The organism is Ferdinandcohnia sp. GQ5 (assembly GCF_059759275.1).
On the sequence record NZ_JCAXEW010000013.1, the window covers coordinates 1 to 57,671 of the forward strand.

Consider the following 57,671-nt stretch of genomic DNA (forward strand, 5'->3'; position numbering starts at 1 on the left):
TAATTTCACTCTTTTTTGTAAAAGTGTTCCTCAGACTTTTTAAGATTTTTTGATTAAAAAATTGAATCTATCAACTTTGGCACTATATCAATTTGTTTTATTTCCCTTAATTAATCCATCATGATTCCACCATCAACATCCATGATTTCACCACTTATGTAGTCTGAATCACTGGATGCTAAAAAGCAAACCGCTTTTGCAATATCCTCCGGTTTCCCTGCCCTACGCATCGGGATAGAATTGACGACATTTTCTTTTTGGTCCTGACTCATCCCTTTAACCATTTCGGTATCCGTAAAACCTGGTGTAACCGCATTAACATTGATTCCATATTCTCCTGCTTCACGTGCAACGGCTTTTGTAAATGATATGACTCCGCCTTTTGATGCCGAATAGGCAGACTTTCCAAACAAACCTCCCCCTCGCTTTCCAGCAACCGAGGCGATATTAATAATCTTCCCGCTCTTCTGGTCCATCATGTAAGGGTATACGGCTTTTGTACATAAAAAAACACCCTTTAAATTAATACTCATGATTCGATCCCAATCCTGTACGGTAGTGTCTTGAAGTAGTTTCGTTGACACGAGTCCTGCGTTATTAACTAGAATATCAATTCTTCCAAAATGGTTTATGCATTCCTTAACCATTTCCTCCACTTCTACTTCACTGCTTACATCCGCCTTTATTGCAATTGCTTTCCTGCCAAGCGCCTTAATTTCCTCAACAGTATGAGCTGCGTTATCCATGTCAAGGTCATTAATTACGATATCAGCACCTCTCTTAGCCAATGTTAAAGCGATCGCTTTTCCAATGCCTCTTCCCGATCCAGTTACCAACGCTACTTTCCCAGTTACCATTGTTTAGTTCCCCCCTATATTGTTTTTACCATCATGGAAACGAATTGTCCTAAACCCAAGACTTGGGGTGAACTTCCGAATTGCCTCTACATTTTTGCCAATTTGAATCATGAATTCTACCGTGATCAATGTTGGATTTTCATGTGGCAATGTATGTCCACCAAAAAGCATCCCCATTTCGTTCACATACATGGCATGCATATGTAAGTCGATTTCTCCTTCCTCATCACGACAAAAGAAACCGGTTCCATTTAGAATTTCAAAAATACCTTTTACTAATTTTGGTTCACTATAATAAGGAGAACCGTCTTCTTTTTTAAACGGAGTAACAAAGCCTGCCTGTGAAACAGAACCAATACATGTAACCATACCTGCTGAAAATCCATGCTTTCTGAACACAGCTTTTAGACCCTCCATCAAATCCGTTCCCTTATTGAGGGTTCCAATAATCACTCCACTTTCTTCATCAAATATAGAATGACCCCCACTATTTTGAGTACTCATAATAAAACCACACTCCTTCCACTACAAGAATCAACCGATGCATTTTCTAACTAATCATTCAATTGTGAATTTAAAAATAGTTTACTATATTTTTCAAATGGGTCAAGGGTGGGTCACGGGGACAGGTCCCTTGTCCCACCATATTTGTCCTTTTAGGCCTGTCCCTCTGCCCCATAAATAAGTTACAATTAAACTATAGTATTGATTCGAAATTAGAGAGGAGTTTGGCGATGATAAGTAAACAACAAGTAGCTAAAGCAGAGCGTTTTCGAGCTCTCCATAAGGGTCCAAATACCATGATTCTACCAAATGCATGGGATGTAATCAGTGCAAAAATGTTCGAGGAATGCGGATGTGAAGCAATTGGTACAACAAGTGCAGGGATTGCGATGTCAATGGGGTATCCTGATGGACAAGAGATTCCATTTGAAACGATGTTACGTATAATAAAGAATATGGTTAACGCGGTTGACGTACCAGTAAGCGCGGACCTTGAATCAGGTTATGGAAAGACGACGAAAGAAGTTTTACATACAATAGAACAAGTTATTTCAGCTGGTGTGGTTGGTATCAATCTCGAGGACGCTACTGGTGATGCCAGTTCTCCGATTTATGATCCTCAACTGCAGCAGGAAAAGATTGCTGCCATCAGGGAGTACAGTGATTCAATTGGGTTTCCACTGTTTATCAATGCCCGCACGGATATTTTTTGGCTAAATATCGGCGAACCAGAATCTCGTATTGACGAAGCGATCTACCGCGTAAAGCTATATGAGGAAGCTGGCGCAGATTGTGTCTTCGTCCCTGCTTTGAAAAATAGAGAGGACATCAAAAAAATACGCGATGCAGTCAATTGTCCAATCAACCTATTAGCCGTCCCAGGGCTTCCTTCATTAGAAGAGTTATCTGAAATAGGAATTGAAAGAGTTAGTACCGGCTCAAGTCCTTTCCGCGCCAGTGTATCCCTCTTGAAACAAATTGGCGACGAAATCGTGAACCAACGTACATTTATTAAAATAACAGATAATGTGCTTTCCTATGGTGAAGTATCCACTTTAGTGAAATAATGGGTCAAGGGGACAGGTCCCTTGACCCACCATCTTTTTCCTGGGACAAGGGACCTGTCCCTCCGACCCTATTTCAGAATACCAAATTGATAGTATAACAGTTTTACTCACATGCCCTTCACCTATTAAAAATGAATTCAAACAAACGATTGATTGAATTGATAGTTTTACGCCACAGCTGGTTTAGAACGTTAAACAAACGTTTGTTTGAAATCGACAAATTCAAAAATATCCCGATTAGTACAGTTTACTGCTAATCGGGATATTTGTATTCTATTATAATCATCATAAAACTTGTATGTTTTGGGACAAGGGACCTGTCCCTCTGTCCCTTGTTCGTATTCTTTACTTCATTTATAATAGAGTTAACTGAAAAGTTTTGTATTTTTTGGGTTAATTTTGTAGTATAATCACTCATTCTTTTCATAAGACTTGGAAGCGATATCATAGTAAGCTAATCGTTTTGTATTCCATTAACCTTCTCAAATTTTTGCGATCAAAATGACCAATTTATATGCTGATGTTCATTTTGTGCAAAAACCATATCTTAAAATACCATTCTTTCACTACATATAAGGGGATGCTATCATGACAATCAAAAATCAAGTACAACTCATTACATATCCAGACTCATTAGGTGGGGATTTACATTCTCTGAAATTAGCACTTACAAAATACTTTCCTAGTAGCTTTAAAGGCGGGGTTCATATTTTGCCACCATTTCCATCTTCAGGAGATAGAGGCTTCGCACCTCTTAATTATCTTGAGATAGAGCCAAAGTTCGGCTCATGGGATGACATTAAATCTATAGGGGAAAATTATGATATTCTTGTAGATTTAATGGTGAACCACATTTCTAAGCAATCAGAGTATTTTCAGGATTTCCTCAAGCATGGTCGTAACTCAGAATATGCAGATTTATTTATAACGCTTGATAAGTATTGGAAAGATGGAAAACCACTGAAGGAAGATGTCGATAAAATTTTCCTTAGAAGATCAAAGCCATACTCCTCTTATACAATAGAAGCTACAGGAGAAGAGGAATTAGTATGGACAACTTTCGGAAGAGAGGATCCTTCTGAACAAATTGATTTAGACGTCCGTTCAGAAAAGGTAAAACAGCTACTAACTCTATTTTTTGAAAACTTTAGTAAAAACAACGTCAGTATTGTGAGACTTGACGCGGTAGGTTACGTAATCAAAAAGATCGGGACCAGCTGCTTTTTCGTGGAACCAGAAATCTATCAATTTCTTGATTGGATTAAAGACATGGCAGATTCTCTTAACATAGAACTTCTTCCTGAGGTCCATGCTCACCACGAAACACAGTATAAATTGGCGGAACAAGGATATTGGATTTACGATTTTATCCTACCTTATCGCGTTCTTGAAACATTAATCACTCAATCTAGTGAAAATCTTCGTGAATATTTAAAGGATCGCCCAAAGAAGCAATTCACAATGCTTGACTGCCATGACGGGATTCCTGTTTTACCTGACATGGAAGGATTAATTGATACAAAGCAAGCTAGAAAAGTTGTAGAGACATGCGAAAAGAGAGGAGCCAATTTTAGTTATATCCTTTCAGATGAACATAAGACAGAGGATGGTTTTGATATACATCAGATAAATGGAACTTACTACTCTATGCTGGATCACAATGATGATGCCTACTTAGCTGCGAGAGCGATTCAATTCTTTGCACCTGGTGTACCTCAAGTCTATTATGTCGGCTTATTAGCTGGAAAAAATGACTATGAGGCTGTGAAAAGAACTGGGGAAAAACGAGAAATCAATCGACATAACTATACCTTTGATGAGGTTGAGAAAGCCCTTGAAAGTAATGTCGTTCAAAGACTTGTAAAGCTCATCCAGTTTCGAAATGAACATCCTGCATTTGATGGAGAGTTTCAGGTTCTCGATTCCGCAAGTGATGAAATTCACCTCACTTGGAACAATGGGGATAAAACTTGTTCATTATTCATCCATTTAAAAAACATGAAGACCGAAATCACCTATACGGGCGAAGATGGAGAGTTGAAGCAATATCTTGTTTAAAAAAATGGCTGTTTTCGCAAACTTTGTTGTTTTTATCAATGATGATTTCCGCTTCAGGTGGACGCTTTCCGCGGACGTGGCTTGAGCCTCCTCAACGAAATGTGGAGGCGGCTTGAACAGAAACGAGAAAATTGGCCGACTAAAGCGCCACTTCCTGTGGCGAAGTCGGCACTAGCACGTCGTGTGCGTCGGAGACTCCGACAAAGAGGCGTATTTTGCCTCTGAAGGAGGATTTGAAATTTCTCGAGTTTCTAGCCGCTGCAACTGGACAGGTCGCTGTCGCTTCTGCGGGGTCTCAAGTCTCTCGCTTTTCCCGCTGGACATTGAATTTGCTTCTTTGAAATAACCCACGCACGAAGAAAATGTGAATACATTTTCGAGGAGTCGCCACCTTACGCTCCAATCTACTAGGTTTACACATTATATCTAAAAACAACAAACTTATAGAATAGAGCCAAAAAAGTTGAACATACGTTTTCTTGCACGATCATGGACGAATACACCAAGACCAATTAGAGAAACGGATAGAAAAAAGCAAGGATGTGGACATTTTCAGTTGACCACATCCTTGCTTTTCTTTTTAGTTTGAAAATGCTCCCGCCGTAACGATACGGTGATAAGAATTTCTACCTAATGCTCCTTCTGGCATTACCCATGGGGCATCATGGTAAAGCCGCTCCGCCTCAAGCTCTTGTATGTTTTCCGCTTTTCCTTCTAACCAATTCGTTAGCCGATCTTTGGCTGTATTTAATCGGGCAATCACACCGCCATAGCGAATATCTAATACCTCCCAACCAAATGACTTATACGTACTATCCCAAAGTGAACGGTGTTTAGTACGTAAAACGTCTACCATGTCACGTAATTCTATAAGTTGATCTTTATATTCCTCTATTCGCTTTTTGTCCTGATGATCATATGCATTTTTTAGCTTTATGCCAAACTCTGATTTGATACTTAAAACCTTTGCAAGCTGTATATAGTATTCAAATAACTCATCCCACTTTGAGTTGTTCTGTTTGGCAATCGTTAGACGCTCAGCTAACTTAGCATAATGTTCATTCATAGATAAGCCCTTTATGTTCTCATCATACAGTCCGGTTAGCACATCCTGCCATAGTAAAAACTTTGATGGATGTGACTCTTTTAGGTTATCAACACCCACCCCTGGTGTTTCATCAAACTCATTTAATTTAAGGAAATCGTCTATATTTCCTCCTACGCAAAAGGAAAATCGCTCAGCTAATCGAGTATTGTCTACCTCTTTTGCATATCCATGTTCTGCAAATAGTTGCATGCCACCAAGTCCGGTGAAGGGGTTCGTTTCTGCACCATTATCCCCCCACATGGTTGCAAACACTTCTTTTACCTTTTTATTTTTACATGCGGCTAAAGCTGCCTCAGTCGTAGCAAAGGTTTTCCCATAGTTCGGCGCAATCCCATTCCAAGTCCATATTCCACCTGCAAAGATCGGGTCTGATCCAAATGTTCGATGCTTTTCGATAAAAGTTTCATAAAAACTTTGATCTGTGTGATAGTAATCCCAATAGACTAACTGAAGATTTTTCGGGATAGAATCCTTCACATCCTTAGGAATGACAGAGTTCAGGTCATAATAACCACCTGTCTTTGATCCTAATCTAAAGTACATGTCACTCCAAATCATGGGCTTTAGTTGATATTTTTCGACGATAGATACTACCTTTTGTAAGTGCTCATTCATAATCTCGAATCTTTGCCTATAACCGTTTTTCTCTAAATATGTACCCAATCCAAGTCGATGTGCTTCATCCATTCCAATATGAATGCGGTTACTTCTATAGATTCGACTTGTCGTCTTTATCATTTCCTCGATAAATTCATAGGTCCCCTGCTCCCCAACTAAAAGAATGTCTTCCGTATCCCTCATATTCCCCGCATAATTCCATTTTAAGGCTTCGCTTAAATGAGCTAACGTTTGAATGCAAGGAATCATTTCAATCCCTAATTCATAGGCATATTGATCACATTCCTTGATTTCTGCCTCACTATACCGTCCACGCATATATCCAAAGTATGGGTATTTTTCCATTTCAAATGTATCTTCGGTATACATCATTAAGACATCCAGACCCATCAATGCCATTTTCCTTAATAGCATTTTAATCGCATCAACAGTCATTACCCCGTTTCTCGATGCATCAATCATAATACCGTTTGTATCGAATTGAGGCTCTTCAACAATTTCGCACTCGTTCTGCACTTTAAAATTCTCTATAAACAAACCCAACGCCCGGAAAAAATGAACATCTTTCTCATAACGAATTCTGCCATCTTGGTTTGTAAGACTTACCTTAATCGATCCTTCTTCTTTGTCAATAATAACAGGAAATCCATTGTCACTAATGGTGATACCAAGTTCCTCACAAATAATCGAAAGGCCCTTATGTAGTTCAGGCGTCAAACCTATAAATTGGAATTTCACAACATTACCCCCATAAAAAATATAGTAACCCTTTAAACAAAGGGCCTTACTTCTTTATCTTGCATGGAAGTAAGGCCCTGCTATAAACGTAATCTTTTGATAGATTCATATAAGTAGGAGCGAGATTGCCCTCCATTCTAAAAAAACCTCATTACTTTCGATCTTGTATTTTGTCAAATGTCGGTAAGGAGATCATTTGCCACAAATAACTTATTATACTGCCTAAAAAGAAAAACATAAGGATTGGCATTTTTGCCATTAGAAAAAAAACGCCATAGCCAATAATCAGCATTATAATGGCTCTTAATGGAGCAGCAAAAACCATTAATGTAGCAATCTTTAGATACTGATACCATTTCAATTCAAAGTGAACATACACAGGGAAGAAAAAGGCGGTAACCAATAAAAATAAGGCTCCAAGTATGTAAAGTAGGAATTGAACTACTTGCATCGGCATCGATTGATCTAGATTTAACACAAAGATATCCAGATAAAGGACATAACCAATTACGAGCAAAACGAGCCCTGAAATATTTGATTTTACAAATTCGTTCCGGTAATAGCTCCAAAAAGTTTTAAAAACAGAGTCCTCCAGGTTCCCTCTGTGCCACTTTCTTACGACAGCAAACATAGATACAGTTGCTGGGATAAAACCGAAAAGAATAAGCCCCAAAAGGGTAAAACCAATCCATAAAACGTTAATATACGCTAAACGTGAAAACCATTCAGCAAAACGTACAAATGCACTTTTCCATCCCTGTGCCACTTTAGCCACTCCTTTATTTCTATGGTGCAGAATGATGATTTTTTTGTTAAATGGTTAATTGCAGCTTGTCTTGCACAAAGTCTCGACAAATTTTCAAGCTATTATAAGGGGTGCTAGTTGACTGGTCAATCTCTACGGTTAGCCACCCGTCATAGTTGATTTCTTTTAAGTAATCAATAATCGGTTTGAATTCAGTTGATAATGTCCCTAAACCTAGCTCACAGAAAATGGGCATCGCCTCATTCCCCGTTAAAATAGGAAAGGTTGTCTCATCTACTTCCTTTGGTGAAACATCTTTTAAATGCAGATAAGCTATCCGGTCATGATAACGTTTAATCATTTCTAAAGGATCCATCCCAGCTTTTTTCAGATGTGCTGTATCTGGGCAAAAGAATACATAGTTTGGATCCGTTAACTCCATAATTGTATCTAGCTCATATTCCGTTTCAATTTCAGTATTGATATGAGGGTGAACACAAGCTTTCACACCAAGATCATAACACTTTTTCGCTGCTAGATTAATTGTTTCTGCCGCAATTTCTAATTCCTTCCTAGTAGTACCCCCTTCTTTTCGAGGTCCTCCAGGTCCGAAAACAATTCGGTCACCACCGTTTGCTGCTATAAATGTTGCTACCTTTTCATTTCGGTCAATGATATATTGTCTTCTGGATTCATCTGTAAAATTACCACCACCATACAAAGCAGAAAGCTGAAACCCATATTGATTTAGTAAGGTTTTAAATTCATCTAGACGATCTTCGTACTGCAATGCCAAATGTGTAAATGTCTCACATGCTGGATAGCCTAATGTAGAGGCTTCTTCTAAACCTTTTAGTAAATCTTCTCCCCACGTAATAAGGTGACATGAAACCTTCATAATGAACACTCCTCATTCTGTTCTTGATAACACGTTCATGCTTTCTATACTTGGATCTCTACAATCATTGACTCATTAACGAAAGAGGAACAATCAATTGTATAAATCGGCCCATTGTCAGTTAATCGATCCACAATGACCTCTTTTCCATTTACCTTAACAACCTTCACTTCGGATTCAGTTACAAATCCAAAGACTCCAGCTTCCTTCACTTTCACAACAATCTTCTCACTAGAAGTGAGTTCAGCTACAAATGTAGCTGGAGCAACATATTTATCTAGAATTCCTAAAGGAGTTATGACATGAGCTTTAGGGATGATTAAATAGAAAGAATATGAATCCTTTTCTAAGGTAACTTCAAATCTCTCATCTTTTCCGAGCTCTTTTACCGTTTGATTGAAGTAGTCATAAACAAGATAGTCGTTTGAATCAAATCCATCGATATCTCGGGGACCTATATTTCCTACAACTTGTTCTTGTGACACATTAAATACCCCTACTAAGCCAATCCCGTTACTTGTATTCCATACCTTTAAAGGCTTCTTCTCTTCAACTGGGTTCACCATTAACATATCTGTTGTTGGTCTACCAGGTTGGTCACAACGAAGAATACTTCCGTCCTTCATTATTAATGGCCATAATACTTCAGGATTGGTCTGACCTACACGATCACTGACATAAACCGGACCGCCACTAAGTGCTCTGAGTAATGCGTGACGCCCTGCATCCTTGTGCTCAGTCCAGAACATATCCCAGTCACCCCAATAAATTTCGCCATGGTAATACGAGTTGTACACATTTTGCAAAGCATGCTCCACAAATCCATGTTCATCCTCAGGAACAAAATCATCACTACTTCTTGATACAGAGGAAATAGGTCGATTCCAAATATTTTCTGAAGCCATTCCCATACAATTAATCATACAATGATCAAAGTGTATGCCTACAGATGCTTCTAAAGCCTTGTGCGTTTCAACCGAAGACTCCCCAATAGACATTTGGCCTTCCATAAAGTTGTTTATGGCACTTTGGCCATCCACTTTTACAAAATCAATGCCTTGTTCTTTTAAATAAGAGTGCCAAGCATCCCAGAAACCAAAGCCCATCCCTTTTTCAGGATAAGGAATTAACTTCTGGCTATTGGTTTTATATAGGTTTGGTGACATTTCATTCGCTAACTTGCTTTTTGGATGAATGCCGCCCCAGTAACCTGCCAAGGTATGCCAGACCCCGATTGAGTCAATGCCAAAGGAATTTTTCAATTCCATCGTTAACTGTTTAAATCCACTAGGAAATTTTTGAGCATCCGGTTCAAAACCATTTAGACGCTCTTCGGCTGTTTGTGACCAACCATCATCAATCATCAACCACTTAACCGGAATTTCTTTTTCCTTAAACTCAGATACTTTGTTTAAAATTCCCTCTTCATTCACCTTATGATAGAAGGCATCCCAACTACACCATCCCAAATAATCCAACCGTTCAGGATAACGCTTTTGATATCTCAGTCTTGTATTTGAGCTCACATCGAGCAATCGTTGACTTGTTTCCCTTGCCAATGCAAATGGGTTATCCCCATGAGCTAAAATAAAAATAGGTGTATAACCTTGGTTTCTTCCACTGTCATAGGATGAGACCTTTAGTTGAACCCCTTCTTTAGCTCCTTCAAGATCTGTTTTAAATTCGGGGCCAACAACAGGTAATATGTAATGATATGAATCTTGACTCTTCCATAATAAAGATTGCGTTCTTGCAGGGAGGGTTGTTACATCTTTATTGAAATGTGGTCTTGTCCACCAATCTTTATGACGGTAGGATGCAAATAGCCCCTCAATATCGCCCATATCCTTTATCGTGATGACTACACTATTTTTCGCAGATAAAGAATCATTTTGAGTAAACAGTTTTTCACTATTCACCACGACATCAATAAACGCGTGGACAAATTGCTGCCCATAGCAATGCAAGATAAAGGAGAAATCAACTTGTTCTTCCCATCTATAAATATACTGATATCGCTTGTATTCTCCGAAGGTATCTACTTGAGTATCTGTTTTTACCTCAACAAATTCCAAGTTAACCTTACCGTTTTGTTCCAATTCCAACTCAAATTTTACGTCATTCAATACTCGATCTTTATCATTAAAAAGCTGCAATAGCTCCTTGTTTTCGTTAGTTAACATGTAAATCCTCCTTTGCTAAGGAAGCTGGTTTTAGGTTTAATTTATACAATTCTATTAGGTTATTCCTTAAGACACGTGTTGCAAAATCACAGGCATCGTATTCAGTCATATCTCCATTGTCTACTTTGGAAACTAACACTTCCGTTAATACTTTTCTTGCTAGTTTCAAATGCGCATACGTTCCTTCTACTTGACTATAATCTCCACCAAATCCAATAATTTTCGACTGTGGTACCATCTCAATCATCTGTGATAACAATTGTTTTGTTGCAGTAGGTGATAAAATATAACACCAAGTTAAATCCGCATAAGCATTAGGGAAATTCTTAACCACTGATAGGTACTCATTAAAATATGGATAACCACCATGTAGAAGAACAAACTTTGCTTTCTTATATTCTAGTAATAATGGAATAAGGTCCGTAACATTTGAATTCGTAATCCTATTTCCATTGGAGGATACACTCGGTTCCTGATGTCCAGTATGAATTTGAATCGGGATATCATGATGTATAGAACGCTGAATGATCCGGTGAATGATGAAGTCCTGAAATGGTTTTAATTCTTCTTGTGAAAGGGATTCACTTAGATGACTTCCCTTTAGTTTATTAAACACTGTCTCAGCCTCATGCTTTGTTGGCTTCTCAACAGCTAACGAACGCCAGTAGGCTACTCCGATTTTTGTAGCAACCATTCCTTCATCAAAATAACGTTTAATAATGGTATCAACTGCTTCTATAAAATCCTCAAAATCATAAATATCAGTCCCGGCCTCTTTTTCGATCATCTCAATATCTTTCAGTGTTCGTATTTTCACCATATGATCCGTCCACATAACAGGTCGGAAATAGTGGAAATCTACTTTAGTAGTAAAGATAAGTGTGAAGGCAAGATCAATTTTTGATTTTTCCGTTAACACTTTTTGATACAAATCAGGATCCTCTGACGCCTTTTGTACACGTTCATTTAAGCTGCAGATTCCTTCGACGGTCCAATTATTCATTCCATACAAATCTTCAACTGCCCATCTAAGCATTTGGGCATATGTTGTGTTTTTTACTTTTCCCCAATATTCTAGAAAAATCTTTGCCTTTTCTTCAACCGACATCTTATTTTTATTTCTGTCAAAGAATGTAGCATCTAAACCAGCTGTCATCATATCTGAACTTAAATAATGTAAGAGGTCAAAAAAATCAGCCTTCATTTTGCTGCGATCACTTTGAGGGATTAGGTGCTCATGTCCATCGATTACCCTTAAGTTGTCTATATAATTTGCAATTGCATTCAATGTCCATTCTCCTTTAGTAATAGACGACTGCTAAAAAATAAGCAGCCGTCTACCATTTAAATATTATTCAACATTAATTTTTGGGTATCCATTTTTAACGGATGCTTTGAAATCCTTCAGAGCCTGCTCATAATCTTCTCCACTGTCAATTGCCTCAGCTGCTGCATCATACCATAATGTTGAAATAGCCTGGTTGTTACCTGTTGCCTTTTGGGCTGGAATTTCCTTTACAAGGTCATGATATGTTTTTAATATTTTTTGATCGCCAAAGAATGGATGTGTGAATGAATCCATATTCTTTTCATAGATAGATAACAGACCTGGCATGTTACCTGTTTCTTCAAGATTATATTGCTGCCATTCTTCACTAGCAATAAACTTAACAAATTCATATGCTAACTCTTTATTGTCTGATTCGTTATAGATGGAGCGATATGTTCCACCTTGGTAATAACCACTTGGTGTCTTTGCAAGTCCATATTTACCTTCTGCCTCACCATTTTCGTTACCAACCATGAAACCTGCCCATGCTGGATTTGCAAATAGGATTACGCCACCATCGTTAAGAGCGTCACCCCAACCACCAGAGAAATAACCAAGTTTTGCATCAACTTTTTCTTCTCTAATTGCTTTCATATTATTAAAAATATCTTCCCATTTCGGATCGATGACTAATTTGTCCTCCTGAACCCACATCTCTTGATTAAATGCTTCAGTATTAAATACATCACCAAAGTGAGAAATTAAGTGTACGTCACCATTGCTTTCTTCTTCTACTTTTTTACCTAATTCAATAATCTTATCCCATGAACTTACCATTTCTGATACCTTTTCAGGATCATCTGTACCAAGATATTCCTTAGCTAGATCTCTGTGATACCAAAATGCACCAGGAGATGAGTGATCAGAGATTGCTCGAATCGTATTGTCATCCGCAACTCCAAGTTCTTTCACATAAGGTACATAGTTTTCTACTAATTCATCTGCACCTAACTCAGACATATTCGCTAGGAATGGTTGATTAATAAACTTATCAATGTACCCTCTTTCAAGGTCAAAAATATCTGGAACGTCTGTCTTTGTATTGATCGCATTCATTAACTTTGTTTGATATTGGTCTCCAGGGAAGACACTTACCTTTACTGTCACGTTCGGATACTTTTCTTCAAACTTTTGCCCCATTTTTTCAACATCACCGAAGAAAGTCCAAATCGTTAATTCACCTTCAAAATCCTCTGGAGACTTCGGTTCTGAAGTAGCATTATTATCCTTTGAATCACTATCTTTACTTGACTTTTCATTACCTGAACAAGCTGCAAGTAAACCGACTAGTAGAGCTAAAATCAAAAACAGATTAATTAGTTTAAAGCGCTTCATATTTATTTCCCCCTATGTTTTTTTGATTTAAAACACAATGATTTCTTACTAATCGACTGCTTTTGATCACCTCCCTAAAATAAGGTCAGACATTTTTTAAAGCACATACCTTTTATTCCTTAACTGCACCTGCCATAACGTTTGAGATAATTTGCTTAGAGAAGATGGCAAATACAATAAGAATCGGGATAATGGAGATGACAATACCGACGTATTGTGCAGCATAATCAACATTAAATTGACTTCTCACACTTGCAATCATAACTGGAAGTGTCTGAAGTTCATTATCAAATAATAGAATCATAGGTTGTAAGAATTCATTCCATTTACCAATGAAAAGGAAGATCCCCAATGTTGCAAGAGAAGGTGCCATTAAAGGCAGTGCAATCCGATGAAAGATTGTGAGTTCCTTACTACCATCTATTCTTGCAGCTTCAATCATTTCTTTAGGAATTGAATTATCACTGACCTGTTTAAAGAAGAACAATGCAAACGCGTTACTAATTGACGGTAAAATAATTGGCCAATACGTGTTCACTAGACCCATTTCATTCATCAATCTGAAGAATCCTATAATTCCCAACTGTCCAGGCACCATCATCGTACCTAAGACACAAGCAAATAAAAATCCATTTCCCTTAAATTTGTATTTTGAAAAACCATACCCACTCATTGCTGAAAAATACAAACCTAAAATTGTCGAAATAACAGTAATAAATAAACTGTTTAAAAACCCTCTCCAGATTGGGACGACATCTATTAATCGATTGTAGTTTTCTAGAAATTTATCCCCAGGTAACAATAATAGCTGTCTGGTTATATCGGAATTTGAGTGTGTAGATGTAATAATCATGCTATAAAAAGGAATTAAACAGAGTGTTGCTGAAACAATGAGCATAATCCAAATAAGTGTTTTGATAAGTAAACTTAATCGTTTTTTCGATTTAAGTTTTTTCTCATTTATGACAGAGGACGATTTTAATTCTAATGGTTGATTCAACTTACTACGCCTCCTTCTTCTTTCTTACTCCAGGAATTAAAAATGTGATGACCGTTGCAATAGCGATTACAACAAATGCACCATAAGCGATTGTCGCGCCGTAGCCATATTCATATCTGACAAATGCGGCATTATAAAGATTCATAATCATGGTAACTGTTGAATTATCAGGACCACTACCTAACATTAATGGCGCATCAAAAATTTGTAATCCACCAATTACCGATGTAATTAATGTAAATATAAGGACAGGTCTGATTAATGGAATTGTGATCTTTATGGCTGTTTGGAATCTGGATGCACCGTCAATTTCAGCCGCCTCATATAAATCTTTTGGTATCGCCTGTAAACCTGCTAAGAAGACTAACATATTAAAACCAAAGTTTTGAAACATAATCGTAAGAGCTACGATTGCACGTGACGTCCACACATTATTCATCCAGTAAAATGGTTCATCAATCAAACCAACTTTAAGTAAAAACTGGTTGATACTTCCGGTTTGCCAATCAAATATTAAAGCAAACATAACACCTAGTGTGATTGGTGTAATAATGTTTGGAAAATAGTAGATGGCATGGAATAAGTGTCTCCCCCTAATGAACTTCTCGTGTAAGATGAGAGCAAGTGTAAGTGCAATTGTTAACTGAGGTACGATGGAAAAAATCCAAATAATTAACGTATTCAAGATGGATTTAAAAAACAAGGTATCATGAAGCAATCTTTCATAGTTTGCTAGTCCAATAAACGTTGGTTCGTAAAACCCTTCCCAGTCTGTAAAACTCAAGTAAAAAGAATAGAGAATTGGACCGAGTCCAAAAACAATAAAACTGATAAAAAACGGGGCAATAAAATAGTATCCGTATGGATTTTTGTCTATTTTGCTCTTAAACATGGATGTATCTCCTCTCTTTGTTTCATAGACTCCTGCATGTTTGACGTACTACCAGATTAGGATCAAGCAGTTGTCGCCCGGACAACCCCTCCATTTCCCCACTCAATTGTTTAATTAATCCTTTTGCAGCGGTTTCACCCATTTTGAGTAGTGGTTGTTTTGAAGTTGTTAAAGGTGGATTCACCCATCTTGAAACAGGAATATTATCAAAACCTACTATGGAAATATCTTTTGGAACTTTGTATCCTAATTCACTTGCACAAAGAAGTGCTCCAATTGCCATTTCATCGTTGGAAGCAATGACGGCCGTAATACCTCGGATGGCAAGCAGTTTCTTCATTGCTTGATGTCCACCAGATTCGGACCAGTCTGAAGAAATGACCCAGTCTGGGTTTAGTTCAAGCCCCAAGTCCTTAAGTTCACTTTCATACCCTTTCCTACGCCAATAGGTTGCAGAAAACTCGTCAGGACCAGAAATATAGGCAATTTTCTCATGTCCAATCCTATGAAGGTAGCGGACAATTTCCCTAATTCCAAGTTCATTATTGATATCTACAGAAAAGATCGTCTCATTCTGGTTTGCATCTCCGATTAAGACAACCGGGATCGTAAGTTCTTCAAGCCTCGAAATCAGCTCATTAGATAGTTTTAAAAAGCTAATTAAGATTAACCCATCAAATTGTCTCTCCTGCGCGAGATTCATAAACCCGAACTCACCTTGGAGGTTTGATTTCCGGCTATAATATGTACATTGGTAACCATGTAAATTTGCTACCTTTTCAATTCCCCTAAATATATCTGCATAAAAGTTATTCGCGATATCATCAACAACAATACCGATCACTCGTGTTTTATTTTTGACCAATCTTCTAGCATTTACATTAGGATGATAATTAAGACTTTGAATTGCTGTCCTTAAAGCCACTTCTGTCTCTTTCCTGACGGCATAACCATTTAAGAACCGAGAAACAGTGCTTTTTGAAGTTTTCGCAACTCTTGCTACATCATGAATTGTTGGATTCCCCATATTTCTCTTTCTCCCTACGATTAATAGAAAACGCTTACTTATCATCTGAATTAAAACGTTCCCATATTTATTTAGATAGTTTAATAGTGTGTACAAACATAAATCCTAAATAAAAGTAGGAACGTTCCCAAGAACTCTATACTTGTATTTTATCTAATTCTGACAATTTAGGCAATACTTTTTATCAAAATCCGTCAAGAAAACAACACAAAAGTCACATAAACTCCACAACAAACCTTAAATAACCCAAAAATAAACTTGGAGCCAACCTGACTCCAAGCCTACAAATCCATATTTACTCTTCCCACTCGAGAAGATTGGTCTCAATGACTGGTTTTGAAGTATCCTTTGGAATTCTATATGTTTTTATTTCACATGGCTTAAAACTAGCTTCTATTACGCGATCCCACTTTGGCAATTTAATGGTTGCTTTTGTAGCTACTTTATTTGTTTCATAACATCGTAAGATTATATCTTCATTATCCTCTGCTTGTTTGATCGCACTGATGATCACATTATCCTGATCAATATCTACATATGACCCTTGTTGTGGTAGTTCACCCTCATGGAAGGTTTCGATTAGAGCAACTGGACGCTGATTTAATACAGCTGCATGCTTTACTGTTAAAGCTTCTTCCCAACTCTCTTCGTGTGGCAATAAAGAATAATGGAAATGTTGGATTCCTTGATCAATAAAAGAATAATACCCATCTGGGTCTGGAATTAATGGATCATGATGAGCATATATCGGACTTCTTAGAACTGTAAGGCTTACTACATTTCCTTCAACGTCATAGCTATATTTTGCATCATTCGCAATACTTAAACCGTAGCGCGCACCTGTATTTTTGACCGTTCCTGATACATCAATCCAACTTTGACCAACTTGTTCTTCTCCATTTGCTTCACGAACAATGTGGCCATAAGGGGTTTCATAGGTTGCTTTACGATGCATCACATTAATCGGATATTTTAGTTTTAAAGCTTTAAACTTTTCTCTCCAATCCACGGTGACTTTTACATCAATGTGGTTTAACCCTTTATACATCGCAAATTCTTGAATGAGAGTTGATGAGCCATACTCACTTATTACACGAATAACCGATTTAACTGGTCCGTGCTCAATACGTTTTATACTTTTAGCCTTGAATTCACCAGCAACATCATCAAAACGAACAACATCATGTGACCATGTATCACTAGAATCAGAAATGACGATTGGTTTCGCTGCATCGCCAGCAAACACTTCAAACTGCTTATCCTTATCAAAAAGACTGCTTATGAAACCACTCTTCGGATCAAATTCTAATCGGTAACGATCATTTTCTAAACAAAAGTCATTCGCCTTTATTGAATCAAATTGGGACGGTTTTGAATTGGATACAACCTTATAAACCCGATACCCTAATGCAGGAATCTTCGCAATAAAACTCAGTCGATTACGACCATTAGCTGTTGCATGTGACTGTACAACTTGTAAAGGAACCTCATGTCCCATTTCATCCGTGAGCATCTGATCTTCTTTTAAACGATTAAACTCTACTTCAACATTCGTCTCAATATCCCAAGAATGTGGGTTAAACACAACAATAGGAAGCATCGCTTCATCTTGTTCAATGTTAATATTCCATGCTAGGGACTGTACTGCATTATTAAGTCCACGTTCTGCAATGGACATGGCTTCTCCATGCATATTTCTAGCATCCTCGTACGCTTCCTCAATACTTGTGCCCGCCAAGATATCATGGAATTGATTAAACATGACATTTTTCCAAGCCTGTTTGAAGTCAGTTGGGTAAGGTTGACCAGTCGTTGCATTCGCAATGACAGACATTTTCTCTGCTTTTATTAGTAAATTTTCCGCTTCTCTATTCCATTTCTTGATACCAGAATGTGCAGAATAACAGCCTTTCGCATGATTTTGTAAATCATGATGGACAGTAGGTAATGATACATTTTGACTTTTTACATCTTCGAAAAATTTATTTGGAGAGCTAAATACCAGGTTTGGCAAGTCTTCACGCTCATTTAAACGTTTAATACTCTCAATATTTTCCTTCGTTGGTCCACCTCCGTGGTTTCCAACACCGTAAAAACTCATTAAATCATTTACTGGTTCCTTCATCTCTTTGGAACATCTATAAATATGCCCCTCTAAATCCTTCCCCCAAGTGGTATATTCAAATGGGATTTGAAAAGTCATCACACGAGAGCCATCGTCAGACTCCCACCAGAACAAACGACCCGGTAGTCCCTTTTCATGTGGTCCAGGACGCATGAACACATAATGGTCCATCCCACTTTTTTGTAGAATTTGTGGAAGCATACCCGCATGGCCAAAACTATCCACGTTGTATCCTACTTTAGCCGTTACCCCAAATTTTTCATTGAAATAATGCTGACCATACAGACCTTGTCTAACAAAGGATTCCCCGCTAGGAATATTACAATCTGGCTGTAACCACCAGCCACCACAAATAATCCATCTTCCTTCTTGGATTTTTTCCTTTATTTCTTCAAACATCTTCGGGTCATTTTGTTCCACCCATTCATACATCACAGCAGAACTAGAGGTAAAGACAAAATCATCATATTCATTTAGACGATCTAATGCAGAACGAAAAGTTGCTTTCGTCTCTTGAAAACCTTCTTGCCATTGCCAAAGCCATACAGGGTCTATGTGAGCATTACCAATCATATGTAACGTTTTTTCTTTCATGGTTCATCCTCCTTGGTGTGAATAGCGCCTATTTTCCATATCTAATTTGATTGTGACAGGAGCTGGCTGAATGTCCTCGTTAATAGAGGCAAGGTAAGCTAGCCAATCCTCTTGGTTTTTTCCGAAATCTTTACCCGTCACACGTTTTAATTCAGAATGTGCTTGTTCGGCTAATAAAGAACGAGCATCGTCAAGGTATTGAACCAAAATTGTACAACCACGCTTACTACCGCAGCTGGCAAGAGCACGTGCAATACTTAAATCGAGCATCGCTTGTCTTTCTTTAAAGTAATCTGCCTCTACCCCTGCCTTGCGGGTTTGATTACTTAAGGTACTGTGCTTATAACAACGCTCTAAAATAGGAATACAATTTCGTTCTGCTAAACGCTCAATCCCGTAACAAACTGCATCTACATAATAAAACGTACCTGTTAACATATCTTTTAAACTTTCTTCTGAAGGATTTATCCTTTCAGCAACTGTTTCCCAAATAGGCATACTCCGTGCATCCCTTGTCATCCCTAGCGTGTAAAGTAAGTATACGACGTCAGGCATAGCGCCTTGATCAGGTGGGAGTTGGGTGTGTCGGATCAAATTATCCCTTATTGGTAATCCATGATCACCTAACTCTTTTTCAATCTCCCTAATTAACACGGGAATACCATAAGATGACTCGTACATCGCCAAGCATTGCGCAAGAACTATTTGTCTTTTGGTGTCTCCCTTTTCAATCGCATGATCTAAAGCTTTTTCCAAATATGGAATAATCCTAGGACCCACTGTACAAATTTCAACAATCGGAATTTTATCTGTATAGACTTCATCCATTTCCATATCAGCATACAAGTAAAGTGGCTTTTCACCAGTCAATGAATCTACTAATTCTTCAAGTTCCTCATCTTGATATTCCTTGTTTACAATTGTCCGAGTAAGCACATCCTCCTGGAGAAGCCCTTCACGTACTAATCGTTTTTGTAATTGCTTGACATCAATGTCTCTTGGTAATTGATGATTGCGAACAGCCTGCGCAGCTGCCAAAGCAACTACACCACCTAAGTTCTCCAAATCCGCTTGCATCCTTATCGCGGCGAACGCATCATGGGTTGCGGAGACTGCTTTTCCAGCTATTAAAATTCCTTCAAGTCCATTCGGTAACAAAATTCTATATGGTACCTCAATTTCCAGATTCGGTGGAATCAAACCTAAGTGCATCCAATCCGCACCATTTTTCCCCTTCATGTCATGGTTACTAAAGTGAATATTAATCACATCTTCCCATTGGCGATGTCTTAACTGATCTGTCAGCGTTAGGACAGCCTCTCCTAAGATATGACGCGTTTCCCTTGAGGCAACATAGATTCCATGATCATGTATTTCCCTTTTTCGCTTCCGTCTACGTCCGTCTAAAATAGCCCTTGTATAATCTTCTATATTCGAAATATGAACCATACTTGTAAAGTTATTTTGCGTACGACCAGGCTTAGCAAATTGGGCTAAAGAATACCACATCACGATATGATCGCGTTCTGATCCATAAACATATTCAGCACCAGCAAATGCCGCAATGTCACCATCACCGGTTGCATCAATCACCGTTTCAGCTAAGACCGCAAAGACTCCGAATCTCGATGCTACCAGAACACCTCTCACCCGATTGCCATCCATAATGGCACCGATTGTTATTGTGTAAAAATAGGTTTTCACACCGACTTGTTCGGCTTCACTTAAGAGCGCATACATTTTGGCTTCAATATTCCATTTTGGATTATTGTAATTAAGTCGTTGTTGAACCTCATTCACCTTTTCAGTTACTCGCTCACTATACCCGACTCTTCTACCAAACCAATAACTATCAACTCCTCCTAGTGTCGCAGTACCGCCGAGACCAGGGTTCATTTCTAGTAAGACAGTATCCATTCCTTCTTTCCCAGACGTAATCGCTGCCGTAGCCCCACTTGTGCCACCACCAACTACTAACACATCTGCATGATGCAGAACCGATACAGTCTGTCCTTGGATAAGCGCTCTTTGATAGTTTCTTCCTGCTTGAGGTTGGTCCATCTCTTCAACTGTATAGTGATCTATTGAAGTTAACTCGGCTATCTTTCTTTCTTTGTGTTCTTCAATTTGACTTAGTTCCAGAAGCAAATCCCAACTTTTAGCCAATTGTTCACCCATTTCTTCGCCCAACTTACTTGAAGTCACTGGGTTTGAAAACAATTTACTAGCATTTGGATTTCGAGCACTTTCATTCAAACACCAAATACGAACATCAGAACTTGTATAATCTTCTAATCTCTTTAAAAAACTAGCATTTTTACTAGCAGGGAGGTTGCACTCTTTGCTTAATCTAGGAATATCCATGGCTAATAATTCATAGGACGACGCTGCTAAATATGCCTGTTGAAAAGCAGGATGATGTTGAATGAGATACTCCGCTAATTTAATGGTTGTATGTCTAGAAGCCACTTCATATTTCATTTGTTGATCGATTTGTTGAATATCCAATGCGTCCATCGCAAGTTTAAATTCCAACAATACATGGCCTTTTTCTAAATATCCTTGGTGTACATACACAATGTCACCATCAATTCCTAATTCTGCTGGCACCTTTATGGTCTTATCGGTGATTTCATCCGTACGGTACAATTCAATAGTCTTTAGGAAATTGCGTTTCAATTCTTTAGTAAATTCGAAATGTTCGCCAGCTAGACGTAATACACTAGCGGACTCTGTTGCATCTATTACAATCTCTGCTTTAATGATTTGCCTACTTGATTTATTACCGATTACCAGCATTTTTTTCCCGCTATCGTCATCATGGATTTCTGTTGGATAACTTGCGTATATCAACTTAATGTTATGTTCTAATAGTAGGTCCTCTAGGGTTGTTTTGACACGGTCCAGATGAAGTGCCATTTCCCCGTCCCTTTGGACACCTGTACGAATTACATTCTCAATCACTTCGGGATAACCATTTGAACTGGTAATAAAGGAATCAGCTAGCCAAGGACGAAGCGTTGCAGTGACTTCTCGTCCCAAATACGTTCTTGATTCCACTACCACAACGGTTTTCCCACTTTTGGCAAGCCTTCTTGCAGCAGAAACACCAGCAAAGGAACCACCAACAATCACAGCATCGACATCATACAATATTGGCAAATCTTTTTCTGGAAGGATGAAAGTTGTCTCTTCAGGACATGTATTTCTACTTGTCTCCATATTTACAACACCTTTTCTTTGGGAACGCTCCCATTTTTAGATTAGTTGAGCTTTTAGGTTTTTCAGATTAGATTCCGCAACAATCATTGGATCACGATCATAATCTTCTTGTTCAATCACAAACCATTTCACACCATATTGCTTTCCAGTTTTGATATATTGGCTTAAATTAAGCAAACCTGACCCAATTTCGGTACTCATTTTCTGCTCTTTTTCTATCTTCATATCTTTTAAATGAAGAGAGACACAACGACCTTTATATTGATGAATGATGTCCTCCGGTTCGTAGCCAGCATATTTTGCCCAATAACAATCTAATTCAATCTTAACTAGTTCCGGATCACTGTTTTCAAATAACAAATCAAAACCAGTTTTTCCATCAAATTGTTCAAATTCCCAGTTATGATTGTGATAGCCAAACGTAAAACCAGCATCTTTACAGGTTTGACCAATCTTATTTAAAATTTCAGCAGACCTCTTATAATCATCCCCCGTTTCTCTCATTTCACGGGGTAGCACTGGGCAGATTAATAAATCATTTCCAATTGTTTCATGATATCTTAGTGATTGGTCTAATTGATCTCCCTGAAGTTGATGCAAACCAATATGTGCTCCTGCCACCTTTAGCTTTTCTTCATCTAATACTTCTTTTAATCGATCTGCTGGAGTCCCAAAGAAACCAGCAAATTGCAAACTCTCATACCCATATGTAGCAAGTTGTCTAATTGTTCCAATCAAGTCCTTATCCGTCTTTTCTCTAACAGAGTAAAGCTGTAATCCGATTTCCATTTCCTTCACCACTCTTTTTTAATTTGGCTCTGTTAAACAAGATTGTTGATTTCCGCTGCATGTACTCGCTTTTTCGCGGGCGGTCCGGAAGCCTCCTCAACGAAATGTGGAGGCGGCTTGCACAGAAATGAGAAAATTGGCTACTCTGACAAAGAGGCGTATTTTGCCTCTGAAGGAGGAGTTGAAATTTCTCGAGTTTCTAGCCGCTGCAACTGGACAAGTCGCTATGCTCCTGCGGGGTCTCCCTTGGACACGCTTTTCCCGCAGGACGTTGAATTTGCTTCCTTGAAACTACACCGCACGAAGAAAATGCCAGCATTTTCGAGGATCTCGTACCTTCACTCCAATCAACAAAGTATAAATATCAACATTGACCATTAACACAGCCTTTTATTTGATAGAATAATTGTCTTTTAGAATTTCTTTGTCATTTCCAAAAGTTCCGGTTGCTCTACTGTACTAGTTAAATGGTAGTGCTTTCCTTGTTCAGATGCGATATGGAATCCATGCATAATTTCTAGTGCATGATAGGTTAAGTTGCCATTTGCACGGTGTGGCCTATCTTCTAAGATTGCCTCGGCCATATCTGCTAACCCAATGCCACGGCTATTTGATTGGTATCCGTGTGTTAATGGTACTTCCTTGAACTCCTTTTCGCCTTTTCTACGATATTTCACTGGTCCTCCGAAAGTATTCGGATCAGGAATACTTAGTGTTCCATGTTCCCCATATACTTCTATTCTAGGGAGGTTATTTCCCCATGAATCAAAACTTGTCACCAATGTACCTACAGCACCATTCTCAAAATCTAGTACTCCAGCAATGTGGGTTGGAATTTCAACTGAAATTCTGCGTCCTTCAGGTGTTACACGCTCTGCAAACGAAATGTTCGCCGAACCTGTTACCCTTTTTACGGAACCAATAAGAGAAATGAGTGCAGTAATATAGTATGGTCCCATGTCAAACATTGGTCCACCACCCGTTTTATAGAAGAAATCTGGATTAGGATGCCACTCTTCTACCCCATTACTCATGAAAAATGCATTCGCTGCAACGGGTCTTCCAATCCATCCGTCCTGAATGAGTTTAATGCTTGTTTGAATACCGCCACCAAGGAAAGTATCTGGCGCTCCGCCAACACGTAAGCCTTTCGCATCCGCTAACTCTAAAACTCTTTTCCCCTCTTCTAGAGAAATGGCAAGTGGTTTTTCTGTATACACGTGTTTGCCAGCTTCAAGGGCCTGTATAGATACCTGTCCATGTGCAGCTGGAATCGTGAGATTAACTATAATATCAATCTCTGAATCAGCTAACATTTCTTCTACACTATAAGCTTTAATACTAAATTCTTCTGCCTTATCCTTTGCTCTTTCAAGATCTAAATCTGCACAAGCAACAATTTCGAGTGATTGTAAGGTTTGACAATTTTTGAAATAGATACTACTAATGTTTCCACAGCCGATAATTCCAACCTTAAGTTTTTGCATGATTGACCTCCGATGTTAGTTTGGGATCTTAACCCAGCTTCTAGTTTCGGTTGATTCTACAACCGCTTCCAATATACGCTGATTGATTAAGCCATCTCTAAAGTTAGGAGATGGTGACTCTCCCTTTTCAATCCCATCCATAAAGCAAGATAATAGATTAATAAAGGTATGCTCGTAACCTATACCATGACCAGCCGGCCAATAAGCACCTGCATATGGGTGATGTTCTTCCGTACAATGAATCGTTCTAAATCCCTGTAGCCCTGGTTCATCATCCTCGAAATAAACCTCTAATAAGTTCATCTTTTCCATATCCCAACGAAGCGACCCTTTAGAACCATTAATTTCGAAACGATTTCCATTGCGATTTCCGCCCGCATATCTAGTTGCTTCAAAAACTCCTAATGCCCCATTTTCAAAATGCGCAAGAAATGCTGCTGTGTCATCTACATCAACATCTGCCAGTTGCTCACCCTCGATTTTTGCAGATAGACCACCACTCATCTCTCCTGCAGGGCGTTTCTTTACAAAGGTTTTCATCGTTCCAATAACCTCATCGATTTCTCCAACTAAAAACCTTGCTAAATCAATGCTATGTGCCCCGATATCACCAAGGGTTCCTGTTCCTGTAACTTCTTTACGAAGGCGCCAAACTAGTGGAAAATTCGGATCCATCATCCAGTCTTGCAAATAGGTTGCACGGATGTGACGAATTTCTCCTAAACGACCATCTTGAATCAATTTTTTTGCATATTGAACGGCTGGCGCAAAGCGATAATTATGCGTAATCATATGGATGACCTTATTTTTCGTAACTGCTTCATACATTCTTTCTGCTTGTTCAACAGTCAATGCTAACGGCTTTTCACATAATACATGTTTGCCCGCTTCCGCTGCAGCGATCGCGATTTCTGCATGGGTGTTGTTTGGAGTAACGATATCAATTAAATCAATATCGTCTCTTTCAATCAGTTTCCTCCAATCGGTTTCATACGAAAGCCAGCCCATTTGTTTCGCCGCTTTTTTGACTTTCTCCTCATTTCGACCAGCAATCGCCTGCAAGACAGGTTCAATACCATGTTCAAAATAAAATGATAAGTCACGGTAGGCATGGCTGTGCGCTTTCCCCATAAATTGATACCCAATCATACCTATGCGAATTTTTCGAGAAACCATACTAACTCTCCTCTCCTATGTTTAGATTACCTAATATTAAAGAAGTGCATCGGATAAACTGGCAAGATCACGATCCGTAGTCACATTAAATTTGGAAATCAAGTGCGCGCTTGTCACTAGTTAAGAAATTTTCAATTTTATCAATAACAGTCTTCTGAACGGCCAATTGTCCTGTTTGTTTTTTATCGCTTGGTAAGGATTTTGCTTCTTGATTTGTCATTCTTTCTTCTCGACCAAGTGAACCAAGTAGGCTTAGTTCTAAATCGGTTGCGATGTTGACTTTACTAATTCCGCCATTTGGTAGTTTCATAGCCGCTTGAATCATTTCAGCTGGAACACCAGATCCTCCATGTAGAACTAAATGGACTGGGGTTAAAGAACGGATTGCTTTTAAACGTTCAAGATCAACGGTTGGTTTTTTAACCTTATAGACACCATGTGCAGTCCCAACGGACACTGCAAGTGCATCAACCTTCGTTTTTGTTACAAACTTTAACGCCTCATCCGGATTTGTATATAACTCTTCGTCATGATCAGTTTCAATAAAATCAGTGGTACCAATCATCCCAAGTTCAGCCTCAACAGATACTCCCTTAGAGTGTGCATATTCTGCTGCCATTGCGCTAATTTCGATGTTTTTTTCAAGGTTGTGCTCGGATGCATCAATCATGACAGATGTAAATCCTGCTTCAATTGCATCTTTGATCACTTGGAAATCCTTCGTGTGATCTAAATGGAGAACAGTCGGAACTGTAATATTTTCGTCTTTCATCGTTTGATAAAAGACCTCACCGAATTCAAATGGCGTAATTCCATACCTCTCTAATTCTTTTTGTGAAATCTGTACAATCAATGGGGATTGTGTTTGCTGTCCCGCTCTTAGAATCGGCAGAATCATATCCGTGTATCTTGGAGAGAAAGAACCAATTGCATATCCTCCTTTTTCTGCCTGTTCTAATGCTGTCTTTAGCGTGATAATATTTTTCTGTCTGACACTATTCATTTAAAAAAACTCCCTCGTCATTTAAAGTTAAATTATAAATCCTTCTGATAAAGGTTCCTTAGTGGTTCCTGTAGTGGTAAATACCCTTCCTCAAATAGATGGCGATATTTACGGTAATTATTTTCATTTGGTACAATTCGTTCCTGATTATGGTTGTTGAGATACCCAAACATTTCCGACTCATCCTTATAGATCCCACATCCAAGTCCAGCAATGGCTGCTGCTCCTAGCAAAGTTGATTCAGATATGGAAGGAACAATTAAGGAACAATTGGACACATCTGCCTTTATTTGCATCCAATGCTTGTTTTTCGTACCACCGCCTACTGCAATAACGGTAGACATCTTTGAGAGCCCCAGCGATTCAATCGTTCTCTTTATCAATTCAAACTCATATGCGGTTCCCTCTAGGAGAGCCTTTATAAGATCCCCTTTTTGGTGACTTGATTTCAAACCGATTAAAGCTCCTTTTGCCTTAGGATTAGGCCGAGGCGTGCCACTTCCTGCCAGGTATGGGAAATACAATATGCCCGTAGGTTCATTCGGTGTGTTGTCTAGAAGTGTTGTAATTTCTTCATAGGATAATCGTTCGGTAGAAAGCTGACTTCTTATCCATTCGACTGAACCACCAGATGACTGAATGGCACCCATCCAAAAGAATTGGCCAGATAAAACATGGCAGCCAAAACTGAATCCTGATTCATAGTCTTTTTTGGTTAAAGCCCTTTCATTAAAGGATCCTACTACTGTTTCAGCTGTACCAATCGAATCGGACACAATCCCCGGTTGAACAGCACCAACAGCTAAGGCGGCACACACATGATCATGTCCTGAAACAGCCACAGGGGTGCCTTTACTCAGTCCAATTGCATTAAAATCATTTGTTGAAACCACACCTACCCTCACCCCAGCAGGTCTTGCCTCAGGGAAGATGGACTCATGAAGCTGGAAATGTCGTATCCATGGAATATCCCATGCTTTTTGATCGATACGAAAGGCAAATGTTCTGGCCGCTAATGAGTAATCGGTTCCCATATCACCTGTCAATTTATATGCGATGAAGTCAGAGGTAGATAACCATTTTGCATTTTTTAGCAAATCGGGATATTTCCTCTTTAACCATACTAATTTGGCTAAACCGTGCTTATAGGAATTACGCAAGCCGGTTTTCTTGAAGTGATCAACGGGATTAAGTTCCTTTTCAATTTCTTCTACAATCCCTTCCGTTCTTCGATCAAACCACGGAATGATTTCAGACCGATACTCGCCAGTCTTCTCATCAATAAGCAAGCCACTTTCTGCCATACTCGTTATTCCTATAGAAGCAACCGGATCATTTTGCTGATCTGTTACCTCTTGAATTGCCCGTGTAACCACATCCCACATTTGATCAGGTTTATAATAAGAATGCATTTCATCACTTTTATAGCTTTGATTTGGGTAGATTGCTAGACGAATTAACTTGCCATCATGTGTAAATAATCCTGCCTTAATATTCGTCGTACCGATATCTATTCCAAGTAAACTCATTTTGTTAATTGCCCTTCTAACGTTTTCTTTACTCTTTCGACACCTAATTCTGGACTTGATAAAAACTTTTCTTGTAGATCAGCAGGAAGGGTTGAAACAACGCGAGCCATGGATGCCTGTGCTAATACGACAACATCAACCTCCATCGCCATTTCAGTTAAGACGTCAGCTAGTATTTGATCGTGACCATCCTTATCACCAACTAGTAAGCGTTGGTAAGCATCATTCACTACTTTTGAAGTTAGTTCAACTTCTTTATTTAGCACTGCACTCTTTGTTTTTAATAATGTAATGGTTGGATCTAATGTCGTAGCAAGGGTTGCAACGACTCCAATTTTCTTACCATTCTGGATTGCTTTTTCAGCCATGGGTTCATCAATTCTTACAATAGGTATCCCTACCATTTGCTGCCCTTTTGCAACGATCTCCCCTACGGAAGAACAGGCGTTAAGAATAACATCAGCTCCCACTTGTTCAGCAAATTGATAGTACTGGGTTAATCGATTTTCTACCTTTGTAATATCTCCATTATTTTCAATTAACTCCGGTAGTATAGAATCATCAACAAAATTAACAATTTCACAATTAGGAACGTTCCCAGTCAATAAATTTTTAAGCGGTTCAATTGTCACCGGTGTAGTATGTACAATAGCAATTTTATATTTCACAGGTACACTCTCCCTTTTCAAAAACAAACACAAGGATTTGGTTTGTTGTGGATTTATGAATCTTTATGTTGGTTTTAATTTCATTATGTCTGAAAACGATTAGCCAGTCAACCGATTCATTCATTCTTTTCATAAAGGATATTATCTTGTATTATATTCGTATTCGTTTTATGATATAAGCAACACGATTAACTACTTTTTAAAACCAACCAACTCCACAGAAAGACACACATGAACCAAGAACTATATGATTATATTGGGTTGTAACATCTTAAGAAATGAGGTTTAAACCGTGATCGCAACGGAAAGAAGAAACATAATAAAGGAATTATTGTTTAAGAATAATTCTGTAAAGGTTGCCGAGCTTGTGAATCAATTTAATGTTTCGGAGGAAACAATTCGGCGTGACTTAAATCAGTTAGAAAATGAAGGGTACCTTGAAAAATATTATGGAGGTGCCATTTTAGCAAAAAAATATCAGTCAAATCCTCTCGTGATGCCGATTCATGAAAGACAGCAACATTTCTATAATGAAAAGGCCTTAATCGGTAAAAAGGCTGCTGAACTCATTCAATCGGAACAAACGATTATTCTTGATGCAGGGACAACAACATGGCATGTCTCATCAGGAATAGCAGATAAAGAACGCTTAACGATCATAACAAACGCCATGAATATCGCTGAACAATGCACAAAAAGTGAATCCGCATCCATCTACTTACTCGGTGGAAAACTAAGAAGAAACTCATTAAGTACTGTTGGTCCTCAGGCTGAAGCAGAGCTTAAAAAATATAATGCAGATTATGTTTTCCTAGGAGCTTCTGGGGTTTCGTTGAAACAAGGATTTACAAGCTCTGATTTGTATGAAGCCGAGATGAAAAAAGCAATGGTTTCTGCTGGACAAAAAAGAGTCGTACTTGCAGATCATAGTAAATTACAAAAGACCGGTCTCACGACATTTTGTAACTTTAATGATATTGATATTTTTATTACGAGTGACCTTGCAGATAAACAAGCATTAGATGTCATTAAAAAGACGGGTATTGAAGTAATCGTTGTTCCTACAAATGAAGAAGGCTAAGGTATATGAAATTCCCCTACATGGATTTTGCTATGTAGGGGTTATTCATTGTTAATAGTCTAATTTAGTGACTTGTCCCGTTACCTCAAAGACATACTTTACAACGTCTGTTCCTGTTAATGCTAAACTTCTTTGATCAGGCTGACTTCCCCCGATATACACTTCAAATTCCCCAGGCTCTAAGATTCGCTCGCCTTGTTCGTTGATGAGCGCCATGTCTCTTGGAGAAAGTGTCATATTCACAACTTTTTCTTCTCCTGCTGCAAGAGACACCTTTTCAAACCCTTTTAATTGCCACTTTGGTATTTCTATGGAAGATTCGATGTCTTTCACATACATTTGTACTACTTCTTCTGAATCCCTTGATCCTGTATTCTTAACCGTTATCTCAAATGTTATGTCTTCACCTGGGGTAATCTCAAACTTTTCTAGTTCCTTTTTATCATAGGAAAATTGAGTATAGCTCAACCCATAACCAAATGGATATAAGGCATCATTCTGCATGTAACGATAAGTCCGATTTCTCATCGAATAGTCTTTAAAATCAGGAAGCTCTTCACTACTCTTATAAAAAGTAACGGGCAGCTTTCCTGACGGGCTGTATTCACCAAATAGTAAAGACGCAATAGCCCTTCCTCCTTGCGCCCCTGGGTACCAAGCCTGGACAATGGCAGGCACATGTTGATCAGCCCAGTTTAATGCAATCGCACTTCCTGAAAGATGCACTAAAATAATTGGTTTACCAGTTTCATAGATAGTCTCTAACAATTCCTGTTGTAACCCCGGCAGGTTTAGATTCTTCTTATCACCGCTTCCAAATGCATTGGATTCATGCATTTCTTCGCCTTCTATTGTTGCATCGAGCCCTAAACACATGATTACTACATCAGATCTTTCGGCTGCTGAAATCGCTTCAGCAATTCTATCCTTCGGTTGATCCAATGAACTCTTTTTCTTGTTATAAAGTTCGCAGCCTTCCGCATAGAAGATTCTTGCTTTACCTTTCGTAGCTTCTCGAATCCCTTCCAACACAGTCACATATTCAGATGCTGTTCCTTCATAGTTTCCAACAAGTGCTGCTCTGCTATCTGCATTCGGCCCAATCACTGCAATATTTTTAATCTCATCCTTATTTAATGGAAGGATTTGATTATCATTTTTTAGGAGAACCATACTCTTTTTCGCAACTTCTAATGCATATTCATTGTGCTCAGGGCTATCATTCATTTCATAAGGAATACTTGCGTATGGTACATTTGCCTGATCATCAAACATACCCAATTTAAACCGAGTCATCATCAACCTTATTACAGCACGGTCGATTGCTTCTTCGGAAATCAGCCCTTCCTCATATGCTTCAACAAGGTATTTGTACATCGAACCGCAATTCAGATCACACCCATTATTAAGGGCGTATGCAGCTGATTCTAATTGAGAGCTAGTTACACCATGACTTTCATGGAAATCGACAATCGCCCAACAATCCGAAACGACATGCCCCTCAAATCCCCACTCTTCTCTTAGAATTTGTTGTAGCAATGTTTCACTTCCACAACAAGGTTCTCCGTTTACACGATTGTAAGCACCCATAATAGACTCCACTTTACCCTCTTTTACACAATCTCTGAATGCAGGAAGGTAAGTTTCATATAAATCTTTCTTATTTACTTCAGCATTGAATGAATGCCTTTCTTCTTCTGGACCACTATGAACGGCAAAGTGTTTTGCACAAGCAGCCCCTTTCATATATTTAGGGTCATCCCCTTGTAGTCCTTTAATATAGGAAACACCAAGTCTTCCTGATAAATATGGATCTTCTCCATAAGTCTCGTGACCCCGTCCCCATCTTGGGTCTCTAAATATATTAATATTAGGTGCCCAAAACGTTAGTCCTTTATATATACCACGATCATTTTTCCTTGCAAATTCATGGTGTTTCGCTCTTCCTTCCGTAGCAATGATATCTGCCACCTTATGCAACAATGTTTCATCAAATGATGCTGCCATTCCAATCGCTTGCGGAAACATCGTTGAAACACCTGCTCTTGCTACACCATGAAGACTTTCATTCCACCAATTGTAAGACGGAATTCCTAATCTAGGAATGGCACATGATTTATGTATCATTTGCGAAGCTTTTTCTCTTATCGTCATTCTTGAAACAAGATCCTTCGCACGCTCCTCAAAACTCAAATTCTCATTTTTATAGGCTGGAATTTTTTCCATTATGATAACCTCCAGTTAGTCCGATGTTGTGTCATTGTTTATACCTTTCATTTTAATAAAATGTCATGAATTAGCCCATGAACGATTCTGCTAATAATATGAATTATATTCTTTAAGTTACTAGTCACAATGAGTATAATTGTTATATACAATTCTGCTAGGAGTCTGGTGATTGAATGAAAAATGAACTGATTCTTTGTGAGTATTCATACCATACAGAGAGGAAACACTTTAACTGGAGAAATGGACTAGAGAGCTATTTTTTTCGTTTGCAAACCGAAGGACATAGTTTGGCAAAGATTAACCAGGAGACTGTTGAATTAGCGCCGGGGGACTTGTTGCTATGTAAACCCGGAGATTCCTGTGAAATCCTCATCGATGAGGTGGCGAACCAATCAGGAATCACATCTATAGGTAGCGGAGATTATTTCATTATGTGCAGAGGGCCATGGTTAGATGAGTGGTGGGAAAGAAGAAAAAGACCGACAATCGTTCATATCCATAATACCCAAAAGTTCCTTTTGCTTTGGCGACAAATGAATATTGAAAAGCGACGAATCTATGAAAAAAACGAAGAATTGCTTGATTATCTGCTACGAGCACAGTGCTTATCGATTGATATTTTGATAAAAGATACAGATCTATTCAGTAATCAGCTAACACTTCCCGTACAAGCGATGAAAAGCTATATTGAAGAGCATGCGAACCAGCCATTTAAAGTTGAAGATGTAGCCAATCATGTTAGCTTTAGTGTCTCTCGTGCTTCACACCTTTTCAAAGAACAATTCGGGAAAACAATCATTGAATATGCAATGGAAATCAGACTAAATACCGCAACCAAATTGATTCAAAATAGCGATATGACCTTAGCGCAAATTGCTGAATTATCCGGATTCGGGAGTTATAACTACTTTCATCGGATATTCAAAAGAAAATATGGCACCTCTCCAACGGACTATTTCTCCAAAGTTTGATTACATCAAGAGGTAAGGCACTCTAAAATCGAGGGTGATTCTATGTGTTTGCTCCCCCTTTCGTTTTGTTTTTTGATCCATCTAAATCTAGCAAAATAGTAGATGTTTTTAATGAGATTATCTATATTTTTCCACCGAGAGATAAGCTAAGATGGAATCATGCAATTGATTAAATCTAAATCTAAAGAAGTGGAGGAAGTTTGCTATGAAACTTGGTGTATTTACCGTATTGTTTGCAGATCAATCCTTTGAAGAAATGTTGGATACTGTAAAAGAAGCTGGACTTCATGCAGTTGAGATTGGGACGGGCGGCTACCCAGGGAACAAACATTGTGATTTAGAGGGATTATTAGAAAGTGAAACGGCAAGAAACGAGTACTTGAAGAAGGTGCAGGATCGTGGATTAACAATTAGTGCATTCAGCTGTCACGGTAACCCGATTTCACCTGATAAAGAATTTGCTGATCGCTGCCATGAAACGCTATTAAAAACAATTAAGTTAGCTTCCCTTATGAATGTGCCTGTCGTCAACTGTTTTTCCGGTACGGCTGGGGACCATGAGGGAGCCAAATACCCAAATTGGCCTGTAGTTGCATGGCCAAATGAATATAGCGATGTGTTGAAGTGGCAATGGGAAGAAAAGCTCATCCCATATTGGAAGGAAGTTGGACAATTTGCTCAAGAGCATCAAGTAAAAATTGGCCTTGAACTCCATGGTGGCTTTTTAGTCCATACCCCTTACACATTGTTGAAATTACGTAAAGAGACATGTGACGCAATTGGTGCGAATTTAGATCCAAGCCATTTATGGTGGCAAGGTATTGATCCAGTAGCCGCAATTAAAATACTTGCAAAGGAAAACGCGATCCATCATTTCCATGCAAAAGACACTTATATTGATCAAGACAATGTAAATATGTACGGTTTAACAGATATGCAACCATATGGAGATGTACGTACGCGTGCTTGGACCTTCCGTTCAGTCGGCTGTGCCCATAGCCTTAGCGAATGGTCTGATATGATGAGCGCACTTCGTACATACGGCTATGACTATGTGGTCAGCATCGAACACGAAGACCCAATTATGTCGATTGAAGAAGGATTTCAACGTGCAGTATCCAATCTAAAAACTGTATTAATCGAACAACCTAGCTCCCAAATGTGGTGGGCTTAGGACAACTAAAGAAAGGTCCCTTGACCCACCATATTCTTTCTGGGACAAGGGACCTGTCCCTTTGTCCCTAAATCTTTACAGCTTCTCCGGTTGAGGCGGATTCATATAATCCGTTTATTATTTTTTGAAGGATCACTGCTTCTTCCGGTTTGCTAATTGGCTCAATGCCATGAATACAGCAATCTACAAATCTTCTAAATTGTGTTTCATGGTAATCTGTTTTTGGCATGTATGCTGGTGTAGTATCAAGTAACGAGTAATATTTCTCTTGGAAGATTTTCACTGGAAATACATCTGCTCCACCCTTATCCCCCATAATCGAAACTTGCATAACGTCATCCTTTTCAACATTCGCTGCAAAGGCGGCATCCAATGAGATTGAAGAGCCATCTTTAAAAACAATCAATCCACGGCTAAAATCTTCAACCGAGAAGTTTTCCCAATCCCAATCTCCCATTAGCCCGACACCTTTTTTATTTCCTATTTTTTGATAGGTAACTCCTAAAACCGTATCTGGTTCTGGGTATCCCATTAAATAAAGAGCTGTATCAAGCATATGTACACCAATATCAATGAGAGCCCCTCCGCCCTGCAGCTCTTTATTAGTGAAAACTCCCCACCCTGGGATTCCTCTTCTTCGCATCGCCGTTGCCCGAGCGGCATAGATGGATCCAAATTCATTATTATCGATATACTCCTTTAAAAGGCAAACTTCAGGGGAGTGTCTAAAATGGAAGCCAAAGGTTAGAAACTTATTTGCTTCTTTAGCTGTTTGAGCCATTTCCTCCGCTTCTTGAACACTGATTGCAGGAGGCTTTTCACATATTACATGGCACCCGGCCTTTAATACCGCTTTTGTAATCTCAGCATGGAATTTGTTAGGTGTGCAAACACTAACTGCATCTATCTCTAGCTCACTAAGCATTGTTTCGTAATCACTGTAATAGTTTGGAATTCCCCATTTTTCTGCACATTCTTTTGCCTTTTCAATGTTGATATCGCAAACCCCAACAATTTCTACATCATCCGAGCATTTTAAATAGTTCGGAATATGCTGCGATTGGGCAATGCCCCCGCTCCCAATAATCCCTACTTTCAGTTTTTTCATAGATTATCTTCCTTTCTAAGTTTAATGGTTATTTCCTTAAGGTACTTGCAAGCAAACCTTTCTAAAATATATTGTCCTGCAAGAATATTCATTCAACATTGTTGGAACAGATAACACTAGAGCAATAGGGATGATGCACTGAAAGAAGATAAAAAAAGGGGGGAGGAGATCTCCCTCCCATGATTCATCAACTTGTCCACGGGGTACACTTTCTCAAATCCCTAATTCCCTTTACGCTATAACTAGAAGGAAACATCATCACTTTTTTATTTCCCATTTACAGCATATTTTGCGACAGACAGGGAAGCTAAATCCCCTACTGTTTCCTGAAGTTTTGCAGCTTCAATGGAACATGCCTGAACAGTATGTGGCAATGCTTCTTTTTTTATTTCGGTAAACATATAATCCCTCAACAGCCCCTCCTGTCGGGCATAAATACTTCCAATAATCACTTTTTCGGGATTCAATATATCTAACAAAATACTAATACCTTTTCCAAGTTTTTTACCAACGATTCGATAAATCTCAAGGGCGAGTTCATCCCCCTTTAAAGCCGCTTCTGCAACTGATTTTGCCGTTACTTTTTCAAGGTTATTTACATCTGAACAAATGATTGTCGCATTCCCAGCTTCCAAATATTCCTTAACCTTCGTTTGTGAAAGACGTGCAATTCCCCCTCCACTACAAAAGCCTTCGAAGGAACCTGTTTTTCCATAGCCAACCGGACCGTCATCCTCTAATCGAATATGGCCAACTTCACCAGCCATATCATTCGTTCCTGAATACAACTGACCATTTAAAATGAGGCCTGCACCCATTCCTGTTCCAAATGTTAAAAATATGATATTTTGACACCCTACTCCTGCTCCCCACTGCCATTCAGCTAATGCACATGCGTTTGCATCATTCTGCATGGCAACAGGTACATTGAACGTCTCCTTAATAGGCGTAAAAATATCGATCCGATCCCAATTGGGGAGGTTTGGAGGGGAAAGAATAAGACCCCTTTTACTATCTAAAGGACCACCACAACTAATTCCGATTGCTTCTAGTGACACATTCTCCTCTTCGATCATGTATGATAACTCGTTCATTAATTTATTGATTGCATCATGAGGATTGGTAGGAGTTGGGAATGAACGACGTTTCAACAATTGGATGGTTTGGTCTTGTCCTTCTTCACCTAATACGACAGCACATTTTGTTCCACCGATATCAAACCCAGCTAGTACCTTTTTCATCCGAAAAATTCCTCCTCTAACATTAAACAAAGCGTATGGTAAACAGGTAAATGACGCTCTTGAATTCGATAGGTTTCTTCATAAGGAACTTGGATCGTTACATCGCAAATATCTTTTAATTGCCCTCCAGATTTTCCAGTTAAACAAATCGTTTTTAATCCCTTTGCTTTTGCAACAATTGCCGCTTGAATAATATTTTTTGAGTTTCCAGAAGTACTGATCCCTAGAAATATATCATTCTCTTTTCCATAGCCATACACTTGCTGTGCAAATACTAGCTCTGGTGCAACGTCATTTGAAAAAGCAGTCATTAATGCTGAATGGCTTACGAGGGAAATTGCTGGCAAGGCTCCTTGTAAGTGCATTCCAATTGACCCATCATCACCGGCTTCGTTTAAACGCTCAAGTTCCTCTTCTGGTAATTTTCTCGAAGACACAAATCCTTTCATTAATTCCCCAACAATATGTTCACAGTCAGCTGCACTTCCACCATTACCAGCTAGTAGTAGTTTTCCGTTGTTTTCATAGCTAGCTTTAATTGTTTCGTATGCCTTTTCGACATCATGAATACAGGAATCTAATTCAGGATAATGATTCACCAGTTGCTCTAAATAATGTTTCGTCATCGTAACAGCCTCATTTCTTTCATTTTGAGATTAACATTCTTTCAAGTGGTTTAAAGCCTTTTCAAAAAAGTCCACTCCGCCAAAGCTTCCTGATTTTAATACGAGTACGTAATGGGGCTTCTCGATACTAATACAAGAAGGTAGTCCCGGCTCAATTTCCTCATGCACTCGCAAGCCCTTAATGCCCAGTTTCTGACAAATAGATGCTGAGGTTTCGCCACCGGCTAATAAAATACGCTCGACACCTGTCTGCTTGACTACAGATGCCACTACACCGGCAAGGGAATTGGAAACAACTCTAGAAATCTCTTCATTACTGAAGCCTTTTGCCTTTCCAATTTCCTTCGTCTTAGCAACCAATTCCGGTTGATTGGAAGCATAAACTAATGCATCTTTTCCAGCAGTTACAGTTTCAGTCAAATGTTGAATAAGTCCCTTTAAGTATGTTACTTTATCATCACTAAATAGCTTGGTCGTATCCATTTCTCTATAAGAAATACCCTGTTCTTTTATAAACGCAACTTGTCCAAAGGTTTGAGGAGTCAAGCTACCGGCAGCACATAAAATGCCTACATTCTCTTGATTATATTGGGCTGGCTGGATCAAATCCTGCTCATTACCATTTATAGGTGAACTTACTCGTGCAAGTTCTTCTGCTACACCCGAAGCACCAGCAATGACCTTCTCATCAATGATTGCTTTAGCGATTTCCTCCAATGATAGTTGGTCTTCTACATCTAGAATTAAATAATGACAATCGTTACGTCTGCGTTGAATCTCTTTTTTAATAGCCTCATAGCCTTCTCGAATGACAGAAATATCAACATGGTCTACCGCTCGGGTTGTTTGGGTTTTTAAAATATCCACAATATTCGATTCTGTCATTGGATGAACAGGGTCGTTTCGGAAATTTGATTCGTCTAACTTCTTCCCGTACACATAATGCTGTTGGTGAATCGTCGTTCTTCCGTTCTTTGGAAATCCTAATACGACAACGGCGAATGATTCATTTAAAGCATCAAGCATCGCATCAAATTCTGCCCCAATATTCCCTCTAAAAACAGAACATGTTTTATTAAAAAATTGCTTATAACCTAGTTCCTTTAATCGTTTCGTACTTTCAAATACTTTATCGTAGGCTTCTTCCTTCGAATCTAACCGACTATTCGTATCAATTACAGCAACCTCTGGCAGTATTCTTCTATGCGAGAGGTCATGGCTATACTCATACGGATACACATCCGTTAATAGGCCAGCTTTCTTATACATAATCCCAATATCATTTGCACCTGTTATATCGTCAGCAACAATTCCAATCATTTTTCCCAATTCCTTTTCGGTTTGTAGCCTGCATGATGAAGAAAATCATGGACGATATGTTCTGGGAGATTTTGAATTGGCAACCCGCTTTTTTCACTTAAAATGGCCATTTCACATGCAAATTCTAATGTATGAAGTGCCATTTTTGCTTCTTGCAGGGATGTATCGTACACAAGGACTCCATGATTTTCTAATAGGATGATATTGGTTTTATTGGCTTTTTCATAAACAAACTCTCCAAGTTCTTTTGAGCCTGGATGTGCATAAGGGATTCGTTCTATCCGTTCTAAGTAGTACATTCCTTCTATAAAACTATTCGCAGCAATGTCCATTGTCGTACAAGCAGCTAACGTACTATACAAAGGAGATGCATGAATTACAGCGTTAATTTCCGGACGTCTTTCATAAATTGCCTGATGCATAGGAACCTCTTTAGAAGGACGATCCTTTTGTGAGCGATCGATTTCCTTGCCGATTTCCCATTCGATAAAGTCTTCAGGGGTTAATTCTCCTAAATATGTTCCACTTTTCGTAATCAGAAAATGATTCTCAGATGTACGTGCGCTAATATTACCGGAATTTCCCCAAGCAAGCTTGTTCTCAAACATATATTTAGTGGTCTTGATTAAATCAGAAGCTAAAGCATCATAATTGTTCATAAGCACATCTCCTTATTAACTCATAATATGATTTTGTAACTCTACGTAAAATACTGTCGCGTTCTTCTACAGGATAACCTTCTTATTTGTCATCTTGTCCTCTAATTCATAGATATTGAGGTCCACATCAATTTCGTTTTCTGAGAATAACTTTACGTTTTGACTTGTTTGCTTCGGATAAATTCTAGTGGTTACAGCTGTTTCCCCATCGTTAGCAAAGACTTCAAGAGAAGAACGATCGATGAACAAACGTAAGCTTAATTGATTATCTTTAATAGTAATCGGCGCTTCCATCATGGAAGTATCGCCCTCACCAGATTTCTTACGATCAATAAATAATACATTGCGTTCTACATCAATCCCGACAATTGTTTCTTCATCTTCGGAGCATCTTACTTTTAGACCAAATCGCTTTGATTCACCCGAAATCGTAAAGGTTGCTTCAATCTCCCCAACTTTAACTTCGTCATCGAGGATCATTTCCTCGTTTACCTTCAAATCAAAATGATTTACATTCTTTCGTAATTGCTTCAACTCTTCTACCGGGATTTGGATCAATTTGTTTTCATCATTAAGTTTAAGTTCTCTAGGTATGGTAAGTGACCCTACAAAACGATCCTTTCGAGTCGGCATACTCGATTCCCATAGGTTCATCCATCCAAACATAATCGTTCTGCCTTTCCCATCTTTCAATGTTTGAGGCGCATAAAAGTCAGAACCATAATCAATCATCGCTAACTGCTCATCTTCAAATTTATTTGTTTCATAATTCATGGTGCCGACTTTATAGATGCTCTTATGTTTAATATTGTCCATACCTTCTGGCGATAAAATAAGAACGTCCTTTTCCCCAAGATTAATTAAGTCGGGACATTCCCACATAAAACCTTGTGTTCCATCACCTTCAGCCATGACACCTAAATATGTCCAATCTACTAGATTAGAAGATTGGTAGAGTAAGACTTGGCCATTCCCATTCAGACCATTCCCAACAACCATGTACCAACTGTTGTCATGCTTCCATACTTTCGGATCACGGAAGTCTTCAGAAAAGCCAGGAGGTGGTCCTGCAACGACAGGGTTTGCTTGATGCTTTGTAAAATGAACCCCGTCTGTACTAGTAGCAACACACTGAACCTCTTTTGGTGATTTATTATCAACATGACCCGTGTAGATTAATGTTAACTCATCATTATTCGCAACTGCCGACCCTGACCAACAACCGTCCAAGTCATATTCTTCGCCAGGCGCAATAGCAGGCGGCAGCAATTCCCAGTTGATAAGGTCTATACTTCTAAAATGTCCCCAAAATTTCAAACCTGTTTCTGGTTGATCAGGAGTAAACTGATAAAATACGTGATACTCATCATTAAAATAAACTAATCCATTTGGGTCATTCATCCAGTTAGATGGAGGATCCAAATGAAAAGCTAAACGATGGGGGTTATTTTTTCCTATTTCCCCTTCACGTAAACTTAATTCATGTGCTTCTTTTATAAGTTGTTCATGTGTTTTTTGTATTGTCATCGTAGTTTATTCCTCCAAAATGTTCTAAGTCCTCGTAGATGGTTTTTAAAGATTGATAGCATTTTTGATAGATGGAAAATAACTGTTGATATGTGGAGTGTTTAGTAGAGTCAGGTTGATAAATCTCCTCTATCTCTTGCAATCCCCATTGTTTGGAGAGATCATCTAAACTAGCAAAGTCTTTTACTCCTACTGCAGCAAGCATCGCTGCACCATAGGCCCCTCCACCTCTACTGTTTTTCCTCACAATTGGTAGATTAAATAGATTCGCTGCGGTTGTTAACCAAACTGGGTGCTCTGCTGCCCCTCCGGTTAAGACAATGTAATCTGGAGAAGACTCCATTCGTTGCTGAATCAAACAAAAAGCTTCATACAATGAAAATAAAACGCCTTCAACAATGGAGCGCGCCATTTCCGCTTTTGTATGCTCTGATGTTAGCCCAATAAATGTCCCTTTTGCATTTTCATCCATATGGGGCGTTCGTTCACCATTTAAATAGGGTAAAAATATGAGCTTATTCGCTCCGGGCACAATGTCACTCGCCAGATCTAATAAGTGTCCAAAATCATAGGTACTATCTAAAACCTTTTCTTTAAACCACTTAAAAGAATTTCCTGCCGATAAAGTGGCACCCATCATGACATATTTTTCAGAATCGCCATGGGCTAATGTATGAACAGATCCATCTTTCACCATTTTCAACTTATCCGAACTAACAAAAAGCTGCCCACTCGTCCCAATCGTACAAAGCCACGCCTTTTCATTGACGATCCCGTTCCCAATCGCTTGTGCCTGAGCATCTCCACATCCACAAATCACTGGTAATCCTTCCTTTAACGCGTAAAGAGTACTTGCTTCTTTCGTTACAGTTCCAGATACATGGGTAGAGGGTACAATTGGGGGAAGTTTGTCTTGATCTAATTGGAAAAGTTCCACAATCTCTGATGACCAATTTTTTGTTGCTAAATCCATCATTAAGGTAGCAGACGCATCCGATTCGTCTGTATCAACAACACCTGCTAAGTTCAAACGGATAAAGTCTTTTGGAAGCAAAAACTTATATGTGTTTTGATACAGGTCGGGTTGATGTTTTTTAAACCATAAAATTTTCCCCAGAGTAAAGCTAATATTCGGATGATTCCCCGTTATTTCAACCCATTTTTCTAAAGGTAAGCGCTCCTTAATAAGAGCTAATTCCTCTTTATTCCGTTGGTCTGACCAAATAATGGAATGATAGATAGGTTCCAAGTTGTGATTAACAGGAACAATCCCATGCATTTGTCCTGTGATGGCAAGGGATGTAACCTGTTGTAAAATTTGATTATCGTCTTTTTCGATGTCATGCAACGCTTTCTTTAATGCCTCTAGCCACTCATTTGGATCTTGCTCATGCCACATAGGTTGAGGCGTAAGAACCTGATAGGTTCTCACGCTACTCGCTACTACTTGTCCGTTATGATCTGTTATTAAACATTTTACAGATGACGTTCCTAGATCAATCCCTAAATAGTTACTCATTTTCCTCACCAAGTTTATCTTCAATCAGATTTGTTTCGTATATGGATTGACTTGTATCAAATGGTATAAAGATTGTTTTTACTTCTGATCTTCCGAAGTGTAAGGTTACACTGCGGTCCCAAAGAGGTAACTCCAGGTGCGCAACTGTATCCTGGTGATTCGTTTCATATAGTCTAACGATTACACCATCCCCGTCTTCGGCATGTTTCATCGAAGATAGAATGACATTAGGTTGATCAATCGAAATAAAACTATCTTCCTGTGGTAATGATCCTTGATGATACGTTTCAACAATGACCTGTGCCTTTTGATTTAACTCCCATGCATGTTGTACAGTATTCGCTTCCTCAAAGCCATTTTCATGAGGTAGTAATGTGTACGTAAAAGTTTGTATACCTTGATCGATGATTGGATAATCATCTTCTAAATCTGGCTCAAACGGAATATGATGAGCGTAAATTGGGCTGCGCAATACCGTTAAATGAATGGTATTTCCAGTCGCAGCTGCACTATACTTACTATCATTTAAAATGCTTAAGCCATATATATCCTTCTTTTCTTTATTGATCGTTCCCGTAACATCAACCCAGTTTTGCATCGGCTCTTCTTCTCCATTTGCTTCCCTTGTGATCTGTCCAAATGGAATTTCATACGTTACTTTTCGCTGGCTGAAAGAAACTGGGAACTGTATTTTTAACGCTTTGTACTTTTCCTGCCAATTCACTTTTACCTTTACTTCCACTTTATGTAGTTGTTTGTAAAGGATAAAGTCTTGTACAAGCGTAGATTTTTCATATTCACTAATGACACGGATAACCCCTCTTACGGGACCATCTTCTACTTTTTTCACTTTAACCGGTTTAAAGGTTCCAATCTTGTCATCAAAGCGCAGCTGACCATGTCCCCATGCATCTGATAAATCATTGATCACAACAGGAAGTGCACCATGATCTTTAAACACTTCAATATCCTTTTCTTTGTCATATAGACTACTCATTCCACCGGTAATTGGATCTATTACTACCTTTAATCGCTCATTCTCCATTGTGAAATCTTCAATTTGCATTGATTCAAAGCTATTTTTCGGCTTTACTGCTCTTAGTTTGTACGTGCTGTACCCTAGAGGTGGTATATCCGCTAAAAAGACAACTCGTTTTCTGTTAGGTATTTTCGCAACTGGATCAACAATTTGATAAGGTACTTCATTACCGTGTACGTCTTCAATCATAAATTCCTCTGGTAACGTGTAGTTCACAAATATTCCATGCTCAATTTCAACAGGTGTTCGAACTGGCCAAGAATGTGGATTAAATACCACAATTGGTTTCATGTCTTTTTCTTCTTTGATATCAATATTCCAGCTAATCGATTGCAACGCATAGTTTAAGTTTCTTGAAGAAATACTATTCGCTTCACCGTATAAGTCTCGTGCATCATGATAGGCTGCCTCGATGCTAGTACCCGCTAAAATGTCATGAAATTGGTTAAACAAAACACCCTTCCAAGCTTGATTAAAATCAGTTGGGTAACTTTGATTCGTTAATTGATTCGCAACAGTTGAAAACTTCTCAGCTGCTATCAGTAAATTCTCTGAAAGACGATTATATTTTTTCACTTCTGAATGAACAGCATAGCAACCACTTGCATGGTGCTGTAAGTCATCATGAACAATAGGAAGTTTGTTTTCTATTAAAGATACATCCTCGAAAAACTCATTTGGTGAGCTGAATGTTAATGCAGTATCTTCCATTGTTTGATCTAATTCTCTTATTGTTTCAATATTTACTTTTGTCGGTCCACCACCATGGTTTCCAACTCCATAAAAACACATAAGATGATCGAATGAATTTTTCAATTCTGTTTTACAATGCATAATGTGGTTTTCTAAATGGTCAAACGTGCAATATTCAAATGGAATTCGGAAGGCTTTGACACGAGAGCCATCATTTGATTCCCATAGGAATAATCGGCCTGGCAATCCTTTTTCCTCCGGATTAGGACGCATAAAAACGTAAGCATCCATACCAGACTTTTGCAAAATTTGAGGTAAGTTTCCATTATGACCAAAACTGTCTACATTGTATCCAACTTTAGCAGTTACACCGAATTTTTCTCTAAAATACCTCTGACCAATCAATCCTTGTCTTGCGAAAGATTCTCCACTTGGGATATTACAGTCCGGTTGAATCCACCAACCACCACAAATGATCCATCGTCCTTCCTGAATCCGTACTTTAATTTCCTCGAACATGGAAGGTTCATTTTTTTCAATCCACTCATAAAAGGCTGCTGAACTTGAAGTGAAAATAAAGTCATCATATTCTTTTATTCGATCTAATGCTGAGCGAAAAGTGGCTTTCGTTTCTTGAAATCCTTCCTGCCATTGCCATAACCAAACGGGATCTAAATGGGCATTTCCAATCATATACATTTTTTTCATGCTGGTACCTCCTTGTGTTTACTCTACCCTTACCCTTTTGCTGCGCCACCCATATTGAATCCTTTTGACATATGATTTTGTGCAAAATAGTAAAGGACAAATGTTGGTAACATATATAGAATGGAGTATGCGGCTAACTGACCGTATGCTGCATAACCGTACTGACCAAAGAATTGGAAGATTGTAACAGATGCTGGTAGTTTTTCAGGTGTTTGTAATAAAATATATGGAACAAAGAAGTTCCCCCAGCTACCAATGAATGTAAAAATACTAACTGTAAAGATTCCTGGAATCATTAATGGTGCAATTACTTTACGTATTCCCTTTATAATGCCTGCTCCGTCAATCCATGCTGCTTCTTCGAGTTCGACCGGAACACCATCGATAAAGTTTTTCATCAACCATATCCCAAACGGTAATTGAGAGGCTGTTAAGAACATCAAAGTACCAAATAATGAATCTTGTAAATCTAGAAATAGAAACAGTTGATATACAGGTACCATTACTGCAGTAATTGGTAGTGATGTCATAAATAAAATCATCATCATTAACTTTTGCTTATTTTTAAATGGATATCGAGATAGTGGATATGCTGCTAACATAGACAAAATAACGACTAATATTGTTTGTCCTCCGGATAGGAAGATACCAATTAAAAAGGCCTTTTGATTGACTGGATTTGAAATCACTTCTGTATAATTACTTAACGTGAACTGTTCTGGCAACTTCACTACTTGCGTAGCATTTGCATCAAAGGAAGCAAATATGACCCATAGCAGTGGAGTTATAAACAAAACTGCAATGATCGATAAAAACGTATAGGGTATTATTTTTCCGAATTTTTCTAATTTCATTATCTTTTGCACCCCTTATTCATCTGTCTTTAAAAGCTTAATATAAGCTAAGCTTAGAACTATTCCGATAAGTAATATGACTAATGAAATAGCAGTACCATAACCTAATTGGTAATTAACAAATGCTTGTTCATACATGAAAACTGGCAATGTTGATGTTGCTCTTGCTGGCCCTCCACCTGTCATTGTATAAATGAGGGAGAATACACCTAATGTTCCAAGTGTAATAATAACTAGATTCGTAAATACTGTATTTTTAATCATTGGGATTGTAATCTTCCACAATATCTTCCACCGATTCGCTCCATCTATCCTTGCTGCCTCATATAAGGAGTTTGGAATGCTATCTAGCGCTGATTGGAACATCAACATCGACAATGCAGAACCCTGCCAAATATTTGCTATAATGACTGACACCATTGGGAAGGTAAACAACCAAGATACCGGTTCAAAACCTAAAGCTCCAATAAATTGGTTTAGTGTACCACCATCGTGTAAAAATGCAACGAACATAATCCCAACAATAATTTCAGGTGTTACCCAACCAGCCATTACGGTTGCACCTACAAATTTACGGAAGGTTTTATTCTTATTTTTCATTAAGATAGCAAGTAAGAAACCAAGTACTTGCTGGCCAATAATCCCGGAGAAAATTAAGAAGACCATTGTTGCCATAAAGGATGTTTTAAAGTTCGGATCTTCAAACATGTTGACAAAGTTTTGGAATCCTACAAATTCAATATTTTGAGCTGAGGCACCAGTTAGAGACATGTTTGTAAACGCGAAGAAAAAGGTCATAACAATTGGACCCAGGAAGAAGATTATCATTAGAATTAGAGCCGGCGATAAAAATAGCGCTGCTCGTCTTAAATTACCATTACTCTTTTTAAATTCTTTGGATTTCGCCACCATATTTCCCCCCATTTTGGAAGATGAAAGACCAAGTAAGATACTTACTTGGTCTTTAGTTTTTATTTATTAATTACACTATCTTCTCCAACAATTCGTTTTAGTCCAGTTTCATAATTTTTCACGGCTTGCTCAGGGGAAATTGCACCTGTTGCTACACTTTCCACTACTTCTTGAATGTGTGTAGAGATTGCTGGATATTCATCAATCGCTGGGCGGAAATGAGTATATGTCAAGATTTCGCCTGCTTCGCGATAGTTACTTAGTGGTTGGTTTAAATACTCGTCTTTTTCGGCAACGTCTGTTCGAACTGTCATATCACCAGTTTTTGTAACATATTCTAGTTGATGTTCAGCATCAACTGCCATTTTAATAAACTCAGCAGCTAAATCTTTGTTGTTTGCTTTAGCCGGGATAGACAGTGCCCAACCACCTGACATGGAAGTATAACCAGGGTCTTGTCCATTTTGAGTTGGGAATGGAATGAATCCCCATGTGTCTAGAGCTTCCGGCCATGGAGTAGCTCTTCCTTCACGCCATGTACCTGCAACCCAGTTTCCATCCATCACCATAGCTACTTTATCATTCATCATTAAATCTTCAGCAAGTAAGCTTGATACTTGGCTGTTTGCTGCAACACTTGGTGCAGCACCAATTTCTTTTTCACTTACTTTGTTAATATATTCGAATGTATCAGTTAATGCTTTTTCGTCTATAACCCACTTTTGCTCATCATAGTCATATAGAGAAGAACCAGTTCCACTATATAACACTTGGAATGTTCTCATGGACGTACCTTCTCCAGTTGCTTTAGAAGTGTACATAAACAACGGAATGACATCTTTACTTGCACTCGCTTTTACTTCTTCAGCAGCACTTAATACTTCTTCCCAAGACTTCGGAGCAAAGTCAGAAAGCCCAGCATCTCCTAATAATTTTTTGTTATACCAAAGTCCTTGAACATCTGTACTAAATGGAACACCGTAGATTTTACCATCTAGACCTTTTACACCTTGATGTGTAGTAGTTTCAAAGTTTTCCCATTCATCCCAGTTGTTGACGATGTCGTCCATTGGTGATAAATAACCAGCGTTAACATCAGAATTCAAGATAAATGTGTCTTCTACTGCAACGTCTGGAGTTGTTTCAGCAGATTTCATCATCATGGCTTGTTTTGTTGTTACATCATCATGAAGAGGAACTAATTTAACGTCGACTCCTTCATTTGCTGCTTCAAAGTCAGCTTCCAGATCCTTAAACCAGTCTTCCCACCAAGATGGGTACGTTACTTTTAAAACATTTTCACTTGAAGCGCTTTCTTTAGATCCCTCATCGTTACTACAAGCTATTAATCCTAGTGGAAGGATCACTGACATACCTGCTAACACTAATTTTTTCATCATTATTCATCGTCTCCTTTTGTTTTCAGGAAGTTAAGCGTTTTCGATTATCTGTTAAATAAATAGGAAGCTATAATTTCTTTGTACTCTCTCGAACGACTAATCGATAAGGAATAAAATTCTCTTTTGATTGAATTTCTATATTCTTCATTTGATCAATGAGCAATCGCATAGCCGTTGCCCCAATATCTACAGGATTTTGTTTAACTGTCGTTAATTTCGGTCTGAAAATGGACGCTAAATCTACATCATCAAATCCCATGACAGATATATCTTCAGGGACTCTGTATCCATACTCATGCAAATAATTTATGGCCCCCAGAGCTTGTTGATCTGAACAGGCAAAGATTGCAGTTGGTTTATCGACTTGCGACATGATTTTTGAAGTAGCAATATAACCATCTTCAATGGTATGGAATCTCATGGACTGCCACAAAGGATTCGCCGTTATTCCTACTTCTTCTAGAGCATCCTTATAGCCTTGCAAGCGATAAGTTCCTGTTGCCGTGTCTGACTCCGGACCTGCCAAAATTGCAATTTTTGTATGGTTTTGATTGATTAAATATTTTGTAGCTTCATAGGAAGCTTTGACATTATCAATTGTCACATAAGGGTACTTTTCCTGCTGTTCTAACTTTTGTCCTATAAAGACAGTTGGAAGAGTTGTACGTTCAAAAAATGCCCTATGTTCTTCTGTAAATTCCGTAACCGAAAATAGGATACCATCTAGTTGTCTGTCTTCAAAAATGTTTAGATATTCGATTTCCCTTTGGAGATCGTTATAGGAAGTACTAAGTAAAATATTGTATCCATACGTTTGGGCTACTTCTTCCGTACCTTCTATTAACTTAGCAAAGAAATTGTTCGAAATTCTTGGTATTAATATACCGATAAGATTCGTCTTCTTATTTACTAGACCTTTTGCTACTAAATTAGGTTTAAAACCTGTTTCTTTAACAATTGCCAAAACCCGTTCTTTCAGTTCTTCACTAACATACTTACTATTATTAAGAACTCTTGAAACGGTAGAAACGGATACGTTTGCTTTTTTAGCAATATCCTTTATTGACGCCTTTATAATTATCCCTCCTCCCACTTTTTATCTATAATGCTTCGCCGGAAAACGTTTTCCTAACTACTTATAAAAAAATGCTACTATCATAGTACTTTAGTAACGTTATCAGTGGGAAACATGTAGAAAAACATCGAAACTCAATTATATTACGTTTAAAATTCTTCTCTCAAGAAAACGTTTTCCTGATTACCCCCATTATAAATGGTAGAAATTAGTTCGTCAACAAAAATAGTATGGATCGAAGGTGGGTCGCAGGGACAGGTCCCTTGTCCCACCATATTTTTCCTGGGACAAGGGACCTGTCCCTCTGTCCCAAAAACCTCAAAAAGATAACCAGCGGCCACCGACCACTGGTTTTCACGAACTTATGACGAGTTCTTCTTTTATTTGGTTTGCATATTTCTCCTCGATCATGCCGATGAAAGGTTCAACAAGTGTTGGATCGAATTGACTTCCTGAGCATTGTCTTAGTTCGTCGATGGCTTCGGTGAAGGTTTTTGTCTTTTGGTATGGGCGTTCTGTTGTCATGGCGTCAAAGGAATCGCAGACACATAGTATGCGAGCCAGTTTCGGAATTTTTTCACCATGTAGGCCATGCGGATAACCCTTTCCATCGAAACGTTCATGATGCAGCTCGACTAATGGAATCAACGGCTCCAATTTTTTATTGGTCGAGATAATTTCTTTCCCCCAGGTTACGTGTTTCTTCATCATTTCCCATTCATGAGGCTCGAGTTTTCCTTTTTTATTGATAATATCACGAGGAATCTCAAGTTTACCGATGTCATGAATAAGGGCACCTAATATTAACGTCTTCTTTTCAGATTCACTTAAATCTAGTCTACTACTGAAATCAACCGCATATTGGAAGACGCGTTTACTATGACGATAGGTGTACACATCTTTCGATAAGAAGATCTTTAGCTGTTGTTCAGCTTCGGTTAACTCTTGATCGAGATTAATCGCATTTTGAGCAAAGTATTGAGAATTCTCATCGAATACCTGAACAATGTTTTTTCCTTGTGCTTTCGCATAATACATCGCTTGGTCGGCTTTATTCAATATTTCGGATGCATCATACATCCCTTTTTCCCACTCCACAACGCCTGCTGAAAAAGATAGACAGCCATACGGAAGTGCTTCTACACCTTTGAAGTAGCTATTATTCACTTTTTTTCGCAATGAATCAATGAAAGCTAATCCGTCGTCCACACAAGTGTTCGGCATGACAATTGAAAATTCTTCTCCACCGTATCTCCCAACGATATAGTCATGTGAATTTGCTTCTTCTTCTAAGATTGAACCGAAAAATGTTAGTAAATGATCACCTTGAATATGACCATATAAATCATTATATTTTTTAAAATCATCTATATCTAAAAGTGCTAAGCTGACAGGCGTTCCATTTTCCCTAGCACTTGATATTTCAGCATCAAATAATTCTTTAAAATAGCCATGATTATTTAAACCTGTTAAGAAATCCTTATTCGCCTTATCTGAAATCTCTTGATAGAGCTTAAAATGCTGATCAAATGCAGCTGATAACAGTAAAGCAATACAAACGAATAAAAAAAGGCCAAATATACCTTCTGCTTTTAGCAAAATTCCAAGAATCAAGGGTAGTAACAACGTCGTAAAATAACTAATCACAAAAGTTTTATCAGTAGTGACCCCTTTAATTACGTTCTCAATACTACCACTACCATAAAGAAAGAAATAAGAAATAATAAAGAGCATGTTGCAAATAAAATACGTACATAGAGATAGAATATATGGCAACAGATGATGTGTATCGATTTCTCCAACTGATCCTCCAGCAAAAACAAGTGAAAAATAGGAGGCGATAATCATAATGCTGTACATCGAGAAATTAAATAAATGCTTCCACCAAGCTATTTTCCGTTGGACAAAAACATAGATAAGACTGGACAATGCCAGTACAAAAAGGGTAACGTCTAGTCCATACATAAACAAACTAGCGAGATAAATAGAAGAATCTAGAGAAAGTGAATTATCCTTTGGCGGGATATGGATAACATGATAGTTTAAAAGAGTAATAGAACCGATTAATACAAATATGATCACCCAATCTGATAAGGTGATATTATAATCATAAAAATAGAGGAATGAAAATACTCCTACTATAATGGTAATGCTCGTGTATACATGTATGGGTTTAAAGTTTAATTTCATGTTTTATCATCCCTCGGGTTAAAAGGTAGAGGAGGACTCATTGGATATTCAACATCCTCCTCCTAGGTTAATCATTTATACTAGTTTCCAACCAGAAGTAAAAGCAAGTACAACAGATCCAAGGATAACTGCATTTAGTAAAATACGAGTTACTTTTGTTTTCATGATTTCACCTCCTTCAATGAAGGGGTTTCATCTTCTAATGATGTGTGTTTATTTTTATGTACCATTAAATATTGGATAAATTGGAAGACGCCAATGTTCATCACAACATCTCCAATACTAATGACTTGAGAACGCGGATACGGGTCCGTTAGAGGTATTATATCACCTAAAAAACCTAATCTACTACTCTCTGTGAGCAGTGTATGTTTCGCATAAAGCTCATTTTTTAATGTGTCTAAGTAATGCGGATCTAGTAGCGTTGCAGCAGACTCTAATACTGGCATTCTACCTCCGTTCAAAGCCATGACAAGGAAGTTTAGGAATGTCCCGATTAAAATAAGAGTAAAACCAGAATTATGTCGGTTCACCCAAAGAAACGCCATCCCAATCACATAGACAACCATATAAATATAGCCACTAAGAGACCCCAGCATTTCATACTTATTCTGTAGAAAATAAACAAAAAACTGCAGAAAAACAAGAATCGGAAAAATCCATCCGAATTTTAACTGTAAATCAGCCAATCCTCGCAAACTACCTTTTCGAAAAAAACCCACAATAATCGCAATGAGAATCCCATCAAAAACCATTTTTTACCCACCAATTTGTTAAATTTAAAATTACGTATTTCCTGCTTCTAACGAGGAGTAACCCCCATATTTCACCAATATACTACAAATTATATCAGAAAGTTTCAACTTTTACGGGAAAAATTCCCATGGAAACAAAATTTATGAAAACAGCCTTTCAAAAAGAATTTGATAATAAGTAAATATTCAAGGCATTACTAAAAGGAACGTCTTTTTAGAAAGGAACAACTCCATGAAAAATATCAGAATGATTTTTTTCAATGATCTCCGAAATACGTATACAAATTGGGTTGCAGCAGTTGTGATTACGGCTCTTATTCTACTTCCTTCTCTTTATGCCTGGTTCAACATTAAAGCGTCATGGGACCCATACAGCAATACAAACCAAATACCCGTTGGGATTGTGAGTGAGGATCAAGGGGCATCAGTAGAGGACAAGGAAATTCATATTGGTTCTGATTTAATGAAAACATTAAAGAATGACAACTCGTTTGAGTGGCATTTTATTGACCGCAACCTAGCAATGAAGGAAGTTAAGTCTGGCGACCTGTACGCAGTTATGATCATCCCCTCAGACTTTTCAAAAAAGCTTGGAACCGTCATCAGTGACAATCCTACGAAGGCAACTATTGAATATTATGTCAATGAAAAGGTCAACGCCATTTCACCCAAAATCACGGAAAAAGGGGCAACCGTGATCACCGAGCAGATTACCAGTCAGTTCGTTTCAACAGTAAATGGGATCATATTCGACGTTTTTAATCAACTCGGAACTGAAATAGAACAAAATTTACCAGATATTGAACGATTTCAATCCTTTATTTTTTTATTAGAAGAAAAATTGCCTTCCATTAAAACTACACTTGACGATGTTTACAGGGATATCATTCAAGCAGAATCAGTCATACGAGATAGTCAAGAATTGATTCCGAAAGTAAAGGACAAAACGAATCAAGCCTTACATACAATCGAGGATGCGAATACGTTCCTAACGAAAGCAGAAACTCGTTTTAATGAATTGTCGCCTATCGTAAAAGCGGATCTGACAAAGGTGCAAAATGCAACTCATCTCGTAGATGACTATATCCAGTCTGTAGATGTCAATCTTACAGAATTAGTGAATGCTGCCAACGCAGCCAAATTAGATATCGATAACCTACAAAACCTGCTAGCTGATTTGAAAAGCGTCGTATACAGCCAGGGTATCAACTTTAGTCAACTTGATTCACTCATGCAACATCCAGAATATGAACAATTACATGAAATACAGAATGAACTAAATCATTTAAAAGAACAATTCAATGACCAAGCCATAGTTCAAAACAATAATTTAGAAAATGCGATTACCAACGCAGACGCCTTAGAACAAAAAATAAATGATATTCAGAAGATAATTCAGGAAAACAAAGCGGAAATACCAAGCCTAGAGGAGATCAAAAGTTATTCAACAAACACAAGAGATCAAATCGATACATTCATTACTCAATACAACAATGAAATTGAACCGAGAATTCAAGCCCAGTTAAAAAATATGAAAGAGGTTTTACAAGGAGCAAAAGAGATCATAGTAAAAGTTCAAAAAATCATACCACAAATCGAAACAATCCTTAAGAACGCGAATGATCATCTACAAGAAGGGAAAAACACCATCGTGGCAGCACGAAATCAGTACCCTTATCTCAATCAAAAAGTCCATGAACTTGCCAAAAAAATACGAGATCTCAATCAAAAAGCTGATATCAATGACATGATCGAATTACTGCGAAATGACCCCGAGGCAGAACGAGGTTTCTTCGCCGAACCTGTTATTTTAGACTCCCACAAGCTATTCCCGCTTCCAAATTACGGGACTGGGATGACTCCATTTTATACAGTCTTATCATTATGGGTTGGCGGATTATTAATGATTTCACTTCTTTCGGTTGAAGCACACGGAGTTGAGAACATCACTGGCAGACAAGAGTATTTTGGAAAAGGATTCACATTTTTGGTGATTGGTATTTTACAAACCATTATCGTAACGATGGGAGATATGTGGATACTGGGAGTCGAGGTGAGTGCTCCCTTCTATTTTATCTTGTTTAGTGTATTTATCAGTGTTGTCTTTGTTGCGATGATCTACACCCTAGTATCTGTTCTTGGCAATGTAGGAAAGGCGCTCGCGATTGTGCTACTTGTTTTGCAAATCTCAAGTTCCGGCGGCACATTCCCAGTTGTCCTGTTGCCACACTTTTTTCAGTATATTCATCCCTACCTTCCATTTACGTATGCAGTTAGTTTAATTCGGGAGGCCGTAGGTGGCATTGTCTGGGGAACGGTCTTCAATAATATCTTAGTCTTAAGCCTATTTGGGATAGTAGCCGTTATTATTGGTGCATGGCTCAAAGAACCGCTAAATAAAATGGGGACCCCTATCAAACAAAAATTAAAAAAATCTGGACTGTTTCACTAAGTCCAGATTTTTTTATTTAGCTTTTAATTTCAATAGTGCTCCAAAATACTGGGAAGCAGGGGTAAGGTAATGAATCATATAGTTCACTTATTTCCTTCTTGAAATATACTATTATGGCCTTATTCCCTGTTTGAATGTGGTCAAAGCTCTATAACGATAGTTTAATCCGCGTGAAAAAATAAAAAAATCCCGATTAGTATAGGTTCCTACCAAACGGGATTTTAATATTCTGATCTAATATCGCATTTAACCTATGATTGGGGACGAAGGACCTGTCCCTCTGTCCCGCAGGAACCCCCAGTTGTATGCGATGTAGGTGGTCCATAGTGCTGAGAGGCTGCCAAATAGAAAGAAAAAGGTGGCTGAGAAGAAAGAACATACGACAAAGATAAAAGCGCAACCACTAACTATCACAAGGCCTTGCAAAATATGAGAAATCCCAATGATGAACGCACTTTTTATATATGTTAGAAGCTTCATGTCAAAATGAACATATATTGGAAATAAAAAAAGGATAGAGACTAAATAGAGTAGCATTAAGCCTAACATTGAAAATTTACCAAAAATAATATTTTGTTCCGAAAAGAAATGATAATTAAATAAAAGAAGGAATCCTACCGTTCCAAAAATGAGCCCTAAGGCTTGCATTTGCACAAATTCACATTTATATTTCTCCCAAAATAACGGAAAGATTTGAAAATCACGTTCTCCCATGACCCATTTTCTTGTTACATGGAACATGGCTGCAGTGGAAGGCATAATTCCAAAAATCCCTAAGCCTAAAATGGTAAAGACAATCCATAAAATATTGACATACACGAGATTCATAATCCATTCAAAAAGGACATTGATTCTACCTAATAATCCCACGTTATTTATCATCCGGAAACCTCCTTATTAAAAAGAAAGGTCTGCTTCTATGCAGACCTCCCTAATCATCTACTTACTTCAAGATCGCCAGCAACAATTGCATCTTGTTGCCGTAAATAACTTTGAAGTTCACGAACTGATACTTCGCGGGTTTTTACTCCTTGCTGGGCAGATAATGCTGCTGCCACACCGGCTGCTTGCCCTTGTGCCATGGAATGCGATTGAACCCTAGCAGAAGCAAGTGCTTCATGCGTTGCCGAAATACAACGACCTGCAATCAAAGTGTTTTCTAAACCAACCGGAAGTAGACAACGGTACGGAATATCATATGCGTCATCCAATTCAACCCAGACATTCTTTTTATCCGTCGGGCTATGAATGTCTACAGGGAAGCACCCCTTTGCAATGCCATCGTCAAATTTTCTCCCTCGTAACACATCTTCTTGAGTTAGAACGTAATCGCCAATAATTCTTCTTGTCTCTCTAACACCAACATGTGAGGACGCTCCAGATAAAACGGCCTTTTCAAACCCTGGTAAATACTTTCGGGCAAATTTAGTTAAGGACATCACTTGTTCTTTTAAATCTAAACTTGCTTGAATGAGTTCATTGTTGTTTAGCGCATTTACTTTATTCAATCTCGTTGCATTGAAAAGTACATCACCCTTTTTAAAATCAGAAAAGATGGTGATTCTTTCTCGTCCCAAATTCAGCTCCCCACTTTGCTGACCTTTCGCAACTAGATCATTAAAGCCCGTTACAGCTACCATTTTATCAGCAAAATAGTCTGGTAGATTGTCAGGAAGAACTGGGTATGTTAACCAAACAAACTCATTTCGATTCTTATCTGTATACTCGATAAAACGATCAATATCCACATAACTCATTCGAAACATGGTCGTTACAGGCTGGCTTAACCCATCTTGCTTCCGTCCAAATTCAAATTCAGCACCCGCCTGGACGGCAATATCCCCATCACCTGTACAATCAATAAAAACCTTTGCTTCAAGTGTACTGCGAGAAGATTTTGTCTTAATACTAACGGATTCAATCTTCCCATTATTACTTGTAACAGTGTCAACATATGTGTTTAATAAAAGGTCTACTCCTGCTTCAATGACCATTTTGTTCAAAACATATTTTAGGATTTCACCATCAAAAGGTGTAATATGACCACCTGTACCTTGCGTATTACCAGGATCATCGTAAGGACATTTAAGAGTCCCCGTTGAACCTTCATGCTTAACCAGTTCATCCACAATATCTTGGAACACACCTCTAATGACCTGTGTATCCTGGTGATAGTTTGTCATCCAAGGTCCTACCATACTAGCAGTTCCAGCTCCACCTAAAAATGGATTTGGTTCAATTAATACTGTTTTTACACCCATTCTACCTGCAGCAATCGCTGCGGCAACCCCCGCAGGACCGCCGCCTATTACTGCAACATCATAGTTTTTTTCAAAAGTCATCTGTTAGCAACTCCTATTCTAATGCGCTATCGATCGCTTTTTTCATTTCTGTTATTGCTTCATCCGACGTTTGTTCACCAATTAAGACCTTCTCACCTTGCTCTTCAACGATTTTTTGAATTTCTGCCAAGTTATCAAATTTTGTATCTACAACAATGTCAATATCTTGATTTAGTACAACACGTTTGAAAGAATCAACATCAAATAATTTTTCTGGATTTTCACCTAATACTAATTCAGCTACTTTATTTGGATCTGCCTTTTTCCATGCCGGTACACGTCCACCAGAAATAAGCGGTTCATTTCCTTCTGTCACATACCATTTAACGAATTTCCAGGCTGCTTCTTTATTTTTTGATCGTGAGTTAATTGCAACGAAGTCTAAATAACCTGTTCCTCCACCAAGATATTTGCTATCTTCAGTCATCTTAGGTGGTGGAGCAAATGCAGTCACAAAGTCGTGCGGGTAATCTTCTAGGTTTTTAATACTTCGAATAGCAGCAGTTCCACTCCAGTTCATAGCCGCTTTTCCTGTTAAAAATAAGTCAGTACCTTGCATTTTGGTTGCTTTCGCTTCTGAGAATGGTGGCTGTACCTTCAATTCACGTTCCATGTTAACCATTGTATCTAAATACTTCTTGAAGACTGGATGGTCTACATTACTTGTTCCATCTTCCTTGAAAAATGCATTTGAACCAAGCTCTGTTTTAACTGCCTTATCCATCCATTCATAGATTTTAGGTTCAAGATTTCCAACAAATGAACCCCAACGCTTGTTTGGACCCTCTCCTTGGGATAGGGTAGTCGCATATTCCACATATTCATCCCATGTCCAATCAGTTG

General features: G+C 38.4%; 43 protein-coding genes (1 of these 43 running past the window's edge). 6 read left to right on the forward strand and 37 right to left on the reverse strand.

Annotation, left to right across the window (positions count from 1 at the left end; genetic code table 11):
- Nucleotides 1-110: 110 nt before the first annotated feature.
- Both AC6CHV_RS16120 and AC6CHV_RS16125 read right to left on the reverse strand, forming a co-directional pair.
- On the reverse strand, nucleotides 111-857 hold the full coding sequence (locus tag AC6CHV_RS16120) for a glucose 1-dehydrogenase (protein WP_498079203.1): 747 nt from the start codon (nucleotides 855-857) through the stop codon (nucleotides 111-113).
- A gap of 3 nt (nucleotides 858-860) precedes the next feature.
- Nucleotides 861-1,361: a PCC domain-containing protein gene (locus tag AC6CHV_RS16125; protein WP_498079204.1), complete on the reverse strand. Its 501-nt coding sequence runs from the start codon at nucleotides 1,359-1,361 to the stop codon at nucleotides 861-863.
- Nucleotides 1,362-1,591: 230 nt separating this feature from the next.
- Here AC6CHV_RS16125 and AC6CHV_RS16130 point away from each other — a divergent pair, with 230 nt between their 5' ends.
- Together AC6CHV_RS16130 and gtfA are read left to right on the forward strand one after the other, a co-directional pair.
- On the forward strand, nucleotides 1,592-2,428 hold the full coding sequence (locus AC6CHV_RS16130) for an isocitrate lyase/phosphoenolpyruvate mutase family protein (RefSeq protein WP_498079205.1): 837 nt from the start codon (nucleotides 1,592-1,594) through the stop codon (nucleotides 2,426-2,428).
- Between the two features lie 588 nt (nucleotides 2,429-3,016).
- Nucleotides 3,017-4,486, forward strand: coding sequence for a sucrose phosphorylase (gene gtfA, locus AC6CHV_RS16135; RefSeq protein ID WP_498079206.1), 1,470 nt, complete (start codon nucleotides 3,017-3,019; stop codon nucleotides 4,484-4,486).
- Between the two features lie 580 nt (nucleotides 4,487-5,066).
- Here gtfA and AC6CHV_RS16140 read toward each other — a convergent pair.
- The 17 genes from AC6CHV_RS16140 to AC6CHV_RS16220 form a co-directional block, all read right to left on the reverse strand.
- Nucleotides 5,067-6,950 (reverse strand): family 20 glycosylhydrolase, encoded by a 1,884-nt coding sequence (locus AC6CHV_RS16140; protein ID WP_498079207.1) that lies wholly within the window; start codon nucleotides 6,948-6,950, stop codon nucleotides 5,067-5,069.
- 151 nt (nucleotides 6,951-7,101) lie between these two features.
- Nucleotides 7,102-7,716: a DUF624 domain-containing protein gene (locus AC6CHV_RS16145; protein ID WP_498079208.1), complete on the reverse strand. Its 615-nt coding sequence runs from the start codon at nucleotides 7,714-7,716 to the stop codon at nucleotides 7,102-7,104.
- A 46-nt stretch (nucleotides 7,717-7,762) separates the two neighbouring features.
- Complete coding sequence (locus tag AC6CHV_RS16150) at nucleotides 7,763-8,593, reverse strand: TIM barrel protein (RefSeq protein WP_498079209.1); 831 nt, start codon at nucleotides 8,591-8,593, stop codon at nucleotides 7,763-7,765.
- A gap of 44 nt (nucleotides 8,594-8,637) precedes the next feature.
- On the reverse strand, nucleotides 8,638-10,776 hold the full coding sequence (locus tag AC6CHV_RS16155; RefSeq protein WP_498079210.1) for a Sip1-related alpha-galactosidase: 2,139 nt from the start codon (nucleotides 10,774-10,776) through the stop codon (nucleotides 8,638-8,640).
- Nucleotides 10,766-12,064 carry an amidohydrolase family protein gene (locus tag AC6CHV_RS16160; protein WP_498079211.1) on the reverse strand — a complete coding sequence of 433 codons (1,299 nt, stop codon included), beginning with the start codon at nucleotides 12,062-12,064 and terminating at the stop codon, nucleotides 10,766-10,768. Before AC6CHV_RS16160 ends, AC6CHV_RS16155 begins: the two co-directional genes overlap by 11 nt.
- A 63-nt stretch (nucleotides 12,065-12,127) precedes the next feature.
- Entirely contained in the window at nucleotides 12,128-13,441 is a 1,314-nt protein-coding gene (locus AC6CHV_RS16165) for an extracellular solute-binding protein (protein ID WP_498079212.1), read from the reverse strand.
- Nucleotides 13,442-13,553: 112 nt separating this feature from the next.
- The gene (locus AC6CHV_RS16170) at nucleotides 13,554-14,441 is read right to left on the reverse strand and encodes an ABC transporter permease subunit (RefSeq protein WP_498079213.1); all 888 of its coding nucleotides are present in this window, start codon (nucleotides 14,439-14,441) and stop codon (nucleotides 13,554-13,556) included.
- Between the two features lie 4 nt (nucleotides 14,442-14,445).
- Nucleotides 14,446-15,333 (reverse strand): carbohydrate ABC transporter permease, encoded by an 888-nt coding sequence (locus AC6CHV_RS16175; RefSeq protein WP_121445654.1) that lies wholly within the window; start codon nucleotides 15,331-15,333, stop codon nucleotides 14,446-14,448.
- A gap of 22 nt (nucleotides 15,334-15,355) precedes the next feature.
- Nucleotides 15,356-16,360: a substrate-binding domain-containing protein gene (locus AC6CHV_RS16180; protein WP_498079214.1), complete on the reverse strand. Its 1,005-nt coding sequence runs from the start codon at nucleotides 16,358-16,360 to the stop codon at nucleotides 15,356-15,358.
- 295 nt (nucleotides 16,361-16,655) lie between these two features.
- Nucleotides 16,656-19,079: a glycoside hydrolase family 38 N-terminal domain-containing protein gene (locus AC6CHV_RS16185; RefSeq protein WP_498079215.1), complete on the reverse strand. Its 2,424-nt coding sequence runs from the start codon at nucleotides 19,077-19,079 to the stop codon at nucleotides 16,656-16,658.
- A gap of 3 nt (nucleotides 19,080-19,082) precedes the next feature.
- Nucleotides 19,083-22,301: an FAD-dependent oxidoreductase gene (locus AC6CHV_RS16190; protein ID WP_498079216.1), complete on the reverse strand. Its 3,219-nt coding sequence runs from the start codon at nucleotides 22,299-22,301 to the stop codon at nucleotides 19,083-19,085.
- Nucleotides 22,302-22,337: 36 nt separating this feature from the next.
- Nucleotides 22,338-23,090 carry a TIM barrel protein gene (locus tag AC6CHV_RS16195; RefSeq protein ID WP_498079217.1) on the reverse strand — a complete coding sequence of 251 codons (753 nt, stop codon included), beginning with the start codon at nucleotides 23,088-23,090 and terminating at the stop codon, nucleotides 22,338-22,340.
- Nucleotides 23,091-23,503: 413 nt separating this feature from the next.
- The gene (locus tag AC6CHV_RS16200) at nucleotides 23,504-24,577 is read right to left on the reverse strand and encodes a Gfo/Idh/MocA family oxidoreductase (protein ID WP_498079218.1); all 1,074 of its coding nucleotides are present in this window, start codon (nucleotides 24,575-24,577) and stop codon (nucleotides 23,504-23,506) included.
- A 15-nt stretch (nucleotides 24,578-24,592) separates the two neighbouring features.
- Entirely contained in the window at nucleotides 24,593-25,753 is a 1,161-nt protein-coding gene (locus AC6CHV_RS16205) for a Gfo/Idh/MocA family protein (protein WP_498079219.1), read from the reverse strand.
- Between the two features lie 85 nt (nucleotides 25,754-25,838).
- Entirely contained in the window at nucleotides 25,839-26,756 is a 918-nt protein-coding gene (locus tag AC6CHV_RS16210; RefSeq protein WP_498079220.1) for a ketose-bisphosphate aldolase, read from the reverse strand.
- Nucleotides 26,757-26,788: 32 nt separating this feature from the next.
- Nucleotides 26,789-28,285 carry an FGGY family carbohydrate kinase gene (locus AC6CHV_RS16215; RefSeq protein WP_498079221.1) on the reverse strand — a complete coding sequence of 499 codons (1,497 nt, stop codon included), beginning with the start codon at nucleotides 28,283-28,285 and terminating at the stop codon, nucleotides 26,789-26,791.
- Nucleotides 28,282-28,953 (reverse strand): aspartate/glutamate racemase family protein, encoded by a 672-nt coding sequence (locus AC6CHV_RS16220; RefSeq protein WP_498079222.1) that lies wholly within the window; start codon nucleotides 28,951-28,953, stop codon nucleotides 28,282-28,284. Before AC6CHV_RS16220 ends, AC6CHV_RS16215 begins: the two co-directional genes overlap by 4 nt.
- 292 nt (nucleotides 28,954-29,245) lie before the next feature.
- Between AC6CHV_RS16220 and AC6CHV_RS16225 the strand changes: the two genes are divergently transcribed.
- The gene (locus AC6CHV_RS16225; RefSeq protein WP_121445644.1) at nucleotides 29,246-30,034 is read left to right on the forward strand and encodes a DeoR/GlpR family DNA-binding transcription regulator; all 789 of its coding nucleotides are present in this window, start codon (nucleotides 29,246-29,248) and stop codon (nucleotides 30,032-30,034) included.
- A gap of 51 nt (nucleotides 30,035-30,085) precedes the next feature.
- On the opposite strand, the gene AC6CHV_RS16230 is transcribed toward AC6CHV_RS16225, so the two are convergent.
- Nucleotides 30,086-32,260: a glycoside hydrolase family 3 C-terminal domain-containing protein gene (locus AC6CHV_RS16230; RefSeq protein ID WP_498079223.1), complete on the reverse strand. Its 2,175-nt coding sequence runs from the start codon at nucleotides 32,258-32,260 to the stop codon at nucleotides 30,086-30,088.
- Nucleotides 32,261-32,436: 176 nt separating this feature from the next.
- On the opposite strand from AC6CHV_RS16230, the gene AC6CHV_RS16235 reads away from it, so the two are divergent.
- Nucleotides 32,437-33,234, forward strand: a complete 798-nt coding sequence (locus AC6CHV_RS16235; RefSeq protein WP_121445642.1) for an AraC family transcriptional regulator — start codon at nucleotides 32,437-32,439, stop codon at nucleotides 33,232-33,234.
- Between the two features lie 205 nt (nucleotides 33,235-33,439).
- Nucleotides 33,440-34,408, forward strand: coding sequence for a TIM barrel protein (locus AC6CHV_RS16240; RefSeq protein ID WP_498079224.1), 969 nt, complete (start codon nucleotides 33,440-33,442; stop codon nucleotides 34,406-34,408).
- A 67-nt stretch (nucleotides 34,409-34,475) separates the two neighbouring features.
- Here the strand turns inward: AC6CHV_RS16240 and AC6CHV_RS16245 are convergent, their stop codons facing one another.
- The 14 genes from AC6CHV_RS16245 to AC6CHV_RS16310 form a co-directional block, all read right to left on the reverse strand.
- Nucleotides 34,476-35,516: a Gfo/Idh/MocA family oxidoreductase gene (locus AC6CHV_RS16245; RefSeq protein ID WP_498079225.1), complete on the reverse strand. Its 1,041-nt coding sequence runs from the start codon at nucleotides 35,514-35,516 to the stop codon at nucleotides 34,476-34,478.
- 266 nt (nucleotides 35,517-35,782) lie between these two features.
- Complete coding sequence (locus AC6CHV_RS16250) at nucleotides 35,783-36,757, reverse strand: ROK family protein (protein WP_498079226.1); 975 nt, start codon at nucleotides 36,755-36,757, stop codon at nucleotides 35,783-35,785.
- A complete protein-coding gene (locus AC6CHV_RS16255; RefSeq protein WP_498079227.1) occupies nucleotides 36,754-37,383 on the reverse strand; it encodes an SIS domain-containing protein in 630 nt (209 codons plus the stop codon). The genes AC6CHV_RS16250 and AC6CHV_RS16255 overlap by 4 nt, the downstream gene beginning before the upstream one ends.
- Before the next feature lie 30 nt (nucleotides 37,384-37,413).
- Nucleotides 37,414-38,703, reverse strand: a complete 1,290-nt coding sequence (locus AC6CHV_RS16260) for a four-carbon acid sugar kinase family protein (protein WP_498079228.1) — start codon at nucleotides 38,701-38,703, stop codon at nucleotides 37,414-37,416.
- On the reverse strand, nucleotides 38,700-39,362 hold the full coding sequence (locus AC6CHV_RS16265) for a class II aldolase/adducin family protein (RefSeq protein WP_498079229.1): 663 nt from the start codon (nucleotides 39,360-39,362) through the stop codon (nucleotides 38,700-38,702). The genes AC6CHV_RS16260 and AC6CHV_RS16265 overlap by 4 nt, the downstream gene beginning before the upstream one ends.
- A gap of 66 nt (nucleotides 39,363-39,428) precedes the next feature.
- Complete coding sequence (locus AC6CHV_RS16270) at nucleotides 39,429-40,889, reverse strand: sucrose-6-phosphate hydrolase (protein ID WP_498079230.1); 1,461 nt, start codon at nucleotides 40,887-40,889, stop codon at nucleotides 39,429-39,431.
- On the reverse strand, nucleotides 40,867-42,408 hold the full coding sequence (xylB, locus tag AC6CHV_RS16275; protein ID WP_498079231.1) for a xylulokinase: 1,542 nt from the start codon (nucleotides 42,406-42,408) through the stop codon (nucleotides 40,867-40,869). The genes AC6CHV_RS16270 and xylB overlap by 23 nt, the downstream gene beginning before the upstream one ends.
- Nucleotides 42,401-44,848 carry a glycoside hydrolase family 38 N-terminal domain-containing protein gene (locus AC6CHV_RS16280; RefSeq protein ID WP_498079232.1) on the reverse strand — a complete coding sequence of 816 codons (2,448 nt, stop codon included), beginning with the start codon at nucleotides 44,846-44,848 and terminating at the stop codon, nucleotides 42,401-42,403. The genes xylB and AC6CHV_RS16280 overlap by 8 nt, the downstream gene beginning before the upstream one ends.
- Nucleotides 44,849-44,877: 29 nt before the next feature.
- The gene (locus AC6CHV_RS16285; RefSeq protein WP_121445632.1) at nucleotides 44,878-45,702 is read right to left on the reverse strand and encodes a carbohydrate ABC transporter permease; all 825 of its coding nucleotides are present in this window, start codon (nucleotides 45,700-45,702) and stop codon (nucleotides 44,878-44,880) included.
- Nucleotides 45,703-45,717: 15 nt separating this feature from the next.
- Nucleotides 45,718-46,614 (reverse strand): ABC transporter permease subunit, encoded by an 897-nt coding sequence (locus AC6CHV_RS16290; RefSeq protein ID WP_498079233.1) that lies wholly within the window; start codon nucleotides 46,612-46,614, stop codon nucleotides 45,718-45,720.
- Between the two features lie 59 nt (nucleotides 46,615-46,673).
- Complete coding sequence (locus AC6CHV_RS16295) at nucleotides 46,674-48,014, reverse strand: extracellular solute-binding protein (RefSeq protein WP_498079234.1); 1,341 nt, start codon at nucleotides 48,012-48,014, stop codon at nucleotides 46,674-46,676.
- 67 nt (nucleotides 48,015-48,081) lie between these two features.
- Nucleotides 48,082-49,107 (reverse strand): LacI family DNA-binding transcriptional regulator, encoded by a 1,026-nt coding sequence (locus AC6CHV_RS16300; RefSeq protein WP_121445629.1) that lies wholly within the window; start codon nucleotides 49,105-49,107, stop codon nucleotides 48,082-48,084.
- Between the two features lie 336 nt (nucleotides 49,108-49,443).
- The gene (locus tag AC6CHV_RS16305) at nucleotides 49,444-51,279 is read right to left on the reverse strand and encodes a diguanylate cyclase (RefSeq protein WP_498079235.1); all 1,836 of its coding nucleotides are present in this window, start codon (nucleotides 51,277-51,279) and stop codon (nucleotides 49,444-49,446) included.
- Between the two features lie 161 nt (nucleotides 51,280-51,440).
- Nucleotides 51,441-52,034 (reverse strand): DUF5317 family protein, encoded by a 594-nt coding sequence (locus AC6CHV_RS16310; protein ID WP_121445628.1) that lies wholly within the window; start codon nucleotides 52,032-52,034, stop codon nucleotides 51,441-51,443.
- Nucleotides 52,035-52,266: 232 nt separating this feature from the next.
- On the opposite strand from AC6CHV_RS16310, the gene AC6CHV_RS16315 reads away from it, so the two are divergent.
- Nucleotides 52,267-54,486 (forward strand): YhgE/Pip family protein, encoded by a 2,220-nt coding sequence (locus AC6CHV_RS16315; RefSeq protein ID WP_341333081.1) that lies wholly within the window; start codon nucleotides 52,267-52,269, stop codon nucleotides 54,484-54,486.
- Between the two features lie 246 nt (nucleotides 54,487-54,732).
- Here the strand turns inward: AC6CHV_RS16315 and AC6CHV_RS16320 are convergent, their stop codons facing one another.
- The 3 genes in view from AC6CHV_RS16320 to AC6CHV_RS16330 are tightly spaced (at most 53 nt apart) and all read right to left on the reverse strand, a layout consistent with a single transcriptional unit that may run on beyond the window.
- Nucleotides 54,733-55,368 carry a YesL family protein gene (locus tag AC6CHV_RS16320; protein ID WP_341333082.1) on the reverse strand — a complete coding sequence of 212 codons (636 nt, stop codon included), beginning with the start codon at nucleotides 55,366-55,368 and terminating at the stop codon, nucleotides 54,733-54,735.
- Nucleotides 55,369-55,421: 53 nt separating this feature from the next.
- Complete coding sequence (locus AC6CHV_RS16325) at nucleotides 55,422-56,828, reverse strand: FAD-dependent oxidoreductase (RefSeq protein WP_341333083.1); 1,407 nt, start codon at nucleotides 56,826-56,828, stop codon at nucleotides 55,422-55,424.
- A 13-nt stretch (nucleotides 56,829-56,841) separates the two neighbouring features.
- A protein-coding gene (locus AC6CHV_RS16330) for an ABC transporter substrate-binding protein (protein ID WP_440272384.1) crosses the window boundary here: on the reverse strand, nucleotides 56,842-57,671 show its 3' portion. It continues 508 nt past the right edge of the window; only the last 830 of its 1,338 coding nucleotides appear in the window; the start codon falls outside the window, past its right edge — the gene reads right to left on this strand; it ends in the stop codon at nucleotides 56,842-56,844.

Bases quoted from the DNA above. Each gene is read 5' to 3' on its own strand.
- xylB (WP_498079231.1), bottom strand. From the start codon at position 42,408: ATGAGTAACTATTTAGGGATTGATCTAGGAACGTCATCTGTAAAATGT.
- AC6CHV_RS16285 (WP_121445632.1), bottom strand. From the start codon at position 45,702: ATGAAATTAGAAAAATTCGGAAAAATAATACCCTATACGTTTTTATCG.
- AC6CHV_RS16260 (WP_498079228.1), bottom strand. From the start codon at position 38,703: ATGATTGGAATTGTTGCTGACGATATAACAGGTGCAAATGATATTGGG.
- AC6CHV_RS16180 (WP_498079214.1), bottom strand. From the start codon at position 16,360: ATGGGGAATCCAACAATTCATGATGTAGCAAGAGTTGCGAAAACTTCA.
- AC6CHV_RS16165 (WP_498079212.1), bottom strand. From the start codon at position 13,441: ATGAAGCGCTTTAAACTAATTAATCTGTTTTTGATTTTAGCTCTACTA.
- AC6CHV_RS16205 (WP_498079219.1), bottom strand. From the start codon at position 25,753: ATGGTTTCTCGAAAAATTCGCATAGGTATGATTGGGTATCAATTTATG.
- AC6CHV_RS16200 (WP_498079218.1), bottom strand. From the start codon at position 24,577: ATGCAAAAACTTAAGGTTGGAATTATCGGCTGTGGAAACATTAGTAGT.
- AC6CHV_RS16310 (WP_121445628.1), bottom strand. From the start codon at position 52,034: ATGGTTTTTGATGGGATTCTCATTGCGATTATTGTGGGTTTTTTTCGA.
- AC6CHV_RS16290 (WP_498079233.1), bottom strand. From the start codon at position 46,614: ATGGTGGCGAAATCCAAAGAATTTAAAAAGAGTAATGGTAATTTAAGA.
- AC6CHV_RS16250 (WP_498079226.1), bottom strand. From the start codon at position 36,757: ATGAAAAAGGTACTAGCTGGGTTTGATATCGGTGGAACAAAATGTGCT.
- AC6CHV_RS16185 (WP_498079215.1), bottom strand. From the start codon at position 19,079: ATGAAAGAAAAAACGTTACATATGATTGGTAATGCTCACATAGACCCT.
- AC6CHV_RS16255 (WP_498079227.1), bottom strand. From the start codon at position 37,383: ATGACGAAACATTATTTAGAGCAACTGGTGAATCATTATCCTGAATTA.
- AC6CHV_RS16155 (WP_498079210.1), bottom strand. From the start codon at position 10,776: ATGTTAACTAACGAAAACAAGGAGCTATTGCAGCTTTTTAATGATAAA.
- AC6CHV_RS16190 (WP_498079216.1), bottom strand. From the start codon at position 22,301: ATGGAGACAAGTAGAAATACATGTCCTGAAGAGACAACTTTCATCCTT.
- gtfA (WP_498079206.1), top strand. From the start codon at position 3,017: ATGACAATCAAAAATCAAGTACAACTCATTACATATCCAGACTCATTA.
- AC6CHV_RS16325 (WP_341333083.1), bottom strand. From the start codon at position 56,828: ATGACTTTTGAAAAAAACTATGATGTTGCAGTAATAGGCGGCGGTCCT.
- AC6CHV_RS16130 (WP_498079205.1), top strand. From the start codon at position 1,592: ATGATAAGTAAACAACAAGTAGCTAAAGCAGAGCGTTTTCGAGCTCTC.
- AC6CHV_RS16235 (WP_121445642.1), top strand. From the start codon at position 32,437: ATGAAAAATGAACTGATTCTTTGTGAGTATTCATACCATACAGAGAGG.
- AC6CHV_RS16215 (WP_498079221.1), bottom strand. From the start codon at position 28,285: ATGAGTTTACTTGGAATAGATATCGGTACGACGAATATTAAGGCAGGA.
- AC6CHV_RS16280 (WP_498079232.1), bottom strand. From the start codon at position 44,848: ATGAAAAAAATGTATATGATTGGAAATGCCCATTTAGATCCCGTTTGG.
- AC6CHV_RS16245 (WP_498079225.1), bottom strand. From the start codon at position 35,516: ATGAAAAAACTGAAAGTAGGGATTATTGGGAGCGGGGGCATTGCCCAA.
- AC6CHV_RS16265 (WP_498079229.1), bottom strand. From the start codon at position 39,362: ATGAACAATTATGATGCTTTAGCTTCTGATTTAATCAAGACCACTAAA.
- AC6CHV_RS16210 (WP_498079220.1), bottom strand. From the start codon at position 26,756: ATGAATAGTGTCAGACAGAAAAATATTATCACGCTAAAGACAGCATTA.
- AC6CHV_RS16305 (WP_498079235.1), bottom strand. From the start codon at position 51,279: ATGAAATTAAACTTTAAACCCATACATGTATACACGAGCATTACCATT.
- AC6CHV_RS16320 (WP_341333082.1), bottom strand. From the start codon at position 55,368: ATGATAAATAACGTGGGATTATTAGGTAGAATCAATGTCCTTTTTGAA.
- AC6CHV_RS16175 (WP_121445654.1), bottom strand. From the start codon at position 15,333: ATGTTTAAGAGCAAAATAGACAAAAATCCATACGGATACTATTTTATT.
- AC6CHV_RS16240 (WP_498079224.1), top strand. From the start codon at position 33,440: ATGAAACTTGGTGTATTTACCGTATTGTTTGCAGATCAATCCTTTGAA.
- AC6CHV_RS16270 (WP_498079230.1), bottom strand. From the start codon at position 40,889: ATGACAATACAAAAAACACATGAACAACTTATAAAAGAAGCACATGAA.
- AC6CHV_RS16125 (WP_498079204.1), bottom strand. From the start codon at position 1,361: ATGAGTACTCAAAATAGTGGGGGTCATTCTATATTTGATGAAGAAAGT.
- AC6CHV_RS16150 (WP_498079209.1), bottom strand. From the start codon at position 8,593: ATGAAGGTTTCATGTCACCTTATTACGTGGGGAGAAGATTTACTAAAA.
- AC6CHV_RS16195 (WP_498079217.1), bottom strand. From the start codon at position 23,090: ATGGAAATCGGATTACAGCTTTACTCTGTTAGAGAAAAGACGGATAAG.
- AC6CHV_RS16295 (WP_498079234.1), bottom strand. From the start codon at position 48,014: ATGATGAAAAAATTAGTGTTAGCAGGTATGTCAGTGATCCTTCCACTA.
- AC6CHV_RS16120 (WP_498079203.1), bottom strand. From the start codon at position 857: ATGGTAACTGGGAAAGTAGCGTTGGTAACTGGATCGGGAAGAGGCATT.
- AC6CHV_RS16315 (WP_341333081.1), top strand. From the start codon at position 52,267: ATGAAAAATATCAGAATGATTTTTTTCAATGATCTCCGAAATACGTAT.
- AC6CHV_RS16230 (WP_498079223.1), bottom strand. From the start codon at position 32,260: ATGGAAAAAATTCCAGCCTATAAAAATGAGAATTTGAGTTTTGAGGAG.